The organism is Natribacillus halophilus (assembly GCF_900100185.1).
In the GTDB taxonomy this organism is placed as follows: Bacteria; Bacillota; Bacilli; order Bacillales; family Marinococcaceae; genus Natribacillus; species Natribacillus halophilus.
The window spans coordinates 72,659-130,329 of sequence record NZ_FNEN01000008.1 but is presented as its reverse complement, the minus strand read 5'-3'; the positions used below and the strand labels follow the sequence as shown (position 1 = coordinate 130,329).

Genomic DNA, 57,671 nt, shown 5'->3' with positions numbered 1-57,671 from the left:
ATCGCGAAGCCGACAAACAAAGTTCCGACAAAAGTATAGGCAAATCCCATTATCATGGAATCAAGGCTCCCAACAGCCCGGTAATCATCTGCAGACTCTCTTCCATTTGTTCGACATCCTCGGGGTCAATACCAAGGAGAACGGGAAGGGAGGCAAATGCGTTCATCAGCACATGGGCAAGAATCGGAACGATAATCCGTTTTGATAGGGCGTATAAATAGGCAAACAGAAAGCCTAGCACCATGTATACGAGCATGTGCGAAAAATCCAGATGAATCACGGCGAAGATCACCGAGCTGATAAGTCCGGCCCAAAAGAAGTTCATCTTTCTATAAAGATGTCCGAAGATCGCCTGCCGAAACACTATTTCTTCAATAATGGGGCCGATCAAGGCAACGGTCACGATCATCCAAATGTTCTCGCTCATAATATCGAGAATCAGTTCTGTGTTTTCGGATTCCGGCTGGATTCCGAGGACTGAACTTTGAAATTCAATGATGACGACTTGAGCAATAAGCGCGACAAAAAAACCACCGATGACCAAAAGGATAGACAAGCCTGCATTTAAAGGAGCTTGCTTGCTACGCAACGGATCAGGTTCTTTGCGGATGAGAAACCATATCACAATTAAACCGATCGTAAAGCTAATAATAATAGCCGTTGTCGTAGCCGTATCCCAGGAGAAACCGAATGCCATCAGCGGGAGCGCGAGAAGGCCGCCCAATAATTGCACGGCTATAAAAGTGACAATCACTAACCAATATCGTAAACTCAAAAAGCACGACTCCTTTTATTAAAATGGCTTTTTACATTGTATCATAGCATAAGGCTAACACGCAGAAAGTTCAAATTCATGTCATAGCTACGAAGATCAACAGAAAAAATTTTCAACGGACGGGGCTTGCAAAAGAAGCGCGAACCTTTTATCATTGTAAGTGGCGTTAGCACTCGATGATGACGAGTGCTAACAAGAAGAACTGTTCACAATTTATTTTAAAGGAGGGTGTTTTCCTTGTTGAAGCCATTAGGTGATCGAATTGTCATCGAGCAAGTGGAACAAGAAGAACAAACAGCAAGTGGCATTGTCCTTCCTGATTCCGCGAAGGAGAAACCGCAAGAAGGGAAAGTCGTTGCTGTCGGAAGTGGACGGGTAACCGATAATGGTGAAAAAGTCGCTCCCGAAGTGAATGAAGGCGACGCGATCATTTTCTCCAAATACGCGGGCACGGAAGTGAAATACAACGAAAAAGAATACCTGATTTTGCGTGAAAGTGATATTCTCGCGGTCGTTGGGTAAAAACGTTTCGTAGGCATTGTCGCCTACATATTTGACAAATAGGAGGGAATACACAATGGCTAAAGATATTCGTTTTAGCGAAGACGCTCGCCGCGCATTGGTGCGAGGTGTAGACGAGCTTGCAAACGCTGTAAAAGTAACATTGGGACCAAAAGGACGAAACGTCGTTCTTGAGAAAAAATTCGGCTCTCCGCTCATTGCCAATGACGGGGTAACCATTGCCAAGGAAATTGAACTCGAAGACAACTTCGAAAATATGGGTGCGCAACTCGTATCCGAAGTGGCCAACAAAACAAACGACATCGCCGGTGACGGTACAACGACCGCCACAGTTTTGGCGCAGGCAATGATTCAGGAAGGACTCAAAAACGTTACTTCCGGAGCCAGCCCAATGAGCATTCGCCGCGGGATCGAGAAAGCGACGGCAGCTGCTGTCAAGGAACTGCAAACGATTTCCAGTGATGTTGAAGGCCGTGAGTCCATTAAGCAAGTGGGTACCGTCTCTGCGAATGACGAAGAAGTCGGCGAATTCATTGCCGAAGCAATGGGTCGCGTAGGAAACGACGGCGTCATCACAGTGGAAGAATCAAGAGGATTGGACACTGAACTGGAAGTTGTTGAAGGGATGCAGTTCGATCGCGGCTACGCGTCTCCTTACATGGTGACTGACAATGATTCTATGGAAGCAAGCCTGGATGACCCTTACATTTTGATTACAGACAAGAAAATCACGAATATCCAGGAAGTATTGCCGCTGCTTGAGCAAGTCGTGCAACAAAACAAGCCGATCCTTATCGTGGCTGAAGATGTTGAAGGTGAAGCGCTTGCTACCCTTGTACTCAACAAGCTTCGCGGCACATTCAACGCTGTTGCCGTAAAAGCACCTGGCTTCGGTGACCGCCGTAAAGCGATGCTCGAAGATCTCGCTATCCTCTCAGGTGGTACGGTGCTTACGGAAGATCTCGGTCATGACCTGAAATCGGCAAGCATTGATCAACTCGGCCGTGCCGGCAAGGTTGTTATCACGAAAGACAATACAACCGTTGTTGAAGGTGCAGGCGAGCCTGAGCAACTCAGCGGCCGCATCAATCAGCTTAAATCACAGATTGATGAAACGACGTCTGACTTCGACCGTGAAAAGCTGCAAGAGCGCCTGGCAAAACTAGCCGGCGGTGTAGCCGTCATGAAAGTCGGCGCAGCTACTGAAACGGAAATGAAAGAACGTAAGCTTCGCATTGAAGACGCCTTAAACTCTACACGCGCAGCGGTAGAAGAAGGCATCGTATCCGGCGGCGGCACGGTTTTCGTGAATGTGTATAACGCCGTAAAAGCAGTAGAAGCCGAAGGTGACGAATCAACCGGTGTGAGCATCGTTCTACGTGCACTGGAAGAACCGGTTCGTCAAATGGCTACAAACGCAGGACTGGAAGGTTCAGTCGTTGTTGAGCGTCTCAAAAACGAAGAAGTCGGCATCGGCTTCAACGCAGCAACAGGCGAATGGGTAAACATGGTTGACGCCGGCATCGTTGACCCAACAAAAGTCGCCCGTTACGCTCTCCAAAACGCGGCCTCCGTGTCCGCGATGTTCCTCACAACAGAAGCTGTTGTTGCCGACCGCCCGGAAGAAGATGACGGCGGCGGCGGTGGCGCCCCAGACATGGGCGGCATGGGAGGAATGGGCGGTATGGGCGGCATGATGTAACGAGGTTTTAAAAACCCTGTTACACCGCACCATACAGCCTTTAAACTCCATAAAAAGTAGCCAAATGGCATATTTTTGGCATACTTTTTCTCAGAAAATCAATTTTGCATCCTTTTCACGAGGTCGCTGAATTTATCAGCGGCTTCTTTTTTATGGGAATTTGTGACATGCAAATATACATCCTGCATCTTGAGTCTGTGGCTAGTTATAGAAATTAATCTTAAAAATTGTTTGCGCATGCATATAATATTCGTTATGGTATGTGAGTAAGATAAATTAAGAATAAAAGAGCGGCAGCGAAAAGGGCGCATCGGAAAATGCCGGTGGCTGATGTAGCAAATGAGCATTTTGAATATGGTAAACAAAACGGTTTGAGTGATCTCGACTGGTCTGCGATGATTAAAGCTGTAAATGACCAAACAAGGTTATAATAAGTAATATCTGATAACATTAACCACTCAGTGAATCACTGAGTGGTTAACATGTATGACTTACTTATTTTTGTATTGTGAACTAAAGACGGGCATATCCTCATCTTCACCATAAGTTTCGATAAGGGGTAGATCATTGAGGGCTTTCATGTCTTCGTCAGAGATAGTAAAGTCTACGGCAGTATTATCTTTTATATGGTTTTTGTTGGTGGATTTCGGCAATGCGACTGTACCTAATTGCAAGACATAGCGGATACTTAATTGAGCAGGTGAAGCATCGTATTTTTTGGCAATGTCTTTTACAGTAGGATGGTCAAGAATTGCACCGTGAGCGATTGGTGAGTAGGCTTCGACAACAATGTCCTGACTGTGACTGTAATCAATGACGTCGGTAGGAACATTTGTAATGTGCGTGAGGATTTGATTGACCATTGGTTTGATTTTGCCATGATTAATTAGATTTTCCAAATCCTTTTGTTCAAAGTTGGAAACACCGATTGCTCGTAGTTTCCCTGCTTCATAAGCTTCTTCCAATGCGCGCCATGCTTCTAAATTCCCTTCGAAGTAATGGTTATTCTCATCACGGAAATTTTCCCAAGGTTGCGGACTATGAATAAGCATTAAATCGACATAATCCATTTCCAGGCGTTTCAGTGATTCATCAATGGCTTTGACAGCTTCGTCATAATTTTTGATGCCGCCTTCAAGCTTTGTAGTAACAAAAACATCGTCACGATCAACATCAGATTCTCGAATAGCACGCCCTACGCCTTCTTCATTAAGATAAGCTGCGGCCGTGTCGATATGACGGTAGCCTGAGTCAAGAGCGTCTTTCACAACTTGAACAACTGTCTCGTTATCGATCATCCAGACGCCGGCACCCATTTCTGGAATTTTAACGCCATTTGATAATGCATACGTTTCATTTAATATCATCTAATGACCCTCTTTCGTTTAATTGTAATTAAGGTAAGCCTTTAATCACCAACAACTTTAGCTCACTGACCTGGAATAATACCTGCTTTATTTTGATACCATAATACTGTCTCTCTTTTAAACCGTATTTTCAAGAGAATACGCTTGCCGCGAATTTAAATAAGTCATTCCCTGCGTTTTCTCTTACACAATAAGCTTACTACTTATAGTTAACTCTAGGTCAACCGATGAGTTTATTTTTTTTAAATCATTTTACGGTGTTTTGGTTTTTTATTTTGTTGGCTATCCTGTGACCAGGATCATATATTTTGCACTTTTTATATATTAAGATTCAAGTCCAAGTGATGAGGTGAAAAAGGGGTAGAAAAATATATGAAAAAAGGTTCATTGGCGGTACTTCAACTAATACTCATCTTAACCGTTGCAGCTTGTGACGAAAGTACAATAAACGAAGGAGAACCGGAGAATATCAAGAAAATGGTGCAAGAGTACAGTGTTGGGAGTTTTGCTGATGTGTCTGCCTCCATTACTTCGGAAGAACTGCTTGTCACTGACAGTAATAATAACGATACCGCGTATGATCTCCCGAATGATGAATTCTTTGTGTCGATGGCACCGTATATTGATACAACACACCCTTGTACCGATCATAGTCTAACTGGTTGCCAAGGGGAATTGCCGGAGAAGGAATTCGATGTACATATTCAGGATGAAGATGGTCATGTCGTTGTTGACGAAACGATGACTACGTTGGCAAATGGGTTCATTGATTTATGGTTACCTCGCGACCAAACATATCAAGTTCAAATAGAGTATGAAGGTAAAACAGCGGAAGCGGAAATATCTACGTTTGAAGGAGACGCGACTTGTATAACAACCATTCAGTTATCTTAGTGTGAAAAGAGGTTCCCAATATTGCCTGGGAACCCTTTATCATCCTTACATTCTAAGTGTTTGGGCATTGATGGCGACAATAACAGTGCTTAGTGACATAAGCACCGCACCGACGGCGGGATCAAGCAGAAATCCCCACCCGGCAAGCACACCTGCCGCGAGTGGAATCGCGACGATGTTGTAGCCAGCAGCCCACCAGAGGTTTTGGATCATCTTGCGATAAGTGACCCTTGACAGATCGACAATCGATACAATATCGAGCGGATCGCTATTGACGAGTACAACATCGGCCGTCTCCATGGCAACGTCCGTGCCTGCGCCGACGGCAACGCCGAGATCGGCATTGGCGAGTGCGGGTGCATCATTGATGCCGTCCCCGGTCATCCCGACACGTTCCCCGTCTTTCTTCAATTCTTTAACTTTTTCCGCCTTTTCATGCGGGAGAACTTCGGCAATGACTTGATCGATGCCAATCTGTTTGGCGACTTCATGGGCGACTTTCTCGTTGTCTCCGGTTAGCATCACGGTTTCGATTCTCATTTGATGCAAGCGCTCAACAGCTTCTTTTGCGGATTCTTTCACAGCATCAGCCAAGGCAATGGCACCGAGTAAAGTCTGCTCCTGAAGGACATAAACAACGGTTTTGCCTGTTTCCGAGAGCTTCGATAAATGCTGCTCGTCATAGCTGATCCCTTCTCTTTGCAGATAACCCGGACTGACGACCGAAATAATCTTGCCATCAACGTTTCCGGTAATGCCTGCTCCTGTCATTGAATCAAAGTTTTCCGGTTGGGGGATGTCGATGTTCGCTTCGTTGACTTTCGCTACAATACCGGCAGCAATTGGATGCTCCGATTGTGACTCAAGCGAAGCGGCCAGCTTTAAAAGCTCCTCTTCGGATACACTCTCTTCCGGGAGAACATCTGTAACACCGAATTCTCCATGCGTTAAGGTTCCGGTCTTGTCAAAAATCATCGTGTCGACCCTTCGGGCGCTTTCAAATCCGATGCGGTTGCGAATGAACAACCCTTTTTGAGCCGAAATCCCCGTGGAACGGGCCGCCACTAACGGAATCGCGAGTCCGAGGGCGTGGGGACAAGAAATGACGAGAACGGTGACCATCCGAGTGACCGCGAATTCTGTGTCCACACCAAGGGCCATCCAAGTGCTGAAGGTTACGATGCCGGCCACAACAGCGACGTAGAACAGCAGACTGGCGGCGCGATCCGAAAGCATCTGTGTTTTTGATTTGCTTTCCTGAGCCTCCTTGACGAGCTGCACCACTTGCGATAGATACCCCTCATCGCTCGTCTTGGTCACTTCGATCGTCAAAGATCCGGAAGAGTTGATGGCTCCGCCAATCACTTCTTCCCCTTCACTTTTTTCAACAGGCTCGGATTCCCCGGTAAGCATCGATTCATTGATGGAAGATTTTCCACTTAAAATTTGTCCGTCCGCCGGTATTTTCTCGCCCGGCTTAATAAGCAGACGGTCGCCTTTTTTAAGCTCGGATACGGAGACAGATGTAACCTGATCGTCGTCATCCAGTTTATTCGCTTCCTGGGGCATCATTTCGACCAGGGATTCAAGGGAATCGGAAGCTTTCATCACGGATTTCATCTCAATCCAGTGACCGAGAAGCATGATGGCAACCAACGTGGCCAGTTCCCAGAAGAAGTCCATTCCTTCAAGCCCAAAGACCGTAGCGGCACTGTAGACATACGCAACGGTGATGGCAAACCCGATGAGGGTCATCATTCCCGGGGCTTTATCCTTGATCTCGCTGACAAGCCCCGTTAAAAATGGCCAGCCCCCGTAGATGAAAACGATGGTTGCCAAGATGAGTTCAACGGCCGTATCGCCGGGGAAGGCAACCGTATAATTAAAAAACATCTGGATCATATCGGACAATATGACAATCGGGATAGCCAGAATAACCGTAACGAAAAAACGTTTCTTAAAGTCGGCCATCATATCTCCGTGATCGCCATGCCCGTGGTGACCATGCCCGGAGTGGCCACCATGGCCGCCGTGATGAGCATGATCGTCATGCCCATGGTGTTCATGGTGTTCGTGATGGCTTTCGTCGTGGTGAGCATGGTGGTCATGCTCATTGTGATGGTGATGTCCTTGTTCGTGATGATCTTTATCGGACATTGTATCTCCCTCCTTACAAGCACACAATACCATTACCCGTGTAGGGTATATGTAAAACATGCTTATTTCATCCTGTCTGTATAGATTTCACCATGGGTCAAACTTTTATAACCTGCGCTTGGAAACTATCATGGCGACGCATGGGATCATTCAAAGGGTGAATATTTATGTTCGGAAAACAATTTAAGCCTTTACATACCTTATGGGGGTATGGTATATTATTTACAGACACCATGATCAGGATTTTGGAGGGAGTGAATGTAACAAGTAAAGATTTTGCTCTTGAAATACCCTACAAAGGTATCGTAACATAAATGATGAACGGGAGGGAGAAAACAATGGGAACGCAGAAAGAAGCCTCCTTGCAAATTTCCGGCATGACGTGTGCAGCGTGTGCGTCGAAAATTGAGAAAGGGCTGGCAAAAATAGATGGCGTTAGTGAAGCAAATGTGAACTTTGCGATGGAAAAAACCAATGTCATTTATGATCCCGAGCAAACGGATGTCCAGGATTTTGAAGCGAAAATTGATAAACTTGGCTACAACGTGATTCATGAACAACAAACCTTTGACATCTCGGGCATGACCTGTGCGGCTTGTGCGACAAAAATTGAAAAAAAGCTATCGAAAATGGATGGGGTCTCTTCGGCAACGGTTAACTTTGCCATGGAGAATGTTTCCGTCGAATATGATGAAGGCCAAGTCACCGTCGGAGATATGATGGAAGGGATCCGCAAATTGGGATATACCTTAAAACCGCAACAGTCACGGGAAGAAACGGTGAGTAGAAAAGACGAAGAAATACGCAAGCAAACCGGCAAATTTGTTTTTGCGGCAATTTTAACGTTGCCATTGTTGTGGACGATGGTGGCTCACTTTGAGTTTACATCCTTCCTGTATATGCCGGATATGTTTATGAACCCATGGGTGCAGCTGGCTCTGGCAGCCCCTGTACAGTTTTTCGTTGGCGCCCAGTTTTATAGTGGCTCCTACAAAGCCTTGAAAAACAAAAGTGCCAACATGGACGTATTGATTGCGCTTGGAACGACGGCGGCCTTTTTCTACAGCATCTTCCTGGGTTGGGAATGGTATGTCACTGGGCAACAAGGGATGCCGGAGCTTTACTTTGAAACGGCAGCCGTGATTATTACACTCGTGCTCCTCGGGAAATTGTTTGAAGTACGTGCCAAAGGTCGCACGAGCAAAGCGATAGAAAAGTTGCTCGGTCTGCAAGCGAAAACGGCACGCATCATTCGAAATGGCGAGGAAATGGAAGTCGCGATTGAAGAAGTGCTTGTGGGAGACACGGTTATGGTGCGCCCAGGAGAGAAAGTGCCGGTGGACGGAATGATTCATGAAGGGCAATCAGCCATGGACGAATCGATGATCACAGGTGAAAGTATTCCGATTGACAAGAAACAAGGAGACGAGGTCATCGGGTCAACGATCAATAAAAATGGCCTTCTTAAAATCGAAGCGACGAAAGTCGGGAAAGATATGGCGCTTTCGCAAATTGTGAAAGTGGTAGAAGAAGCGCAAGGAAGCAAGGCGAATGTTCAACGGACGGTTGATAAAGTGTCAGGGATTTTTGTTCCCGTCGTTGTGTTGGTTGCCATTGCGACGTTTATTGTCTGGTATTTCATGATCGACCCCGGAGAATTACGTTCAGCGTTAGTGCCCCTCATTACGATCCTTGTCATCGCTTGCCCCTGTGCGCTTGGATTAGCGACACCAACTTCTATTATGGCGGGTACGGGTCGTTCTGCTGAGAATGGTGTACTCTTTAAGGGTGGTGAACACCTGGAAAGCACCCGTGGCGTCCAAACGATCGTGCTTGACAAGACGGGCACGGTGACAAAGGGCGAACCTGCATTGACAGATGTTGAAGTGGCTCCCGATTTCAGTGAAGAAACGGTGCTTGCGATTGTCGGTGCCGTGGAGAAAAACTCGGAACACCCCCTCGCAGAAGCGATGGTCAAAGGCATTGAAGAAAAAGGGATTGCTTTGAGAGAGGCTGAAGATTTCGAAGCACTGCCAGGGTTTGGTGTTCGTGCCGTTGTCGGTGGAGAAGAAGTTCTCGTCGGCACACGAAAACTCATGCAGAAATCATCTGTTACGATTGGATCTGCCGATGAAGAGATGTCCGCTCTTGAGAAAGAAGGGAAGACAGCGATGCTCATTGCCATAGGCGGCACGTATGCCGGCATGATTGCCGTTGCCGATACGGTGAAAGAAACATCCAAAAACGCGATCGAGCGGATGCATGACCTTGGGTTGGAAGTGGCGATGCTAACAGGAGACAACCAGCAAACAGCAGAAGCGATCGGCAAGCAAGTCGGGATTGACCGTGTGATTGCGGAAGTCGTCCCGGAACAAAAAGCCGAAGAAATCAAAAAAATCCAGAACCAGGACAAAAAAGTCGCGATGGTTGGCGACGGTATTAACGATGCACCGGCACTCGCGGTTGCCGATATTGGAATGGCGATCGGAACAGGGACGGATGTGGCGATTGAAGCCGCCGATATTACACTTATGCGCGGTGATTTGCACAGCGTGGCTGACAGCGTTCAGCTCAGTACGAAAACGTTCCGTAACATTAGGCAGAATCTGTTCTTTGCCTTCTTTTACAATACGGCTTCCATCCCGGTGGCTGCAGCCGGTCTGCTTGCCCCATGGGTAGCCGGGGCGGCGATGGCCTTCAGTTCGGTATCCGTCGTCTTGAATGCCTTGCGTTTGCAACGGTTGAAGTTAAGCCGATAACAAGGAGGAAAGACCATGAAAATCAAATATTGGGCGCTCGTGGGGGTGTTGTATGTAGCGGTGGTTATTGGCGGTTACACGGCCATCACGGGTGAGAACCCGTTAGAGAGCACTGATATGCATACAGACCATGCTAATGCTGAAGAAACAGACGAAGCATCTGACGTTCATACCGACGTTACCTATAACGATGATGAGGTACGTGTTCAGCTGGAAGATATACACGGAACTGTACCGGAGCTGGAAGAAACCCACGAAGAAGAGATGCATTTGATCATCGTCTCCAATGATCTGGAAGACTATATCCACCTCCATCCGGAACGCGCGGAGGACGGCATCTATACTGCGCCGACAGACCTTGAGAACGGCCATTACCAAGCCTTTGTCGATATGGCCCCGAAAGATCGGAACTATGTTGTTCAGCCTAATGACCTTCAGGTAGGCGAGGGAGAGCAGGTCAGTCCCTCGGCTTCTCTCTCGGCGAGTGAAGATCTGACACAAGAGATCAATGGAAAGACAGTCACCCTCGAGACCGAAGGATTGAGCACGAGCGATACAGCGAACCTTGATTTTGATTTGCATGGTGAAGAGCCGGAGCCCTATTTGGGTGCGCTTGGCCATGTCGTTATTCTTGATGAAAACGCGGAGACATTTATTCATGTTCACCCGACTTCGGATCATGCCACCACTTTCGAAACTCATATTGATCAGCCGGGGCTGTATAAAGCATGGGCAGAATTTAAATATGAAGATACCGGTGTTATCGCCTTTCCATTTACCTTTCAGGTAGACGAAGGAGAGGGGGACCACCATGTATGAACTCGAACTGTATACCCATCCCCTTTGCTCGGATTGCAAGGAAAGTAAAGCATATTTGAACGAACAAAATGTGGCTTACACGGAATATGACGTAAGCAAGGCACCCGAGAAAGAAGAAGCTTTAAAAAAACAGACCGGATCGAAAATTGTGCCGGGTTTTGTTTTCAGCCAAAAATCACTGCTGGGAAAAATGAAAAAACCACTCGTCTTTACAGGGTTTGAGCGCAATGCGTCTGCAATCAAAACACTGATTCAAAAGATGTGATTTTTAAAAGGAGGGATCGTTATGTAGGTGGTCATCTGTAACAGCACTCTTTCAAATACAAATCATGATCAAGAAAGGAGCAAGTATCATGCAGGAAACAACGTTAAATGTTAAAGGAATGTCTTGTAGCCATTGCGTGAGTTCCATTGAAGGCAATGTCGGCAACCTCAATGGCGTCGACCGTGTGAAAGTTCATCTAAATGAAGGGCAAGTAGACGTTTCTTTTGATTCGGCCACTGTAGATTTAGACACCATTACGGAAGAGATTGAAGATCAAGGATATGACGTAGGTTAACAGGAGTGGGGTTGTGCATGTATGCACAACCTCTATTCACTAATTGAAAGGAGAAAATATTTATGCAAACACAGGAAAAAGGAACGGTTCAGCCGAACAAACAAGAATTACTCAATCGTTTGAAGCGCATCGAAGGTCAAGTGCGTGGCGTACAAAAAATGATTGATGATGATAAGTATTGCGTGGATATCCTTCACCAAATCACAGCCATTCAATCGGCAATGAAAAAGGTGAGTGTTGTGCTAATGGAAGATCACACCCATCACTGTGTCGCTAATGCGATCGAAAAAGGCAACAAGGAAGAAAGCATTGAGGAATTGATGGATGTCATGAAGCGCATGATGTGATGTATAACGAGATGTCACGGAGGCGTGCTCTGTTGGCCGCACTTTATGTTTTAATAGTGATGATGTTGGGAAACAAAATCGTTAATCTCGCGAATAAAACGTTCATGTTCATCTTTCATAACTCTATGACTGCTGTGTTCAAAGAGAAGGTACGATGCATTTGGAAAAGATTCAGCCGTTTCTTCATTGGCTTTTGGGGGCGTGATCCAATCGTATTTTCCCGCAATGACAAGGACGGGAACGGTGACTTGCTTGTTACCCGGGATCAGATCCATCTCGCGCATAAAACCGTTGAAGCCTTTGTTTAAGGCTTAATAAGACCTTTTCGTATCCGGTCTTGGTTCCGTGCCTTCTTTTTGAACTTTCACCGAGTAGAAGGGTCCCATTAGCCTGTAAAACTCAGCCACTTCCTCATCGCTCTGAAAATCTCCGGCCCAGAGTTTTTCAGAAATAGCGATTTGCTCTGTTGTGCCGTGCGTTTCAACAAATTTTTTGGCTAGCGCCAGAAATTTGCCGGTGGCTGCTGAAGTTACAATCAACAATCCATAGAGATTCTGCTCATATTGAGCCGCATAGCTTTGTGCCACCATTCCACCATAAGAATGCCCCAATATCCATATTTTTTCCAAACCAAGGTATTGCCGGAGACTTTCAATGTCTTCGACATTTTGTTCCATTGTATATGTATCTGGATCTGCTTCCTCCGAGAAACCGGAGCCACGCTGATCGATATATATGAGTTGCATGGTCTGTTTTAATTCATCGAGGTAAGGCTTGAAAGCAACATGATTTCCGCCGGGACCCCCGTGGATGGCAAAGCAAGCGGGTTTGTGCCTGAGTTCCCGGCCAGAAACTTCGTATTCTGCGCCATCCACATCGAAATATAATTTAATTCCATTGATATGCGCATACATTATGAACACCTCAGTATCTATATTATAATAACATAAACAGGAAGGGCAATAGAAAGGATGTCTGGGGAATATGAAACGATTACTGGATTGCACGGCTTCAGATTTTGCTGAGATGAATGGCGCGCAGTTAAGACAAGCGATAGAAGCTTCAGAAGGCAGGGTGATGTTATCTGAGGTGATTGGTGCTACAACGCCATTATATCCCGGCTTGACGAATGCGGAATATGCGGCAGCTTTCGGTGCGGATATGATTTTACTGAACGTATTTGACGTTGATCAACCGAACATTCAAGGGCTTTCGGTGGACAACCCGCAGCATGTGATCACGGAGTTGAAAAAAGCGGTTGGCAGGCCGGTCGGAATTAATTTGGAACCGATTGATCCCGCCGCCGATCATTTGGAGACGCTTAACGCCTTGCCAAAAGGGCGAACGGCAGTCAGAGAATCATTGGAAAAGGTGAAAGAACTCGGTGTGGATTTTGTCTGCTTGACCGGCAATCCGAAAACAGGTGTGACAAACACAGCTATTTTAAAATCAATCAGAGAGGCAAAAGATATTTTCCGGGATGGCATCATGATCATTGCCGGCAAGATGCATGGTGCCGGTGTGAGAAATGAGTCAGGCGATGGGGTCGTAAGTAAGAATGCGGCAGCAGAATTCGCGCAAGCGGGTGCTGACGTTATCCTGCTTCCGGCTGTCGGCAGTGTGCCGGGGACGACACTTGCCAAGACAGAGGCGTTCGTGCAAGCTGCCCACGAACAAGGCGCACTGGCGTTAACAGCTATCGGCACAAGCCAGGAGGGAGCGACGAGGGAAACGATTCAACAAATCGCTCTGCAAAATAAAATGGCCGGTGCTGATATTCATCATATCGGCGACGCCGGGGAGCATGGCATGGCTGTACCGGAAAATATTATGGATTATTCAATAGCGATTCGCGGGAAAAGACATACATACGTCCGGATGGCGGGTTCGATTAACAGGTAAATGAAAAGATTTGGCCAACCAGAGAAGTAGGCAGTCTTATAACCTTTTTATTGTAAGAGTTTATTATTCATATTCCTTTTTAAATTCCTTCGTACTTCTTACTGTATCAATGGGACGGACCTGTTTTTTAATGTCTTCACGTTGGGATTCGTAGAATGGCGGTAACGATAACGTTTCTCCAAGCGTTTCGTACGGTTCATCGCCCATGAATCCGGGGCCATCGGTGGCAAATTCAAACAATATATGCGGAGCAACCTTCGCATATAATGATCCGAAATAATAGCGTTCCACATATCCGGAATTCGGCAAGTTGAATGTCTGCAATTGTTGCATCCATTCATCCAAATGCGCGCGGTCATTGACGCGGAAAGCCGCGTGGTGAACCGTTCCGTATCCTTGCCGTGCTTGCGGAAGAACGGTGTTGTACCCCACAATGACTTGGGCGCCGTTGCCGCCTTCGCCCACTTCAAATAGACGATATGAATCCTCTTTATCAATTTCTTCGAATAATAGGATCTTCTCCATCATTTCCTTGAAATATTCAACGTTATCAACGCGTACAAAGAGTGGTCCCAGCCCCGTAATCGCATATTCCACAGGGATCGGCCCCTTTTGCCACGGGGTGCCAAAAGCAACACCTTGATTGTGTTCATCAGAAATCAGCTGATATTGCTGGTCATCAAAGTCGACGAATGAAAGCGTCTTTTTGCCGAATTGCTCTTTGATGCCTTTGTGATTGACTTCCAGACGATCAAAACGTTTCTCCCAATAGTCCAATGCTTGATCGCTCGGCACACGGAAGGACGTTTTGAAAATCTCGTTCGTACCATGGGCACCCTTTGGAATCCCCGGGAAATCAAAAAATGTCATGTCTGTGCCCGGACTTCCTTCATCGTCCGCAAAAAATAGGTGATAAGTCTGAATGTCATCCTGATTCACTGTTTTTTTAACCAAACGCATACCTAAAACATACGTAAAAAATTCATAAATCTTCTCGGCACTGCTCGTAATGGCTGTAACGTGATGCATTCCTTTCAAATGTTCCATGGTCTATTCCTCCATTGTTAGAATTATCTCTATCTGGTTTCGGGCCAACATCGATGGACGCTTTTTACGGACAATTTTTGGCGTTTACTCAGTCGGTTTGTCCGTATGAACGCCTCTTTCGGACATATTTTTGCGGATCGCTCCCGGGTGTGTCCGAATGACCTTCCCATTCGGACAATTTGACTATTCATCCATTGGATTTGTCCGTATGGAGACGTGCGAACAGTTTATAATAATATCTCATAATCTTAAAGACAAGATAAATTTCACTCCATATTGACAAACGGCTGATGATACTCAAGTTCGCCTTTGATTCGTTTGACGATCACTTTGTCACCCTGGAGCCATTTGGCAAAGTCGAAAACGACGGGTCTTCGATCGGGGCCAATGACGAACCATGCCTTTAATTCGTTTGGAAAGTACATGGACGTGTGAATGGTCCCGGCGTCTGCGTCGTATTTTTTGGAAAAGACACCGTGAGTTGGATCGTTCATTACTTTAAAAGCTTGATAGGGGTTCATGGCATGTTGTTGCTGCTTCTGTATCGTTTGTTCGCGGTGACGTGTTTCTTCCTGGCGATAACGATTTTCTTCTTCCAGCAAGTGAAAGTGGTTCGTACAAACATTCGATCTTCGTGCCGCGACTTCTCTGGGTGAAGCTTCGACGACATAGGATGCGTCGGAAGGATCCAAAAGAACGTAGCTGAACGAATGTCTATGCGGAATGTCTTTTAACAAGGCAATGGCCTCATCTACGCTTGCGCAAGTCTCCAAAATAAGTCGGCCAATCATATTGCACAGAAACCCGTCACCTGATTTTTTGCTATGTGTGAAATTATAGCCCATGACGAGTTCCTTTTCATTCATGCCATCAATGCGCCCGGTTATTTGCATGGACGGGCCGATGACGGCAAGGCCTTGGTCGGTTGGCTCATATAATATATAACGTCCTTCATATCCCCGGGGATGACTATCGTAATTACAAACCATAAAGTTGGTATCGGTGAAAATGGAACAGCCACTTCGATTATATTGCAAATAATAACCGCCAAAGAGCCGGAATGCTTTTTCCATATCCATGTGAAGGGCGTCGGCAAGGCCGTGGATCTCGTTCAGTATAGCTGGTGCAAATGTTGACATGATCTCTTTATATGCTTCCGGATTGATCAAGAAATGACGATTTTTCCTCGGCTCCCATTGTTTTTCACGGTTAGGCAAGATGGGAGAGCTTTTAAGCCGTTCACCCTGGAAGTAACCGAAATCATAGTGGGTGCCTCTATATTGGATGACATCGCTATAAAACTGTTTCATTATATTCATTTCTCTGTGTATATTAAAACTCATTCCTATAGGGTCCCTTGATAGCCAAGCGCATGAGTTTTGTAGCCATGTACTTTGGGGAATATGGCATGTCCTTTTCCAGCCACCATCCAATGACGCCCCAAAAAGCTGAAACAATATACGCAATCAGGATTTCTTTGGGAACCGCAAGTTGATTTTCATCAGGTGCAATCACGTAAATGCCTTCCGAAACAAATTCCTCGATAACATCCATCATACGGGATGTGAAATGAGGCATCCTTTTTTCTGCCAAAACGACCTTAAAAAACTTATCAAAGGAAAAGTGGCCATTATTACAAGCGCTGCTAATGGGCAAGGGGCCTCAGAAGCTGTCTTGTTTGCAAAAGAAGGAGCTAAAGTAGTCGCGACGGATCTACAGGAAGAGCCGTTGCAAAAAGTTGTGGATGAAATCCAATCAAATGGCGGAGATGCAATGGCCATACAACATAATGTAGTATCAGAGGAAGAATGGCAATCAGTCGTTTCAAGAACAGTGGAAGCGTACGGCAAGGTTGACGTTCTTGTAAATAATGCCGGGGTGAGTGAGCCTAGAACCATACTGGATATGACTATGGAAGAGTGGAATAAGGTAATGGACATTAACCTGAACGGTTGTGTGTTAGGAATGAAATATACAATTCCCGAGATCCAAAAAGCGGGCGGAGGTTCTGTCGTCAATATTTCCTCAATCGGCGGTCTTGTTGGTATGACCGGAACCAGCCCATACACCGCAGCAAAAGGAGCGTTGCGCTCGTTATCGAAAGCTGCGTGAGTATGCGAAACAAAATGTCCGGGTCAACTCTGTTCATCCCGGCATTGTTTTGACCCCGATGATTGAGGAACACCTTGACGAACAATCGAAAGAATATTTTAAGGCCCTAACCCAATTGCCTCGTTTAGGTAAGCCGGAAGATATTTCTTACGGAGTTCTTTATTTGGCGTCTGATGAGTCTTCCTTCATGACGGGATCAGAAATGGTGATTGACGGCGGCTGGACTGCTCTTTGATAAACACTCGGTGTAGGGGATATTTTCTAATGATGGATAATTTAGTTTATGAAAAATGCATTGCTTAATTATGTAGATCTCTATGAAGGCTTTCTGGGGCCCTGACCGACGTTAAAAAGATATAAATGTACCATGTAGATTTGTTGTCTCATGTATTCGCGGTTATGAGTGCAGGTTAATGGGCAGGTAGTGATAACCTAGCTTGGGCGCGGTTTTCCCAAGCTAGGTTTTTCCATGCCCACCGCTTTTGATCCCTCTCATGGTTGCGTCACATAAAGGTTATAATAGTTATTCTTTGACTTTACCCACCTGTCTCCTCAACAAATGAAATGTTGTCGTCAAACCTGCGACAGAATTGAATTTTCCTTTTGTTGTTCTGAATGAACGAGCGCTCTACACTTAAGGTAAATGGAATGAATAAGGAGGGTTCAGATATGTCTGACAAAAAGAGTGTGCGTGCACGTGTTCAACGGTTTGGAAGTAACTTGAGCAGCATGATTATGCCTAACATCGGTGCATTTATTGCTTGGGGGATATTAACGGCAATTGCTGTGCCAACCGAAATTGGCATGTTGGAAGCGTTTGTCGATCCGATGGTCATGTATTTATTGCCCTTGCTAATTGCATTTGCCGGAGGGCGAATGCTTCATGATTTCCGCGGGGGTGTCGTCGGAGCAACCGCTGCAATGGGGGTGATCGTTGCGGCTGATATCCCGATGTTTATCGGAGCGATGGTAATGGGACCTCTCGGTGGCTATGTCATAAAGAAATTTGACCAGGCTATAGAGGATAAAACTCCAACTGGATTTGAAATGTTAGTCAATAACTTTTCCGCAGGGATTATCGGAGCCATTCTTGCATTGATTGGTTCAATTGGAATTGGTCCTGTCGTTCAAGGTGTTACAGCCGCCCTTGGCGCTGGGGTGGATGCGATGATTGCCATCGGCGCTCTACCACTTGTCTCTATCTTTATTGAACCTGCAAAGATTCTATTCTTAAACAACGCGATTAATCATGGCATTATCAGTCCGATAGCAACCAGTCAGGTGGCTGAATTCGGAGAATCAATGCTGTTCATGCTCGAAGCAAACCCTGGACCGGGAATTGGGATTTTAATTGCGTTTATGATATTTGGGAAAGGAGCAGCGAAGGCTTCTTCCTATGGTGCTGGGATTATTCAATTCTTCGGCGGGATTCATGAACTTTATTTCCCGTATGTTTTGATGAAGCCATTACTTATTGTAGCACTGATCGCAGGCGGTATGAGCGGGGTGTTCATGGTTACACTATTGGAAGTTGGCCTTACAAGTGTGCCGGCACCGGGAAGTATATTTTTGATACTGGCTTTTGCTTCTAGTGGCAGTCATCTCGGAGTAATCCTAGCTGTACTCGTTGCGGCTGCTGTATCTTTTGCTATTGCTGCACCGATTCTTAAGTTTGATCGCAAGGGCAAAGAGGAAAACATTGAAGAAGCACAAACAAAAATGGAAGATATGAAAGGTGAAAAAGACGCTATTTCTGTTACTGCTCCGGAACAAAAAAATTATAATGACATCTCATCCATTATCTTCGCATGTGATGCAGGAATGGGATCAAGCGCGATGGGTGCTTCGATTATGAAAGACCGTATCAAGAAAGCGGGAATTGAAGGTGTAGAGATAACGAACACTTCAATCAGTAATATTCCCGAGAGTGCTGATCTCGTCATTACGCATAAAGACTTAACAACGCGTGCGAAAGAGCAAAAACCGGATGCTATTCACGTATCCGTCGAAAACTTTATGAACAGTCCTCATTACAATGAAATTATTGAAGGCTTGACCAGTGATGAACAAGAGGAAGAGCACACTTCAACTGTAGAAAAAGAGATCAATAAGGTCGTTTTTGCGTGTGACGCAGGGATGGGTTCAAGCGCAATGGGTGCCTCGCTTTTGAAAGATAAATTCAAGAAAGCCGGTCTCACCGGGATTCAGGTTTCGAATACAGCAATAAGTGAAATCCCCGATGATGCGGATCTTGTTATAACGCATAAAGACCTTACTGATCGAGCGAGAGAACAAAAACCGGACGCAGAGCACATGTCCGTCGATAACTTCTTAAACAGTCCGAAATATGGAGATCTTGTCGAACGCTTGCAAAAATAAGAAAAGGAGGGTTTCATGTACATCACAGCCAGAGAACGCATTTTGCTGGAAATACTTGTCCATGCATCTTATGACGTCTCGCATGTGCAGCTCGCTGAAGCCACTTCTGTTAGTGTTCGCACCATTCAACGCGATCTTAAAGGATTGCAGCGTACCGTTCGGTTCTTTGGACTCAATCTTATTCGAAATAAAGATCAAACGATTTCTCTACAGGGGAATAAGGAGGAATTGCTGAATTATTTACAGTCGATGGAAACGACAGAATATACGACAGAGGAGCGGCAAGGATTACTGCTCGTAAGGTTGCTTAATTCAAAAGAACCTATTAAGTTGTTTTCGCTCGGCTCAGAACTCGGAGTGACAACGGCTACAGTAAGTGCAGATCTCGATAAAACATCTCGGTGGCTTGAGACGTACAGCCTTGAAATCATTCGAAAACGTGGTTATGGAATTGAAATACAGGGTTTGGAAACGAATAAGCGGAGGGCAATGAGTGGGGTTTTATCGAGTCATTTAACGGAAGAGGCTATTTATGAAGCGGTGTATGATAATGAGGTTCAGGGTCAAATAATCGAGCGGTTGTTGAACATCGTTGATACTGCGATGATCAAAGATGTTCTACTTACCGTCAGGCATGTGAAAGAAGAAAATTTTCCGCACATGGTCGACCAGTCGCTGATTGCCCTCATTGTTCATGCGACCCTTGTAATTGAACGGTTGCGCCAGGGTGAGCCAATCTATATGGATCAAGATCAGCTTGAGGCACTGGAACAAATGGAGGAATACACGCTTGCGGTTAAACTCGGACGAGCACTGGAAGAGGCATTCAGTATTGATCTTCCGCCTGAAGAAATAGGATATTTCGTCATGCATTTACGTGGAGCACGAATTAGCGGATCCAATGAAATTCCGTTTGAAGAGGTGAACGCTGAACTCATTGGTCGAATTAAGCAATTGATCAGAGGGGTGGAAGAGGAACTGAACGTCAAGTTATATGACCCTTCGTTGGTTCAGGATTTATTTGCTCATCTAAAGCCTGCCTTGTATCGCATCAGGCAGGAAATGAAGATCGCAAACCCGTTGCTGGATCGCTTAAAACAAAATTATGAAGAGCTATTCAATGTGACAAAAAGGCAGGCAGAGATCATTTTTTCGCCGCTGTTGATTCCTGAAGAAGAAATTGGCTTTATCGTACTTCATTTTGGTTCCACTCTAGAACGGAGTAAGCGTTCTGTGGAACTAAGTGCACTTGTTATTTGCCCGAGTGGAATTGGTTCGGCCAAGATGCTTGCAAGCCGGATTGAGCAGGAGTTTCCTGAAGTGAATTCCATAACAAATGTATCTATGTTTGAACTGGGCTCATACCAAATGAACAACTATGACCTCATCATCTCAACAGTGAAGATGGAAAACGAAAGGAACGCTTTTCACGTGAGCCCGGTACTCACAAAAGAAGAAGTTCGGGTCATTCGCTTATTTATCGATTCGCTTCAAGTGGAAAGGCCTACGGATATCGAGGAATTCCCTGAATATATAGAGAGAAGTCCGTTCGATGATATTGCGGAGTTAAGTGCGATGATGAAAGCATTTTTGCAGTCAATACATCTCTTCAGTTCACAAGCTGTATGGCAAGGCATTGAAAAAAGTATGCAATGGCTTGAGGGAAAAGGATACGTTACACGTTGGCAAGACGTTGCCCTTACGCTTCGCAATAGGGAGAAAGTCGGTGGTTTGGCGATCCCGGACACTGGACTGGTACTCTATCATGCCCGCTCCGAATCAGCAGTCACGCCTTTTTTTCTACTGATTGATTTAGAAGAAGAGATGAAACTCATGTCGATGGCAGATAAAAAAGAAATGGTTGAACGCATTATTCTCATGGTTGCACCTGCGTCATTGGAACGTTATAAACTTGAATTTATCAGTTATGTCAGTACTCTTTTAATTGGATCGAAACAACAGACTGATATATTCCAGAAAGGAAATCAACAAGAAGTTAAGCAAATGCTTGAAAAAGAATGCCGCGATTATCTTACGATGTTTATTCAAAAAGGGGAGGGACCATCATGATTTTAAAACCTGAAAACATCAAGCTAAAAAAATCCGTTGAATCAAGTGAGGGCGCGATTGAAGAAGCGGGGAAAATCCTCGTTGAAGAAGGTTATGTAAAAAAGAATTACGTTAACAAAATGTTCGAACGAGAAGAGGTTACATCAACCTATATGGGGAACTTACTTGCGATTCCACACGGGACAGAAAACTCGAAAGACGAGGTTTTCGAATCCGGTCTTTCAATTTTACTTCTCGATCAGGAGATCGATTGGGGAGGTAATCCTGTGCAGCTCGTCATAGGCATTGCGGGTAAAGATGATGACCATCTTGAAATCCTTTCAAAGATTGCAATTGCCTGTTCGGAAGAAGAAAATATACGTGCTTTGCTTCGATCAAACAGTGAAGAAGAGGTACTGAACTTCTTTTCCGAGGTGAATACGTAAATGGAAGCCGTTCATTTTGGTGCCGGAAACATTGGTCGAGGTTTTATCGGTTTACTCCTCCATCAGGCAGGCTATTCTGTCACTTTTGTCGATGTGAATGATGAAGTGATTAAAGCTTTGAAGGAAAGACGTAGTTACACTGTTCATGTTGCATCCGATGAACAATCATCGTATGAAGTGAACGCTGTTAATGGGTTGAATAGTAAAACAGAGGAAAAAAAAGTTTTTGAAGCAATTCGTAGTGCTGATATCATCACAACCGCTGTTGGTCCGGCAGCTTTACCGATGATTGCCCCGATCATTGCAAAAGGAATCAAAGGTCGTACGGATGGAAAATTAGTAAACATAATTGCTTGTGAGAATGCAATACGAGCGACATCAACGTTACGAAACGAGGTTTTTCAGTATTTGTCAGATGATGAAAAGCTTGAACTTGAAGGCGTTGTCGGATTTGCGGACGCAGCTGTTGACCGGATCGTGCCGAGTGTCGCGTCGGAAGATGTCCTTGAAGTAACCGTTGAGCCATTCTACGAATGGATCGTAGAGAAGTCGGGATTAATCGGTGATCATGTACAACTTGGGAAGGCAATGTTTGTAGATGACCTTGATGCTTATCTGGCTCGGAAGCTGTTTACCGTCAACACCGGTCATGCTGTCGCTGCTTATGCAGGTTATAGAGCAGGAAAGAAAAGCGTTCTGGATGCTTTGGCAGATAGAAGGATCGAAGCCCATGTTCGTGGTGCGCTAAAGGAGACCTCTAACCTGCTTGTCAATGATTACGGTTTTGAAGCAGGTATGCAGGCGATGTATATGGAGAAAATCATCGAGCGATACAAAAACCCTTATCTGCAAGACACTGTCTCACGCGTAGGCCGCGGACCAATTCGCAAGCTCGGTGCAAATGAACGCCTCGTAAAACCGGCGAAGGCGTTATGTGAAAAAGGGGAGAACCCGGAGTATTTGATCGGGACGATCATAAATGTGCTACATTTTCATGCAGAGAATGATGCGGAAAGTGAAAAAATGAAAAACATGATCAATGATAAAGGCATGTATGAGACTTTTCGCAGCATATCCGGATTGGATGAAAAACATCCATTAGCGATAGCAGTCAAAGAGAGGTTACAAGACTAAACCGTTTACTCTAACAGAAATTCGGTTAAAATACATCGATTTCTCGATGATATTCAAGTTCGCCTTTTAGGGTTTGACGATCACTTTTTACCTTGGAGCCACTTGCTGAAATCAAAAATGACTGGCTTACGGGATGATCCGATTGAAAGCCTGATACGGGAAGCAAAGGGTTTGAATTTGCTGAGGGGAAATTACCGGTTTCTTCACATCTCCGTGCATACGCCATTGATAATCTCGCGGCTGCTTAAAGTCGTTATTGTTTAAGAAAACGAGATAATTCTTAGTGAAAGTCTGTCCAGCCCGGCCGCCGGAATTAATCAACCTGGTTAAATTGGCCATGGACTTTGACGTTCCTTATACATTTTTAAGAGGATAAAATGTACAATTTACCGATCATGAGTGAATCGTTCAATGCACTTTTAAAGTCGATGGATCATCGGGATAGAGAGGAATGAAACCAATGGGAAAGAAAAAGAATGCCACTTGGGCAGAAGCCAAAAAACGATGCCGTCTGAATCAAGCTGACATACAAATGGCGAAGGAACTGGGGATGACACCGAAAAGCTTGTTGAAAAACATCCCTTCGCCTTCACAACAGTGGAAAGCACCTGTGAAGGTATGGGTTCGTGAATTATATGAGGAAAAGTTCGGGAGGCAACTCTCGAATGAGAACTCTAATTACTCACAGGATCGTAAAAAGAAGGGAGATCAGCACATCCCGGATGAGGATTTGCCTTTTTAATTATTGATGGATGACGGAACCTAAGACCTGCAAAAGAGTTCGCGCTGGCGATTCTTTTGCAGGTCGATGTCTTGTTCATTACTCATCAAGGTGTTCTTTGTTATCCATCAAGGTTTGCTGAATAGGGGCAAGATCATGGGTCATAAAAGCGGAAAATTTGGTTTTAATCGTTTTAAAAATATTCTCATAGTCGCTTTCTTCTTCAAAATTTTTGGGAAGGAATTCTCGTGTATAGATTGTTGGGTATTGAATGGAAAGCTTAGAGATTTTGCCTCAATGCTGGGTCTCCTGGACCAATTTTTAAATACAGAGTTAATTTATTGTTTTTGTTTTGAAACTCGAATAACAAGATGCGCTTGGAAGAAGTCCACCCATTCCCTCTATCGTCCACAATATACCTCCTGACCGTTGTTATGTATTGCTCTAAGAATAGTTTTATACGCTGGCTTAAGTTTTCTTCGTTTACGATCATCCCTTTTTCTATAATGTCAATGAGATGGTCGTAATCAAAGCTTAGCCAATTCTCTTCGTCACTAGGGGAAGCCCCATCCGGTGTTAAAAAAATAAAGAGTGGGCGGTAATGAGGGAACTCTTCTTGGATACTCTTGCGATATTTACGTAACTGATGATTTGATTCTGTACTCCAGACTTTATTCTCGATAACTATGACAAACCGATTCATTTCAGACACAGCCACTACATCTATATCTCTCCACTCTCTGCGAATCATGACATCATGGTAATCAAGTAAGGAGATCTCAAGAGGAGTGGCGTTCATACGATATACGAGTCAAGACTGTTCCAGCTGCGGGAAGCGTGTGAAAAAGGCTTTGTCCGTTCGCACGCATGTATGCAAGTCATGTAGGACCGTTTTAGATCGCGACCATAATGCGGCCATCAATATTGAAAAAGTTGGACTGGATCTTCTGGGTTTGTGTCCAACTGAATAAATAAATTATTTCGACTGTAGGGCAAGGTCCTGTCCGAGCACTATAAAACAAAGCCCTGGGAGATGATGTAAGACTTGGTTCACATAGAACAAAGCCATCGTCTATGAAAAGGGAAGCTCCATCAAAATCTTTGATTTAGGTGGAGAGGTTCACTGCTTTTTTTTAAATGATGTATTATTCGGGGTTGTTTTCGCGTCTGTTGCCGGCATTATGCTCTTTATCTCTCTTGATAGCCTGATTCCTGCCGCCAAGGCTTATAACCGGGAACATTCTTCAATCTACGGATTTGTATTGGGAATGGCCGTGATGGCGGTGAGTTTATTACTGTTGATGTGAGGAAATTTAATCGTTGTGCTTTGAGCAGATTTCAACGCTGTTAATGAGCCGGGCGATTTGCTCGGGTGACTGGTCCATATCATTCGCCAGCCATTGTTTGATGATGTTAATGCTCCCGCCGATAAGAAATGTGCTGGCGTATTCGGAAATGTCCGGGTCCATTTTGTTGTTTTCCGTCCAGCTTTTGACTAGGAATGTCCGCGCGACTTCCATGACTCTTCGCTCAAAGGAATGGTCGCTATTTTCATTGAGAAGCGTCTGGCAGATGTCGTACTTGGAGGCGATATACGCCAGCAGCCTCTCGGTCATTTGCAGTGATTCCTCTTCCTGGCTGAAATTGTATTGACTTAAATAGGCGTTTACATCGGCGATTATTTCCTCCTCTATTTGCTCCAGCAAATCAAAGGGATCGGTGTAGTGGGCGTAGAAAGTGGAGCGGTTGATATCGGCGTGTTCACAGATTTCTTTGACCGTGATGGCTGAGAGCTGTTTCGTTTTTAACAGACTCATTAAGCTCTCCTTGAGGACCATACGCGTATATTTCTTTCGGCGGTCGAGTTTTTCGTTCACCAATTCGTCACACTCTCTTTGCGAAGGTAGCCAACACTTTTTAATCATATGTTGGTTTGTATACGTATATTATAAAACTGTTTGTTGTAAATCCAACACAGTGTCTTATATAATATTAGCGTGTTTGGATGGATGATGCAAGAGAGGATGAACACTGATTGATTATCGAGCAAGCGTTTTAAAACATAGAAAATCGATTGTCATCACCTTTATGGCCCTTGCTCTCATCAGCGCGGTTGTGCAGTTTGCCGTCCCGATCAACCATGATATGATGGATTATCTGCCGGATGACGCCCCGTCTATGGAAGCGATGGACGTCATGGATGAAGCATTTGACGAAGAAGTGACCAATACACGCGTGATGATTAAAGACGTAAGCATTCAGGAAGCACTAACCTATAAAGAGGACCTGGAAGCGATTGATGGGGTAACTGACGTCATGTGGCTTGACGATGCAATGGATATGGCGACACCCATCGAGATGGCGGACGAGGATACTGTCAACACGTATTATCAGGACGATCATGCGCTCTTTTCCTTCCATATTGAGGAAGGGGAAGAAGTGGATACAACAGAGACCATCTACGAACTGATCGGCGAAGAAAACGCTATGGAAGGTGATGCCCTGGATACGGCGGTATCACAGGAGATGACCGGGCAGGAAGCGATGTTTGCCGCGGCTATTCTTATCCCCGTGATTATCGTGATTCTAACCCTGGCCACACGGTCATGGATCGAACCTGTCTTTTACCTGACAGCCATCGGCGTCTCCGTGTTGATCAATCTGGGTACGAACATATTTATCGGCGACATTTCCTTTATTACCCAGGCGGTGGCTCCGCTTCTGCAGCTTGCCGTGTCACTCGATTACGCGATATTCCTGCTCCATAGCTTTTCTAACTATCGAAAAGAAACAGAGGATCCAACGAAAGCCATGCAGCTTGCGATGAAAGAATCGTTTCCGGCCATTACTGCATGTGCGGCGACGACGTTTTTCGGTTTTATGGCGCTCATATTTATGGATTTTGAAATTGGCGCAGATCTGGGTTTTAATCTTGTCAAGGGGATCTTTTTCAGTTTTATCAGTGTCATCATATTTCTCCCCGCTTTGACGTTAATGTTTTACAAATGGATTGATAAGACAGAACATAAACCGTTACTGCCGAGCCGTCCGCAATTCGGGCAAAAGCTTCTGAAATTACGCATTCCCGCACTTATCGTCGTAATGCTCTTGATTGTTCCTGCTTTTCTGGCGCAGAGTCAGACCGATTTCATTTACGGGATGGGAGATCACCCGGAAGATTCACGAGCCGGGAGTGATGCCGAGGAAATTGAAGAAGCGTTCGGTCAGTTTACACCTGTTGTCTTGTTGGTACCCACTGGAGATCTCGCGCGGGAAGAAGCGTTTGTGGAGGAACTTGATAACTACGACGTGGTCGACAGCATCATTTCCTACGTCACCACTGTCGGGGCAGCCATACCGCCCGAATATCTTGACGAATCGGAAACTGAACAGTTCTTTTCCGATGATTACAGCCAGCTGATTTTAAACACGTCTACCGATACGGAAGGAGACGAGGCATTTGCTTTTGTGGAAGAAGTGAGGGGGATCGCTTCTGACTATTATGGTGATAAATATCATCTAACCGGGGAAAGTGCCACCCTCTATGATATGAAAGATATCGTCGAGCAAGATAATACGCTTGTGAATACTTTGACGATCATCGTGATCGGGACTATCCTGCTCATTACGTTCCGGTCGATCTCTTTTCCCGTCGTCCTGCTTTTGACGATTCAGGCGTCGGTATGGATCAATTTGGCGATTCCCTACTTTACCGGTTCCTCCCTCGTCTATATAGGGTATTTGATTATCAGTACGATTCAACTGGCCGCAACGGTCGATTACGGGATATTATTAACGGAAAACTATAATGAAAATCGAAAAGAAATGAGTGCGATGGACGCGATTAAGAAAAGTCTAAATGAAAAGATTTTCCCGATTTCCGTGTCTGCGGCCATCTTGGCCAGCGTCGGTTTTATCCTCTGGGTAACATCAACAGACCCCATCGTTGCATCCATCGGGCTTTTGTTGGGAAGAGGGGCGTTACTCGCGTTTCTTATGGTCGTTCTCTTACTGCCGGGCTTGCTGCTTATGCTTGACCGAGTGATTGAAAAAACAACGTGGAAACCGAAATTCTATAAAGGGGGGAAATGATGTGCGAGCTCTAAAATTCGTTATGGTGGGTGCCTTTCTCATGTTTGCCGCATTGCCTGCAACCACCGCTTCATCCAATGAAGATTCCGGCGAATATTCCTCCAAGGATGAAACTGTATATGGGAACTTGGAGACGGATGGCACACTGCAGGGTATGTATGTGGTGAACACTTTCCATGTTACAGAAGCCGGTGAATTCGTGGATCACGGCGATTACGTCGGCATCCGGAATTTAACGAATTTAGCTGACATGGAACGGGCCGAGGACACCGTTCATTTTCAAGCTGAAGAAGGCGAATTTTATTACCAAGGGGAAATGGACGACGAGGAGCTCCCCTGGGATATTAACGTCACTTATTTATTGGACGGAGAAGAAGTCGCCCCGGATGATTTAGCCGGGGAAGACGGCTCCCTTGAAATTCAAATAGCCACTTCCGCCAATGAGAATGTTGATCCGTTGTTTTTCGAAAATTATATGTTGCAAATATCGCTGACACTGGATCCTTCAATTTTTGCTGATATTCAGGCGCCTGAAGGAACGAAAGCAACCGAAGGTCAAAATCAACTCATTACGTTTACCGGCATGCCGGAACAAGAAGAAGAATTTATAGTCTCTGCTAATGTCACCGATTTAGAGATGGACCCGATTGACATTTCGGCCTCGCCGGCATCGATGCCGTTGGATGACCCTGATTTGGGTGGCATGGAAGAAGACATGCAGTCCCTCTCCGATGCCATAAGTGAAGTGAATGATGGCGTCAGCGCATTGAATAACGGCATTTCCGACCTTAATACAGGGGCAGAAGAGTTAAACGAGGGTTCCAGTGAATATCAAGCCGGAATTGATGAACTTGATCAATCTTCCGAGGAACTGGTTGCTGGCTCTCGAGAGATTCGCGATGCTTTGCAGGATGTGAGCGAATCTGTTCAGGAAGGACCCGACATGCCGGATGTTAGCGAGCTTGAAGCTTTGCCGCAAGGGATTGGTGAACTGGCAGATGGCTTACATGAGGCCGCGGACGGTTTGGATGAACTGAAAGAGAATTATGATGAAGCCTATGGTCAACTCGATGAAGCCATGACGGGGATTCCGGACGATGATGTCAGTGAAGAACAGATAGAGTCGTTATATGAAAGCGATGCGGACCCGGAAGCGGTAGATCAATTAGTCGAAACGTATGCCGCTGCACGCGAGGCCAAAGAAACGTATGATGCCGTTAATGAAGCGTTTACTTCCGTGACGGGGACATTGGAGCAAATCTCCGGCTCAACAAGGGAGACAGCCGACAATATAGAAACGACGACTGCCGAAATCGAGAGTGCGATGGAAAATATGGATGAGCTGGACGAACTGGATGCCCTGGCGGAGTTACAAGAAGGGATATCCACCATGTCCTCCGAGTATGAAGCGTTTCATGATGGATTAGTGGAATATACCGATGGTGTCAGTGAATTGGCGGATTCATATGAGGAACTTGATACCGGCATTCAGGAATTCGATGAAGGAATGACGGCTATGGAAGAGGGGGCAAGTGAGCTCGAGGACGGAACCGAGGAACTGCAGGAAGAGACCAGTGATTTGCCTGGCGAAATGCAGTCAGAAGTGGATGAAATGATGGACGAATACGATGCGTCAGATTTTGAGCCTGCCTCTTTTGTATCGGATGAAAATGAGGATGTCGAGATTGTGCAATTCGTGCTGGAAACCGAAAGCATTGAAAGCGAAGAACCGGAAACCACAACTGATGAAGAAGAGGAAGAAAGAGGCTTTTGGGAACGCTTTTTGGACCTTTTTCGATAAAGAAAACTTGGCTTATCGCCAAGCCTTTAAGGCGATAAGCCTTAGTTGCACTTATGCAGGGTAAGAAAGGAAACCCGCATCCTGCCATTGAATGCGGGTTTTTACATTTTTTTTAGTCGTGTTTTCTCACGTTATGGACCCATGCTCGGTCCTGATCCATCATTTTTTTAGCCGCGTAAACGAGTATAATCTGAATAGCGATAATCGGTATGCCCATAATACCGGAAAGCACTTCCAATGGTTCTAAACCGCCGACGTTCATGAGGCTGAGTGCGAGCACTGTAATGACAATGGCGACGACGATGCGCAAATTTCTCGGAGGGGCTTGTTTACTCATGTCTCTTGTCGTTGTGTAGGTCGCGATGGTGTAGGTTGTTGAATCCATGGTGGTGACCATGAATATCGTGGCCATGACGACAAACAAAGCAATGATGATCGCTGAGAACGGCAGTGTATCGAGGATCGCCGGTATCAATGCATCCTCGCCCTGTTCCTGTAAAATATCCATGACCTGAACATCACCGGTCAGGTATCTATGCACGCCAAGCCCGCCGAGAAGGCCAGTGGCTATCCAGGAGATGACCGCGGGAGCCAAAAAGTAGGTCATAATCATTTCCTGTATGGTTCTGCCTTTGGAGATGACGGCGGCGAATACGCCGTGCAGCATCGCCCATGTCGCATTGTAGGCAAACCAAAAGACCGTATGACTCTCAATGTGGGTGCCTCCCTCCAGATCTAAAGAGTGCGTATAAAGGGAGAAATCAAGATAATTTGAGAATAGATAACGAATAGAGTCTGTAAAGTAATCAAGGATAAATAACCCGGGCCCAACCAAAAGGAGAAAGACCGAAAATATCCCCGCCAGATACATATTCAGGGTACTTAGCCGTTTGATGCCTTTATCTATACCGACGTAAGCACTTATCGAAAATAACAACACCCAAATGACGGTAACGGCCAATGTAAACGGAAACGTCACTTCAATATTTAATAGTTCAGCAAGATTATAAGTCACAATCGGCGTCCCTAAGCCTAGCGTGACGGCAGCGCCCGCAAGTATACTGATCATAAAAAGGATATCCAGTAAAATGCCGCCGATACCGTCTGTGAATTTATCGCCGAACAACACCCGACAGGCTTCGGAGATCCGCATTTTCGGTTTTTTGCGAACATGAATAAGGTAACCCATAGCAGGAGCGATCATGACGAAGATGGCAAATGTCTGGAACGTCCATAAAAACATACTATAGGAATTGGCTGCCAGCAAAGCTTCCATTGACTCCGCTTCAAGCCCAAAAGGCGGATCGGAGGCGACTTGTGTCCACTGGACCATCCCCGTACGCATAATCGTTGCTCCCAGTCCCATGGCAATGAGAAGGGAGGCATATTCAAACAAAGTAAATCTTGGCTGCTCTCCCGGTTCTCCCAAAACGACCTTGCCATATTTGGAAAAAGACAAGTAAAAACCGGCTACAACGAGGAAAATGGCGTACCATATGTAACCCCATTTGAAAGAATCCACAATCGTATTAAAGATATTGTCCAATAATGCCATCGATTCATCGGTATAAAGGGCAAAAAGTGCACTGACGATCCCAATGATGATCAAAGAAGGAAAAAAGATTTTACTATTAAGAATCGAGCGTTTGTTGCTTGAGCTACTTTTCATACTTAGTCCTCCATCGCTAAGATTTGAACACTTCTGTATTGTGATACCCAAATACCCAAGATGCTATTGGCATTAAACGTAAATGGTTGGCGATTTTATTTTGTAAAGTTGAAAAAATTGACTTGAAGTTTAAAAAATAAATTGATAGAATAATAAAAGCGCTTACAGCAAGGAAGTGAATGCGATTGTCCCTACGCGAGCGAAAGATTGCCAAGAAAAAGGAAGATATTTTACGTTCAGCCGCCAAGCTATTATCTGAAAAAGATGATCACAAAACGACGATGGAAGACATTGCAGCTGAACTTTTAATGACGAAGGGGTCTATCTATTATTATTTTAAAAACAAAGAAGATCTTCTTTATCAGTGTCATACGATGATTCTCGAGCAAAGCATCGAGCGCATAGAAAAGATATCCCTAACCGATGGGTCACCGGCGGATAAGCTGAAAAAAGCGATGACGGAACATATTCAATTTGCCATTCAGGAAAAATCGCTATTTAACATTATGGTCAACCCGGAACAGTCGTTATCTGCGCACTATTTGGAAGACGTTAAGAAAAAGAGAGCCCAATATGAAAAGTATTTCGATCAATTCATTGCTGAAGGCATTGCATCAGGTGATTTCCCCTCTTTGGATACAAAAATGGTAAGGATGATTATTCTGCCTGCCTTGAATGGGGTGAACCAGTGGTATTCGCCGCGAGGGGAAAAGGATGAGAGGGAGATCGCCGAGCTGATGTCAAACTATTTATTAAGGATTCTTGTATAAGGGAGAGGTCGAAACCAATGAGGGAAGCCGTGATTGTAGAGGCGGTCAGGACGCCGGTAGGAAAGCGGGACGGCGGATTAAGCGGGATACGGGCGGACGAATTGGCTGCAGAACCATTGAAAGAACTCGTGAAGCGGGCAGACATTTCAGCGGGTGAGATTGAGGATGTCATATACGGGTGTGTGTCGCAAGTCGGGGAGCAAGCCTTTGATGTTGCGCGCATGGCCGCCTTGATGGCCGATTACCCGGCGCAAGTCCCGGGCACGACCATTGACCGCCAATGCGGCTCCAGCCAACAGGCGGTGCATTTTGCCGCCCAGGCGATTTTGAGCGGGGATATGGATGTTGTCGTCGCAGGGGGAATAGAGAATATGTCGCGCGTGCCCATAGGTTCCAATATGAAGGGCACACCTTTTAGTGAGGCTTTAACATCCCGCTATGAAATGATTAATCAAGGCTTGTCCGCGGATCGAATTGCTGATAAATGGGGCTTCAGCCGAGATCAATTGGATGAATTTTCCCTGGAAAGCCACGAAAAAGCGGTGATTGCCCAAAAAGAAGGAAGGTTTGAGCGGGAGCTTATGCCCGTTGCAACAACGAAAGAAGACGAAGGACCGCGCGCGGATACAAATCTTGAAAAACTTCACGGATTGAAACCGGCTTTTAAGGAAGACGGAAAAATCACGCCCGGCAATGCGAGCCAGATTAGCGATGGCGCATCAGCCGTTTTGCTCATGTCCAGGGAAAAAGCTGAAGCGCTTGGGCTGCAGCCGCGCTTTCGCGTCGTGGCTCGCTCTGTTGTTGGTGACGATCCGACGTTGATGTTGACGGCGCCGATCCCCGCGACTTCCATGGTGTTGCAAAAAGCCGGGCTCAACATCTCAGATATCGATATTTTTGAAGTAAATGAAGCGTTCGCCTCCGTTCCATTGGCGTGGCTTCAGGAAACCGGGGCTGATCCGCAGAAATTAAACGTGAATGGCGGAGCGATTGCTATCGGTCATCCGCTCGGTGCCAGCGGCACGCGCTTGCTATGTACGATGTTATCGGAAATGGAACGAGCCGGGTTGCGATACGGCTTACAGACGATGTGTGAAGGGCATGGGATGGCAAACGCCACGATTATCGAACGACTAGACTGAAATGAGCGTAAAGGAGATGATCCAGATGCAAATGCAGGGTTCTACAGCGGTCGTCACCGGCGGTGTTTCCGGCCTTGGTGAAGCGACGGTAAGAAAGGTGGTTGCCGATGGTGGCAACGCGGTTATTTTTGATCTGCAGGAGGAGAAAGGGGCAAGCCTGGCCGCAGACCTCGGTGAGCCAGTTCGTTTCGTCAAAACGGATGTAACGAGTGAAGACAGTGTGCAGGCAGCCGTTAATGAAGCGATTGAAGCTTTTGGAAGGATTGATGTCGTTGTTAATTGTGCGGGAATAAGCGCCGCGGATAAAACCGTTAGCGGAAAGGGACCGCATGATCTTGGTTCTTTTGCCAATGTCATTCAGGTGAACTTGATAGGCACGTTTAATGTGATCCGTCTGGCAGCGGAGAAAATGGCGGAAAACGATGCAAACGAAGAAGGAGAACGGGGCGTGATCGTGAATACGGCGTCTGTCGCCGCTTATGAGGGACAAATCGGGCAGGCCGCTTACAGCGCGTCAAAAGGCGGCATTGTCGGGATGACCCTTCCGATCGCCAGGGATCTGTCGAAACACGGCATCCGTGTGATGACGATAGCCCCGGGTCTGTTTGACACGCCATTGTTTGCCGAGCTGCCGGAGAAAGCGAGAACAGCTCTCGGTGACATGACCCCTTTTCCCCAGCGGCTTGGACATGTAAAAGAATACGCCCAACTCGCAGGGAACATTATTGAGAATCCGATGCTCAACGGGGATGTCATTCGTCTCGACGGGGCGATCCGGATGCAGCCGAAGTGATATTACAATGAATGGAGGAGGTGTGTGAGGTTTTGAATCATCCTTACTTGCAGGAAGAGCATGACATTTTTCGGCGCTCACTTCGGCAATTTTTACAAAAAGAGGCTGTGCCGTATTACGATAAATGGGAAGAAGACAAACAAGTCTCCCGCGATTTTTGGCGGAAGTTGGGGGAACAAGGCTACCTTTGTCCGCAAGTCGATGAAGCATACGGAGGACTGAACACGGATTTTGGTTACGCGGTGATTATTAACGAGGAAATGGAAAAGGTCGGCGGGGGGCTGCTCGGCATCGGTCTTCATAATGATATTGTCATGCCTTATATTGAGACATATGGGAACGAGGAGCAAAAGCAACGATGGTTGCCGAAGGCGGTTAGCGGTGAGATGATCTCCTCGATTGCCATGACCGAACCCGGTGTGGGCTCAGACCTCGCGGCCGTTAAGACGACGGCGGTCAAAGACGGGGACGACTATATTATCAATGGCGAAAAAACGTTTATTACCAACGGGCTGCTCACCGACCTTGTCGTTGTCGTTTGTAAAACAGACCCAAAAGCAGACCCGGCACATAAAGGCATCAGTTTGATCGTTGTGGAGGACGGAACGCCGGGTTTTTCGAAAGGGAAACAACTACAAAAGGTTGGTCAGCACTCGCAAGATACGTCGGAGCTCATTTTTGAAGATGCCAGGGTGCCGGCAGAAAATCTGCTGGGTGAAGAGAATCAAGGATTTTACTATTTAATGGAGAAGTTGCAACAGGAACGACTCATCGTAGCGATCGGTGCGATCGCCAGTGTGGAAAGAATGATCGAGATTACGATGGATTACGTCAAACAACGAACGGCTTTCGGCCGCCCGATCAGCAAGTTCCAGAACACGCAGTTTAAAATGACGGAAATGGCAACAGAAGCCCAACTGGGTCGTACATTTATCGATCAGCTTATCAAGAGACATATGGCAGGGGAGGGTGTCGAGACGGAGGTATCGATGGCCAAATGGTGGACGACGGATCTGGCGCAAAAGGTAGCGACAGAATGTATGCAACTGCACGGGGGCTACGGGTATATGGAAGAGTATGAAATCGCGAGAAGATACCGGGACGTTGCCGTCGCCTCCATCTATGCTGGATCAAATGAAATCATGAAAAATATCATTGCGAAAAACCTTGGGCTGTGATGCCCGTAACAACAGGAGGCCCCTTTTATAGAAAAGGGACCTTCATTTTTTCGATGTCTGGCCACGGCGAAGCGTTTTTTGGGTTATACAGGTGAAATCACGCTAATGGCTCACAATACATCACGTTGACGCCCTAACGTCTTTGTCTATAGTGGATTAGGTCATCAAAAGCGGGTGATGAAGCCCTATCGTCTTTGTCTATAGTGGATTAGGTCATCAAAAGCGGGTGATGAAGCCCTATCGTCTTTGTCTATAGTGGATTAGGTCATCAAAAGCGGGTGATGAAGCCCTATCGTCTTTGTCTATAGTGGATTAGGTCATCAAAAGCGGGTGATGAAGCCCTATCGTCTTTGTCTATAGTGGATTAGGTCATCAAAAGCGGGTGATGAAGCCCTAACGTCTTTGTCTATAGTGGATTAGGTCGCCAAAAGCGAAAGATGACACCCTAACGTCTTTGTCTATAGTGGATTAGGTCGCCAAGAGCGAGTGATGAAGCCCTAACGTTTTTGTCTATAGCGGATTAGGTCGCCAAAAGCGAAAGATGACACCCTAACGGTTTTAGCTATCACACGTTAGGGCGCCATTACCAACGATGGTGATCGGACTATCTCGGGTGTTATCGGCGTTTCAACTACTGGTGATCATTCTTTCATTTTAGTCGGTTTGCACTAATCCTCTGCATCATCTTCATCGTCGCCATCATCCTCGTTATCATCGTCTCCGGCATCATCTTGTTCTTCGTCAGCGCCGCTATCATCTTCAGGAGCGTCTTCACTGGGTTCATCGACGTTCTCTTCAGTAGGTGTCTCTTCCACAGAATCATCCGGTGCTTCCTCAGTCGGATCTTCCGATGAATCTTCATCCGGCGTTTCTTCTTCGGGCGCTTCCTCAGGATCAGGCGTCTCTTCTTCGTCGGCCGGTTCTTCCGTTGATTCTTCATCCGGTGCTTCGTCTATCGGTTCCTCCGGTGCTTCTTCTTCCTGCACTTCTTCTTCCGGCACTTCTTCGATGTCGTCCTCGGCTTCGTCTTCTTCACGTGGTTGTGGATCTGTAGAATCATCCGTTTGTGGTGACGGGTCGCCCTCGCATACATAGAGCTCTCCGTTTCCGCATACTGAATCAGGGCGAGTGAAGTCTTCAGTTCCCTCTCCCTCATGAACGTTGGCCATGATATGGCGGAAAATATCCCTTGCGATTTGTTGTTCTTCGCCACTGGCTAAATAGCCGCTGCTGCGTTCCCCTTCATGCCCCGTCCAGACAGCAGCTGTATAACGCGTCGTGTATCCGTTGAACCATATGTCCGGCACCGCGCCATCGGGGAAGCCGTAATTTTGTCGTTCATCTTCGGTAAAGTTCGATGTTCCGGTCTTGCCAGAGAGCGGTAATCCGTCGACATTGGCACGCTGGCCGGTCCCGGCCGGATCTGTCAATACCCCTTTGAGCATATCACTCATCATATAGGCGGTATAATCATTCATCACCCGCTCCGAGTCAGGAGTGAGCTCGATTTCGTTGCCATCCCGAAAAACGATCTTGCGAACACTGTGAGGTTCGTTGTAAACACCATCATTGCCAAAAGCAGCATACGCCGCTGCCATATCCAAACTCGAAATCCCTTCGCTAAAACCGCCCAGTGCATAGCCCTCCGTCATATCATTTTCAAAGTTGAGTCCAAGACCTTCCGCAAATGACTGCGCATCAGCAAGGCCTACTTCCTGCAAGGCTTTCACCGCGGGGATATTCAAGGACCGTACCAGCGCATCGCGCATGGAAACACTTCCGCTATAACTCCCGCTATAATTTCGAATCGCTGTTCCGTCCGAATATTCATGTGGCTCATCGACGATGGTCTCACCCGTCGACCATTGCAGATAGTCAATAGCCGGTCCGTAATCAAGGAGCGGTTTAACGGTAGAACCTGGCTGACCACTGGCAGCGGTCGCATGATTCCACCCTCTTTCGGCTTCGCTTTCTTGTCGGTTGCCAACCATGGCACGAATGGCCCCGGTTTCGGTATCAAGCAGGGTAACACCGGCCTGAAAGGCTTCATCATCCGGATATTGAGAGATATAGTCATCGCTTTGGATGACGTCCCGTGCGTAATCCTGGGCCTCGATTTCAATGGTTGTATAAATGTCAAAACCGGCCGCGTATAAATCGACGGTTTCTATGCCATCGATGTCTTCCACTTCTTCCATGACATGATCGATAAACGACTGATAGGCGAAATTGTCACCTGCGGGTGTGAACTCCAGCTGATCCTCAATGCTGACTTCCCGAGCCTCTTCTGCTTCTTCATCGGTGATCAACGCTTGTTCCTCCATCAAGGAGATAACTAAATCTCGCCGTTCCTCGGCAGCCTCCGGATTACTGTCCGGATTGTAGTGGGCAGGGCGCCGCGGAATCGCCGCCAATACAGCCGCATCCGCAATCGTGAGCTCATTTAATTCTTCTTTATTGAAGTAGCGGATGGATGCTTCGCCGACCCCCCAGGCGCCACTGTCGAAATAACTGATGTTCAAATACATTTCCAGAATTTCATCCTTGGAATATTGCCGTTCCAGCTGCAGGGCGAGCCATTGTTCCTGCACTTTCCTTTTGACTGTCTGGTCGGTCGATAAAAACGCTTGTTTCACTAGCTGTTGCGTAATCGTACTCGCGCCTTCGGCACCGAATCCGTCAGTAATATTCGCGACAACGGCGCCACCGATCCGACGGATATCAATGCCGCTATGATCATAAAAACGATAATCTTCCACAGCGATAAAAGCGTCTTTAAGATGCTCCGGCATTTCGGAAATATTGCGATAAGAGCGGTTTTCCGTCCCCTGTAAACGACCGACCTCCTCGTCGTTCATATCATAAATCGTCGCTCCTTCGGAAAACAGGAGTTCATCGGGGTCCAGCGGAGGAGCATCCCAAATATATGCAGCAGCTGTGGCCGTTCCTGCCATCGTGCCTATCAACAGGACGATCATTATGCTGATCAACACTTTTTTAAACTTGGGTCGTTTGTTGTTTTTCCCGCTTGACTTCGCGTCTTCAGCACGGCGTCTGTCCATCCGTGATTGGTAATTAGCCATTTGTTCCCCTCTCATAATTTTTAAAAATTATTTTAAGATCAACTTATTTTAAGCTGAAACAGGCAGAAAAAGCAATAAAGAAAACTTGGCTTATCGCCAATCATGGCGAAAGCCTTAGTTGCACTTATGCAGGATAAGAAAGCTTATACTTTCTTACCTGCCAAAAAAGCTCTGGTGTCGAGGTGAATATTTTCCTTCTATAGTGGCATACTACGGCTAATTGCAAAGGAGGTAGGTATGATGGCAAAACCGGACGACCGTTCCGACAACCCGGAGAGAATCGAAAGGAATATCGGACACACGCTGCAAAACCACAATGAGGCCGAGGATTACCTAAAAGCTCACGACGAAGAACTGAGTGAAGAAGAAAAACAACAAATCGAAGAGAAGAACGAGCGGCGCGAAGAAAGCATTGAGGCCATGCGAGACGAGATTGAAGATGAGGTTCAGGACCAACGGCGCTCTTAAAAACCTTTCAAACAGGGCAAGTGATCGTTTTAATACGGTGGCTTGCCTATTTTAATGCGATTCATTATGCTATAATAAATGCATTATTTTCAGATTTTAAGGACCGCATAAGCAATGGATATTAATCAAGTCATCTTATTTATAATGGCGTGCTTCCTGATCGTAAGTGCCCTGGATTACATCGCGGGGTCGAAACTGGGGCTCGGGGAAAAATTTTTCGAAGCTTTTCGGATGATGGGGCCGCTTGCCCTTGTGATCGTTGGGATCGTGGCTCTCGCGCCCATTTTGGCCGAGGGTATTCAATGGGTCAGCGAGCCGATCCATGAAAGATTCGGGATTGATCCGGCGGCATTGATCAACACGTTTCTGGCCCTGGATATGGGCGGTCACGCGTTGGCCGTTGAGTTGGGCGAAAGTGAAGCAGCGGCTGTGTTTGCCTGGGTGTTCATCGGAACGAGTTATGGGGCGACCATATCGTTTACGGTGCCGGTCGCGATCAGCCTGCTGAAAAAAGAAGATGTGCCCCGTTTCACACGAGGCATCTTACTAGGTCTCGTTTGCGCGCCTCTAGGCTGTGTCATTGGCGGCCTCGTTGCCGGCTTTTCCCTAGGCATGATGCTCGTAAATTTAATGCCTGCTTTGTTTTTATCTGTCATCATTGGCGCGGGACTCCTTTTTTATGAAGCGCAAACGATTACACTTTTTACATATCTAGGAAAAACGGTTACAGCGATAGCTGTTATAGGTATCATCCTTCTTGGCGTTGAAGCACTTACGCCGTTCCCGCCCATTCCCGGGCTTGCGTCTTTATCGGAAGGGATCACTATCGTCGGTCAAATCGTGCTTGTTTTGGCCGGGGCATTTCCCCTCGTCTATGTATTGACCCGGCTGCTGGAGCGTCCATTGAGTCGTGTCGGTGAACACATTGGCATGAATGCAAAAGCCAGCGCCGGTTTACTCGCGGCCCTCGCTCACACGATCCCGGCTTTCGCGATGTTTTCGGAAATGAATCGCCGCGGGAAAATCATCGTGGCTGCGTTTTGTGTCAGCGGGGGCTTTGCCTTAGGCGGACACCTCGGGTTTGTCGCAGGGGTCGATGCCAATTACGTATTCGCGATGGTGGTTGGAAAACTTGCCGGTGGACTGGCGGCGGTGTTGTTGGCATTTGTGAGTGTAAGAGATTGAACAAATATAGAGGAGATTAATGAGAGAGAGAACCTGTCATCTCCTCTTCTCTATCTTACTTAGCGTACTTTTTTCAAGCCCACCTCAAGATCGATGGAGCGGCGGGACAATAAATCAATGACCGCTTCCTGATTCTCTTGCTTTTGTTCGATGTTTTTTGTGATGTTGTTGATTTCTTTTACGGATTGTTCCAATTGGTTAAAACGCTTTTCATAGATAAGGGAACAATAATTCTTTTTTCAAGCTTATTTTTAAGCCGGTTTTCGGAAGGAATATAGGGCGAAGCCGAGAGCCAGCAAAACCAGCACACTCCCTGCCCACGACGTGGCGACGACCGACGTTTGTTGGACGACGACCCCGCCGAGACCGGATCCGGTGGCGATCCCGAACTGCAAGGCGGAAGTGTTCACACTTTGCTGGATATCCGATGTCTCCGGTGCCGTTTGAATCAGATAACTTTGCTGGGCCGGGGCGATGGACCAGCTTAACATTCCCCAGATCACGAGAGCGAATGGAAAAAGCAAGGGGAAGGATGTGGCTGACGGCAGGATGAGTAGAATAAGCGCGAACAGGATAATAAAAGTAATGACGGTCGGTTTTGCCCCGATGCGATCCGTGAGCCAGCCCCCTACACCGCCACCGGTTACCGCGGAGATGCCAAAGACGAAAAAGGCGACACTTATCCAAAACGGTTCCAGTTGCATAGTTGTCTCCAGAAAGGGGGCAAAATAGCCATACAGCATATAATGGCCCGCGAGGATGAGTAACGTGACGAGATGGGCAGTGAAGATTTTTCCGCTTTTTAACGATGTGATTTGCTGTCGAAGTGATGTAACATGTCCGGGGGTGATCGGTTCCAGAAAATAAAAGATGATCACCCCCGCGATCAATGTTAAAAAGGCGATTAATAAAAACAATATACGCCATCCAAAGGCATTACCGAGCAGGACCCCGATCGGTACACCCAACACTAACGCTGAACTGACACCCATTGTGATAATGCCGATGCTGCGAGAGCGGTAAGCGGGTTCGACGATTTTGGGCGCGATCGTAAGCGATAAAACGATAATTAAAGCGGCACTCATCGCCGTGATCACGCGTGCAACGATCAACATTTCGTAATTCGGACTTGCGTAGGCAAGCAGATTGGCAAAAAAGAAAACCGCCAGAGAAGATAAGTACAACCTTTTACGCTCTATTTTTGATGTGAGCGAGAGTAGCACGGGGCCGGAGACAGCGAACACGAGGGCGAAAACGGTAATGAGCTGACCCGCCGCTCCTACGGAAACCTGTAAATCCTCAGCGATTAACGGTAAAATACCGCCGATAATCAATTCAACCATGCCGACGACGAATGCCGATATAGCAAGGACGAAGACGCGAAAATTCATGATGTTCAACCTTCTTTAATGTAAATAATGGATAACTTTATTATTTTAACGCAAGCTTTGGTTTATCACAACAGCCACGGTTTGTTTTGTGTCATCGTGATTCGGGTATGTCGTAAGAGAACCTATATCGATGGAACAGGAGTGTGCGATCATGAAAGCTGTTGGATTTTATCAAAGTCTGCCGATTACGGATGAGAACAGTTTACAGGATGTAGAAGTGGAAAAGCCGCAAGCGGCAGGGAAAGACTTACTCGTGAAAGTCAAGGCGATTTCCGTCAATCCCGTGGATACAAAACAACGCCGTGGAGGCGATCCTGAAGGGAATGAACCTAAAATCCTCGGCTGGGATGTCGCCGGTGTCGTCGAAGAAGTTGGAAATGAAGCAGAACTTTTCAATGTCGGCGATGAAGTTTACTACGCGGGAAGCGTAACCCGGCCCGGCGGCAATAGCGAGTTTCATTTGGTCGATGAACGTATTGTCGGTAAAAAGCCTGAAAAATTGGATTTTGTGGAAGCGGCTGCCTTACCCCTGACGACGATAACAGCCTGGGAAGCCCTCTTCGAGCGCATGCACTTATCGATGCAAGCGGATGCCAATAAAGGAAATAGCATATTAATCATCGGCGCGGCCGGCGGTGTAGGCTCGATTGCCACACAGATAGCGAAGTTATCGGGACTCGAGACGATCGGGACCGCTTCCAGAAAAGAATCTATAGATTGGGCGAAATCCCGCGGCGCGGATAAAACCATCAACCATTATGAGCGGTTTATGCCGCAATTGGAAGAACCTGTAGATTACATCCTATGTTGCAACAATACCGATCAGCATTGGGAAAATATGGCGGAGGCAGTAGCGCCCCAAGGCCATATTGTGACGATCGTAGAAACAAAAGAAAAACAAAATCTCGATCAACTTAAAAATAAAAGCGCTTCATTTTCTTATGAATTTATGTTTACGCGTTCCATGTATGGCACCGAGGATATGATCGAGCAACACCGTCTACTGAATGAAGTGAGCAAGCTTGTGGACGAGGGGAAAATCCACACGACGTTAACGGAGCATGGCGGCGCTATTAACGCTGAAAATCTTCGGAACGCCCATGAAAAAATCGAAAGCGGCAAAATGATAGGAAAAATTGTACTGGAAAACTTCTAGGGAGAGAGATTATGTATGATTACATCATTATCGGCGGAGGCATCGTTGGCCTCGCCACGAGCAAAGCCATCCACGAACGTTATCCAAAAGCGAACGTTCTTCTTATAGAAAAAGAACAGGAAGTCGCCGCGCATCAAACCGGCCATAACAGCGGCGTCATTCATTCGGGGATTTATTATAAGCCCGGGAGCCTCAAGGCGAGATTTGCAACGGCTGGCAATCAGTCGTTGACCGAATTTTGTCAAGCGCATGACATTCACTATGAAAAATGCGGGAAGGTGATCGTTGCGACGGAACCGGAAGAGGTTGCCGCCATGGAACGGTTATATGAACGCGGACGTCAGAATGGTCTGGCCGTGAAAAAACTGACTCCGGCGGAGTTGGCGGAAGTGGAACCAAACGCGCGCGGTTTAGGGGCTATTCAGGTGCCGAGTGCCGGCATTGTCAATTTTAAAACCGTTACGGAAAAGTTCGCGGCGCTCTTTCAGGAGAACGGCGGTCATTTGCAATTAGGCACGGAAGTGACGGCTATCGCAGAAAATGAGAAACAAGTGACCGTGGACACGCCTCAGGGTTCTTTTACAGGAAGGTTCATGATTAACTGTGCAGGGCTACATAGTGATCGCATCGCGCGCCTGGCCGGGTATCACACAGATGTTAAGATCGTGCCTTTCAGAGGGGAATATTATAAGTTAAGGGCGGAGAAGCGGAACCTTGTTCAAAACTTGATCTATCCCGTTCCCAATCCTGATTTTCCCTTTCTCGGTGTCCATTTTACGCGCATGGTCAACGGGGAAGTAGAAGCCGGGCCAAACGCGATTCCGGGTTTAAAGCGGGAAGGGTATCGAAAGCGGGATGTGAGCATTAAGGATACTGCCGAAGTCCTTATGTATGAAGGTTTCTGGAAAATCGCGCGCCAATATGCCAAAACAGGTGTGGGCGAGATGACACGTTCGTTCAGCAAGCAAAAATTTGTGAAAGGGTTGCAAAAGCTGATCCCGCAAGTTCAAGCGGAAGATATTGTCCCCGCCCCTGCCGGCGTAAGGGCGCAGGCCCTCTCCAGTGACGGACAACTTTTGGATGATTTTATGTTTATTTATGGAAAGAAAAGCCTTCATGTCTGTAATGCGCCTTCTCCGGCGGCTACCGCGTCGCTTGAAATAGGGAAGGAAATCGTTCGCCAACTGAAATAAGTTAATCTTTACTTTTTTCCAGTCTTCGCAAGGTATAGTCAAATGTGATCCCGATATGATTTAGAGTAAGTTTATCCGTCGTATTGTTTTCATAGGTTTCTCCTCTATCTCGTGCTACAATCATAATAGGATGGTCTGATAACGGAGGAGGAACCGCGACTTGAGTCATTACGCTGAAAAAATTCGCGACATTATTGATACAGTTGAAAAAGTGGTTGTCGGCAAGCGGGAAGAGATTACATTAACACTAACCGCCCTGCTTGCCCGTGGTCATGTGCTGATCGAAGATGTTCCGGGTGTCGGGAAAACGATGCTCGTGAGGGCGATAGCTCGTGCAACGGGAGCAGACTTTAAACGGATCCAGTTCACACCCGACTTGCTACCTTCCGATGTGACAGGCATCTCGATTTACAACCAACATACGAAAACATTTGAATTCCGGGCAGGGCCGGTTATGAGCCATATTTTACTCGCGGATGAAATCAATCGTACATCGCCGAAAACCCAGTCCGCTCTTTTGGAAGCGCTGGAAGAAGGGAATGTAACCGTTGATGGCGAGACGTATGATTTGTTTGATCCGTTTTTTGTGATGGCCACGCAAAATCCGATTGAACACGGCGGGACCTACCCGCTTCCCGAGGCCCAACTGGATCGCTTTTTATTCAGAATCAAGCTTGGCTATCCGGGGCGAGAGGAAGAAGTGGACATGCTGGAACGTCTCGAGCACGGCCATCCGATTGACGAATTGCCCGCGGTCGTCCATGTCAAGGATTTACAGATGATGCAGGCCGAAGTGCCGAACGTCTATGTCAGTGACGCGGTCAAACAGTATATCGTCGCCATCGTTCGGGAAACGCGGAATATGGACGAAATCGAGCTCGGAGTGAGCCCGAGGGGATCGATTGCGCTGATGCGCGCTGCCCAGGCGTATGCTTATATAAACGGCTTTCATTATGTCCGGCCCGATGATGTGAAATTACTCGCACCCTATACACTGGGGCACAGGCTTGTACTGGAAACGGATCTGCTGAGTTCTGAAGGAAAAGCGCATAAATTGATCGAGCGTATGCTCACACGGATATCGGTACCGGCGACGAGAAAGGATATAGTTAAATGAGGATCAGATGGCGGCAGGGCTTACGCGTTTTCGCCGTACTTTTGTTGCTCGCGGTTCTGTTTGCCTATGCCATGGTCCAGGGGGGATTTGTCAGTTGGTTTCTCTTCTATAGCGTGTCCGTATTATTATTCGTAGGCCTGCTTTTTATCGTTTTCCCCCTTCGGTTTTTAAATGTCGAACGTGTGATGGCGAATCGTCAATTGGCTCACGGGGAGACGACAAAAGTCTATGTAAACATATCTAAAAAGAGTTGGTGGCCGCTTTTGTTTTTGGGCGTTCGCGACCGGGTGCCATCGGGGTTACAAATCGAGAGTCACCCGGGCGCGTTCTTTTTGATGTTGTTTTCGAAACAAATAGAATATAGCTATCTCATAAAAGCTGAAAAACGCGGCTCGTACACATATGAGCACGTAAACGTGGAAACCGGAGACCCTTTTGGCTTTTGGAAAAGAGAGAGAAAATTGCCGGTCAAAAGTGAGGTGCTCGTCTACCCGCGCATTACAAAGTTGCCATTCAAGCTACAGAATATTCGTAGCAAAAAATCGACAACCGATCGTGCCGGTGTTCAACGCTTCAGTCACGAGGAAACGCAAAATTTTTCGAGTGTCCGCGAATACGAAGCCGGCGACCGTCTAACGAGCATTGACTGGAAAGTGTCTGCCCGTCTCGGAAGGCTGGCAACGAAAGAATTTGATACGGAAGAGGGCGAGGGCTTCACGATTTTGCTCGACGGGCGGGTGAATGATCGCCAGGCATTTGAAGAGGCCGTAGAATGGGCGGCTGCAGCCGTCCATAACATCCATGAACAACAGTCCCCGGTCAATTTTGCATGCCTGGGAACGGGAATGACGGTTCTCTCAGCGGGCAATGATCGTACGCACGTGCGGAAAGTCATGAACGCGTTGGCAAGGGTGGAACCTTCATCAACAGATGAGCGGGACCCATTCCCTACATCGTTTCGTTTCTTGCCGAGCGTTATCTATATGATTCCCGAGATGAGTGATTCCGCTATGAAAGAAATCAGGCAGATGCAACAAAGACACGAGTTATTTGTTTTGTACAGCGACCGGGAGACCGCACAGCTCCCCTTGAAACAAATGAGGGTCAAAACGATTGCGATGCCGACCAAAAGAGGAAGGAGGCGATAGTCATTTCACAATCAACCTCTTTTTTAAAACATCCCCAGTATGGAATCGCTTATATGCTTGCCTTTTTAGTGGTTGCAGAATGGTTGTATCCATTACCGTATATGAGTGACACGGCTTTTATGCCGTTATTTCTGTTTGTCACCGCGATTTTCTTTATCATCATCGCGATCCCTATGCATTGGCTCATTCGCTTCCTCATTTTTGCCATTATGATTACATTTAGCCTTGATTATATTTTTATAGAGGAAACGTATTTGTCTTTCGGGTGGTGGTCATTGTTTATAACGGAAGTATGGGAGCAGAGTGGCCGTGTGTTTAGCGGAGAGTGGCTACAGTTAAGTGAGTTTTACCGGAGTTTGTTACTCTTTATATTGTTGGCGATGGTCAGTTATCTCACTTATTACTGGGTCGTTATCGCCCAGCAGATTCTTTTTTTTATCATAGCGAGTGTCGTATATATCGGGATTCTCGACGTATTTACGGCTTATGACGGTTCGCTGGCCGTTATTCGCTTGTTCATTTTTGGCTTTTTGCTGTTTGCCTGTATCTATCTTTCGAAGATGAATCTGCGCTATCCGAATGTACGGGCGGGGCATTGGGGGCGTTTTTTGGCCGTTGCCCTGACGGTTATGGCCCTGGCCGTCCTCGTCGGTTGGCAAGCCCCCAAGTATGCCCAGCAATGGCCGGACCCGCTCCCTTATGTCGAGGAAGCCACAGGGATTGACACGACGGGGTGGGGGGAAGGCGAACAGACACGTAGAATTGGCTATGGCGAAAATGATGAACGGCTCGGCGGCGGGTTTGTTATGGATGATGTCGAAGTGTTTACGGCCAGATCAGAGACGTCCGATTACTGGCGAGGAGAATCGAAACACGAATATACCGGCCACGGTTGGAGAGATGTTGAAGAGCCTGACGTTGGTCCGGAGATGACCGAGCAACTCGAAGGACAAGCGGCATTATACGAAGAGGCGACCGAAACAGAAACACTTGAAGCGGATGTTTCCTTTCATGAGCCCCTTTCGGGTGAAGGAGATGTATTGTTTAGTCAAGGAGCGCTACAGGACGCGAGTGCCGATCTGGATGAAGAGCATTCCATTTTCATTAATGATGAAAATGGGCGCGCCGAATTTTGGGGCGGGGAGGACGTTGAGGATACGCTGGCATTGACGCTCACGTATGACAATCCCGAGTTCCCGATTGAACGTATGCAGGAAGTGGACCATGAGGATGATGGGCATAGTGACCCGGAAGCGATCACCGATAGGCATCTGCAACTGCCGGAGGAATTGCCGGACAGGGTCGGGGAGCTTGCTGAAGACGTGGTGGATGGAGAAGATAACCGCTACGACCGAGCGCGCGCGATTGAAAGCTACCTCACCGGCCCCGACTTTGAATACGAAACGAGCGATGTGCCTGTTCCTGAAGAGGGCCAGGATTATGTGGATCAGTTTTTGTTTGAGACACAAATCGGTTACTGCGATAACTTCTCCACGGCGATGGTTGTCATGTTGCGTTCTGTTGATATCCCCGCCCGCTGGGTGAAAGGTTTTACCTCCGGGGAAGAAGTAGCAGTAGAGGATGATGGTTACAGCGAATATGAAGTGACCAATGAAAATGCCCATTCTTGGGCCGAAGTTTATTTTCCTGACGTCGGTTGGGTCCCGTTTGAACCGACGCCGGGCTTCTCGAATGAAACGGACTTTGCTATGGCAGATGTCGAAGGGGATGACATAGACGAAGAAGAGTTAGAGCAGGAATTCGAACAAGACATGGACGACATGATGCCTGAAGAAGAGGAAAGCGATGAAGAAACGGATGCTGGGGCACAAGCGAGCGATGAAGATGAGGGTGAATTTCCTTTAGGCTTGCTCGGGGGCATGGGGGCCGGATTATTTCTGGCCGGAGTGATTACTTTTGTCTTCCGTGGCAAACTTATAAGGAAGTGGATGCAAAGGCGCTACCGGGGCATGACGAGCGGATCGGTGTTCGCGCGCGCCTACGAAGCATTGCTTTGGTATCTTGGCTGGATCGGTTTGAAAAGAGCCGGGCACGAAACGCCACGGGAATTTGCCAAGCGTGTCGATGATCGCTTTGACACGAAAAATATGTCGTCTTTAACCGCGCTTTATGAAGAATATTATTACGGAAATCAGGAGCTTCCACAGTTGCCAACCGATACAGAAGAACGATGGTTGCAGTTGATCGAGAAGATATCAGATCATTGACCGGCTCTGGCGAGGACTGTAAAATAATCACCGTTATTATAAAAATTCGAGGTGCCGTCCCATGGATAAAGAAATCAATGAAACGATTGCCGTCCTTGACTTTGGCGGACAATACAATCAATTAATCACGCGTCGCATTCGTGATTTGGGTGTCTATAGTGAACTCTACCCTCACACTGTAAGCGCCGAAGAGTTAGGCGCGCTCAACCTTAAAGGGATCATATTCTCAGGCGGGCCCGGCAGTGCCTACGTCGAAGGAGCCCCAAACTGCGATCCTGCCCTTTATGATCTCGACGTGCCCATTCTCGGCATCTGTTACGGCATGCAATTGCTCACCCATCATTTCGGTGGTAATGTCGAGGCCGCGGATTATCGTGAATATGGGAAAGCGGTGCTTGAGGTGAGCGAATCCGCGAAGTTATTTCAAGGGTTGGCGAGCGAGCAATCGGTCTGGATGAGTCATGGCGATTTGATCACCGCGCCTCCGCGCGGCTTTCAGACCGATGCCACCAATCCGATGACCCCGGTCGCGGCGATGAGCAACGAAGAGATGAACCTTTATGGCGTACAATTTCATCCGGAGGTACGTCATACGGTTCATGGCGACGACATGCTTCATAATTTCGTATATGACATCTGTCGCTGCCGGGGCGAATGGACGATGGAGAATTTCATTGATCATGAGGTGGAAAAAATTCGTGAGAACGTAGGGAATCGCCACGTGCTCTGTGCCCTGAGCGGCGGGGTCGACTCCTCGGTCACCGCGATGCTCGTGCATCGGGCCATCGGGGATCAGCTCACCTGTATTTTTATCGATCACGGCTTGTTGCGTAAAGATGAAGGCACGCGTGTGATGGAAATGTTCGAGGGTGAATTCGATATTAACGTTATGAAAATCGATGCCTCCGAACGCTTTTTAGCGAAATTGCAAGGCGTCTCCGACCCGGAACAAAAACGTAAGATCATCGGCAATCAATTTATCTATATGTTTGAAGAGGAGTCCTCGAAGCTGGAAAATATGGACTTTCTCGCGCAGGGAACGTTATATACGGATGTGATTGAAAGCGGAACGGCAACAGCGGAGACGATCAAATCCCACCATAATGTGGGTGGTCTTCCCGAGGATATGAAACTGGATTTAATTGAACCATTGAACACGCTGTTTAAGGATGAGGTGCGCGCGTTAGGCACTGAGCTGGGCTTGCCGGAAAGCTTTGTGTGGCGGCAGCCGTTCCCGGGTCCCGGTCTTGGCATACGGGTGCTTGGAGAAATCACACCGGAAAAGCTTGAGATCGTACGCGAGTCAGATGCCGTGCTGCATGATGTGCTGGAAAAAGCCGGACTGGACAAGGATATATGGCAATTTTTTACCGCCTTGCCCGATATGCGAAGCGTGGGGGTGATGGGAGATACCCGCACTTATGATTACACCGTCGGTGTCCGCGCGGTCACGTCGACGGATGGTATGACCTCAGACTGGGCACGCATTCCCCATGAAGTACTGGAGGCGATCTCGACGCGGATCGTCAACGAAGTGCCCCAGGTGAACCGTGTCGTGTATGATATCACCTCCAAACCGCCATCCACGATTGAATGGGAATAATTAAAGGGGGACAAAAGAAATGAACGTCGAAATCTGGTCGGACATCGCCTGTCCGTTTTGCTATATCGGAAAAAGAAAATTCGAGGACGGTCTGCAACAATTTCCACACCGGGATGAGGTCGATGTAACGTTTAAAAGTTTTCAGCTGGATCCTTACGCGGAAAAAGAACAATCGCAATCGACCGCGGAAATGCTTGCGGACAAGTACGGTATGTCTCTGCAAAAGGCTGAAGAAATGAATCAACAGGTCACTGAACAGGCAAAAGAGGTCGGCTTGGACTATCAGCTTGAATCATCCGTACTGACAAATACGAAGGATGCTCACCGTCTTAGCCATTTTGCCAGGGAAGCAGGCAAGATGGAAGCGATGATGGAACGGTTGTTAAAGGCGTACTTCACAGAAGGAAAACACGTCGGCGATCACGATACACTCGCTGCGCTTGCAGAAGAAGTCGGGCTCGATGGAGAAGCTGCCCGTGCCATGTTGGAAAGTGATCGGTATGAAGATATTGTGCGGGAAGAGATGCAGGAAGGGGCAGACATCGGCGTTCAAGGCGTACCGTTTTTCGTCTTTAACCGCAAATACGCAGTATCCGGCGCGCAGCCACCAAAAGCTTTTCTCGAAGTCATGGAGAAAGTTCACGAAGAAGAAAGTGAAAACAAGGTTAATATTGTCAGCCAAGGAGAAAGTTGTACGGATGAAACGTGTTAAGGCGTAATTGACACGGATCTGCCGGCATCGTAAAATGATATTCGTCAAAAATAAATGCTTCATATAATCGTGGGAATATGGCTCACGAGTCTCTACCGGAACACCGTAAATGTTCCGCCTATGATCGATAGATGTATATCTCTCGGTCGTTTCGCCTATGGGCAACGGCCGTTTTTTAGTTTCGCAGAGGAGGCTTAACGTTGAAAAATTATTTTCGTTTCGAAGAACGAAACACGAATTATCGCACAGAAACCCTTGCCGGGCTCACGACGTTTTTGGCCATGGCCTATATCCTTTTCGTAAATCCGCAAATTCTCAGTGACGCGGGCATGGACATGAACGCGGTCTTCTCGGCTACCGCGATCGCGGCTGCCATCGGTACAGCGGTCATGGCCTTATGGGGGAAATATCCCATCGCTTTGGCTCCCGGGATGGGATTGAACGCTTTTTTCGCTTATACCGTCGTCATAGGTATGGGGATTGACTGGGAGATAGCGCTCTTTGGCGTTTTTATGTCCGGAATTATTATGATTCTTATCACCCTTTTTAAAATCCGGGAAGTGATTATTAACGCCATCCCGGCGGAGCTTAAATATGCCGCGGCGAGCGGGATCGGGCTGTATATCGCGTTTATCGGCATGCAGAACGCGGGGATCGTTGTCCCTGATGAATCCACTTATGTCACGCTCGGGAATATGACGTCTCCGACGACGTTGCTGGCCGTGTTTGGCCTTGTCGTGACGACGATCTTTTTGGTGCTGGGAGCTCGCGGCGGTATATTTTATGGTATAATCCTAACAGCTGTTGCGGGGATCATCACCGGCTTGGTGGACATGCCTTCAGCCATCGTCGATACCATTCCAAGCCTCGCGCCGACATTCGGTGCGGCGTTTACGGGATTAATGGAAGTGGAATGGACGGCGGCGCTAACTATGCAATTAATTGTCGTTATTCTAACCTTTTTATTCGTCGATTTTTTCGACACGGCAGGAACTCTTTACGCGGTAGCCACCCAGGCAGGTTTTGTGAAAAATAACCGGCTGCCCAACGCCGGTCGTGCGCTCTTATCGGATGCCTCTGCGACGTCTGTCGGCGCGGTTTTAGGGACGTCAACGACGACCGCTTTCGTTGAATCAACCTCCGGAGTGGCCGCCGGCGGGCGAACGGGATTCACCTCGCTCGTGACCGCCGTTTTGTTTCTCGTCTCGCTTTTTTTCTCCCCGTTACTTGCCGTCGTAACGGAAGCTGTGACAGCAGCTGCGTTGATCATCGTTGGCGTACTGATGGCTTCGGCTCTGAGATTGATCGAGTGGGACAAACTGGAAATCGCGCTGCCGAGTTTTCTTACCGTCGTGGCGATGCCGCTGACGTACAGCATCGCGAACGGCATTGCACTTGGCTTTATGTTTTATCCGATCACCATGCTATTAAAAGGGGAAGGCAAAAGCGTTCATCCGATTATGTACGTGCTTTTCTTCGTATTTGCCGGGTATATATTCTTCCTGTGAAGGTAAAAGTATAAAGAAAACTTGGCTTATCGCCAACCTGGCGAAAGCCTTAGTTGCCAAAAAACCCGGAGAGAGAGGTTCATCATGGTGCGGCAGATATTTTTTGTTATATCGTTTATGATCGTATTTTTATCCCCCGAACTGCCAATGGATTTGGAATCTGGCGAATGGCGTTTGAACATTGATGTGCCTGAGTTTGCTGATAATCTCTGCCAACCGGGCCAAACGGATATGTACGCTTTAAAACTTGAGAATACAGGGGGTAACAAAGAAAACGTTACGGTGCATACGTTTCGCAAGGAAGACGGAAAAATGCATGATTACGGATTGACCATGGATGAACAAGATACGCTCGAGAGGGCGGAATTTCTGAATTTCAGCCCTCTCCCCGTTCATGATCGTGTCGAAGACATTGAGGTATTGATCCTCTGGCAAGAGGAGGCCGATGGCCGAATTTTGAAGCAAAGCTTTACGGTTCCCTTGCCATGATTATCAAGGCAAGCCCGGGATTTTACCTGTCTGGAGGAGAAACAGCCCAATGATGACCTCGAATAACCTTCAAAACTGTTAGAAAGTCGTCCATTCGGACAAAAGAAGGGGCTGATCAGCAAAAATTTTCCGAATGATAGGCTCATTCGGACACACCCAGCGTCGCTTGGCAAAAAATGTCCGAAAGAGGGTTTATTTTGGACAAATCGAGAGGGAAAGCTGCAAAAATTGTCCGTAATAATCGTCCATAGAACGACCAACATTAGGAAACACTCGTCCCATTCGGCAACGGCATATCCGGTTTGAGCAAAACGACATCTTCTTTTTCCGGAACGCCGCCGATAACGAGGACTTCCGATGTGAAACCGGCAATTTTACGCGGGGGGAAGTTGACGACGGCTACGACTTGTTCGCCGATGAGTTGATCAGGTTCGTAACGGTTTGTAATCTGTGCGCTCGATGCCTTGACGCCTATCTCTTCCCCGAAATCGATCTCAAGGGTGATAGCGGGAACCTTCGCGCCGGTGAGATGTTCTGCCTTTAAAACGGTGCCGATGCGGATGTCCAATTTCGTGAAATCCTCGATGGTTGCGATAGTGATCATCCTTTCCATAAAAAAATTAACGCAGCCCCCCCGATTGAGGAACTGCGTGGGTTCACGCGGTTATGTAAATGGTGGAGCCAAGGGGGCTCGAACCCCTGACCTTCGCGCTGCCAGCGCGACGCTCTCCCTACTGAGCTATGGCCCCAATCCTATCGGCAACAATTCATAATATAACAGGAATCGCTGACGAGCGTCAAGAAGGAATGGAGATTTTGTCGATTCTTTTTAATCTTCCTTCACCGCTACAAACCGTAGCCTGACATAATCGGCGAACCAGGTATCGTCATCGACAAGGGCGGGTTCGGCGAAAGTAATCGTGCGTTCAAGCACAAATTCCCGGTCTTCTTCGCTTAGTGGATCCAATAAGGGGTCAGCGAAGTTTTTCATCCAGGACTTAAGGCCTTCCGGACCGTTATTCAATGGAGTCGGGCGTTGAAATTGTGCGGCTTGTTCAACTGTGAAGCCATTTTTTTCGAGTAACGTAGCGTATTCTGCTAAACTTGGGAAGTACCATGGAAATATGTCGGGCATCGGCTCCTGTCCGATTTCGACGAAGGCCATATTAATCGCGGCGATAATGGTGGCGATATTTTCTTTGGCGCCCATTTCGCCGACGAACCTTCCTCCCGGTTTCAGCGCTTTGGACACGGAAGCAATAACGCTTTGCGGATCGGTCATCCAATGAAGAGCCGCATTTGAAAAGACGGCATCAACAGGGGTGTCCACTTGAAAATCCGTGCCGTCGGCTTCAATGAAAGTCATAGCCGGGAATTGTTTTTTTGCTTCTTCGATCATCGCTTTTGAATGGTCGATGCCGGTCACTTTGGCACCGGACTCTGCAATTCGCGAAGTAAGCTGTCCGGTCCCGCAGCCCAGATCAATAATGTGCTCGCCTTCTTTTGCGGCTAGCCATTTTAATACATCTTCCCCGTAGTGGAGAACATATTGGGCTGTATTGTCATAAAGGGTGGGGTCCCATATTTTGGCCGCCACTTGCTGTTGTTCTGTCAAACTCATACACTCCTTTCAAAAGCGATGATATGGTATCTTTATTATAATGAAGGTACAGGATGTGTGTTAAAAAATCAACTTTTTGAACGCATAAATTTCTAAGCGAGGGCATTGACAATGAACACGATTTGTGTATTCGCCGGTTCAAGTCCCGGAAAGCAAGAAGCTTATGCTCATGCAGCTCAGCAACTGGGACAACTGTTTATAGAAAAGAATATCCGCCTCGTTTACGGCGGTTCCCGTGTCGGCTTGATGGGTGAGGTGGCTGAAGAGATGCTCAGTGCCCGGGGTGAAGTCATCGGTGTCATGCCGGAGGGGTTATTTCGTGGCGAAGTGGTGCACCGCTCATTAACATCTCTCGTTGAGGTTGGGGGCATGCATGAGCGCAAAGCAAAAATGAGTGATCTCTCCGATGGTTTTATCGCGTTACCCGGAGGCGCCGGCACGTTTGAAGAATTGTTTGAAATTTATAGCTGGGCGCAAATCGGCATTCATGAAAAGCCTATCGGCCTTTTAAATATAGAAAACTATTTCCGGCCGCTTATGAAAATGATTGAACATAGTGTTCAAGAAGGTTTTTCCCAGAAAGATAATCTGGAATTGCTCAATGTCGATGCCTCACCACGAAAGCTACTAGAAAAAATGGCGTCCTATCAACGTCCACAGCTGCGGTCCAAATGGGAAGAATAACGACTGATCATCCTTCATAGATTTGCTATTAGAAGGGATACTCTCGCAATCCAGGAGGATGATCGCTGTGGAAGAAGGATCTATGCGGGTGAAAACGATCAAGGAGATTCACCGTAAAAGATTAAAACGCAAGTTCTATACATTTGGAATCTTTTTTTCTATTATCGTGGTGACGATCTTTTTTTCCTTGAATTATATGGGCGATATAAGCCAGGGACAGGCGCTTGAGTCGAATATTCAAGCGGAAACGGACTGGCACACATTTTTATATGAATATATTGGCAGTGGATCAAACTATAGCTGGGGAGGGAATCCGTATTTCTACCTCGCCTACAATGGAGAAGGGTATTATTTAATTCAGGTCGAACAGGACCATCGTACGGTGGAGCAAGTGACGCCGTTGGAAGATAGGCGGACATTCGCCGTCGTTTATGAAAATTACGATATTCAATAGATAAAACCGAAGGAGGATTTCGGTCATGAAACAAGGGAGCGCCGTTGTCGTATTCAGCGGTGGACAAGACAGCACGACTTGTTTATTTTGGGCGTTGGAACGTTTTGAAAAAGTATACGCGGTTACATTTGCGTATGGGCAACGCCACGATAAAGAAATAGAGGTGGCTCGTGAGATCGCACATGATGTCGGCGTGGAACATACGGTGCTCGACATGAGCTTGCTCAATCAATTGGCGCCGAATGCGCTCACACGCGACGATATCGAAGTAAGCGAAGGCGAGGACGGGGAATTGCCGAGTACGTTCGTGCCCGGGCGTAATTTGCTGTTTCTTTCTTTTGCCTCGATTTTTGGCGAGCAGCGCGGTGCGTATCATATCGTGACCGGTGTGTGCGAGACGGATTATAGTGGCTATCCGGATTGTAGGGACGGGTTCGTGAAGTCGTTGAACGTCACGCTGAATTTGTCGATGGATGACACCTTCGTACTGCACACGCCCCTTATGTGGCTGGATAAAGCTGAGACGTGGAGATTGGCTGATGATTTGGGGCAGTTAAAATATGTCCGGGAACGCACGCTCACATGTTATCATGGAGTGATCGGCGCTGGCTGCGGTGAATGCCCGGCGTGTCAATTGCGTAGACAAGGGCTTGAGACATATTTAACCAGCAAGGACAGGGATGCTTAATGCTGCAACAATTTTATCCGCAAGTCTTTCATGATTATCGTTATGAATTGAATAAAGACATGCAGATGGCGGCGGCCCATTTTATTGACCATCAAGACGCAGGCCGTTGCAGGGATACGCACGGCCACACGTATTTTATAAATATTACGATCGCGGGGGACGCACTTGATGATGCCGGATTCCTCGTCGATTTTAAGACGTTGAAGGATGAGATTCACGGCGCCTATGATCACACGCTTTTGAACGACCACCCCCGGTTTGCAGAAGGTTTGCCGACGACAGAAGTGGTGGCGCGCGTGTTCTGGGAGCAAGTGGACGAACGATTGGCTGCCCGGGAAAACCGTCCGTATTGCTTGCAAGTGCTCGTCCGCGAGACGCCGACGAGTTATGCGATTTATCGTCCGAAGCGAGGCGACCATCGATGAGTAGCAAAATTCCAGTTTTAGAAATTTTTGGTCCTACAATTCAGGGGGAAGGGATGGTCGCCGGCCAGAAAACGATGTTCGTTCGCACCGGTGGCTGTGATTATCGCTGCGCATGGTGTGATTCGGCGTTTACATGGGATGGAAGCCAGAAAGCAACGCCGATGACGGCGGATGACATTATGGCCAAGCTTGAGCAGACCGGCGGCGGTCGTTTTTCGCATGTGACGATCTCCGGGGGGAATCCGGCGCTTCATGTCGGCATTGCTGAGCTGATTGAACGTTTTCAGGAAAAAGGTATTGCATCGGCGGTGGAGACGCAAGGGTCTTTTTGGCAAGACTGGCTGCTGAATGTGGACGATGTCACGATTTCTCCGAAACCGCCGAGCTCGGAGATGACAACGGACTGGTCACGACTCGATACATTCATGATGCGGTTATCCGCGCGCCGGGACGGGAATCATAACCTGAAAATCGTGATTTTTGACGAAGAAGATTTGGTATATGCGAAGCAGGTACACGGGCGTTACCCGGACGTGCCTTTGTATTTGCAAGTTGGAAATGATGACCTGGACAATCAAGATCCTGCCCGGCTCCGCGATCATTTGCTGGAGAAGTATGAATGGCTCGTAGACCGGGTGATGGCAGACCCCGAACTCAATCGCGTGCGCGTGTTGCCGCAAATTCATGCCCTGTTATGGGGAAATAAACAAGGCGTTTGAAGGAGCATTCAAATGACAGAAGAAAACCACGCCGAGTTAACGCAGCTCGGAAATGAAGGAACGCAGTACAACTTTGAATACGACCCCGGATTGCTAGAAACGTTTGACAATCAACATCCTTATCGGGATTATTTTGTCAAATTCAACACCCCGGAATTTACCACTCTCTGTCCGATTACGGGGCAACCGGATTTCGCGACATTGTATATCAGCTACATCCCCGACGAGAAAATGGTGGAAAGCAAATCGCTGAAAATGTACTTGTTCAGCTTTCGCAATCACGGGGACTTTCATGAAGATGTCATCAACATTATCGTCAACGACCTCGTCGAGGCAATGGCGCCGAGATATATTGAAGTATGGGGCAAATTCACGCCCCGCGGCGGGATATCGATCGACCCGTATGTCAATTATGGTAAGCCGGAAAGCAAATACGAGCAAATGGCAGAGCAACGCTTGCTCTACCATGATCTTTATCCGGAAACGATTACGAATCGGTGATGAGACGCAGGCCTGGAGAGATCCGGCCTGTTTTTTCACTTTCGGTATGGCTCTACTGGCATTTGGGGGATCACCGAGCCCTTCTGATCCCTTTCGGGCCGGCTCCACTGTCTTTTGAGGGATCACCGAGCCTTTCTGATCCCTCTCGGGCCGGCTCCACT

52 protein-coding genes, 1 tRNA gene, 4 pseudogenes and 1 riboswitch (1 of these 58 cut by a window edge) are annotated in these 57,671 nt (G+C 47.1%); of the genes and pseudogenes, 40 read left to right on the top strand and 17 right to left on the bottom strand.

Features of this window, described 5'->3' with window-relative positions; translation table 11 throughout:
- Together BLS58_RS10680 and BLS58_RS10675 are read right to left on the bottom strand one after the other, a co-directional pair.
- A protein-coding gene (locus BLS58_RS10680) for a hypothetical protein (protein WP_090398748.1) crosses the window boundary here: on the bottom strand, window positions 1-56 show its start. 127 nt of this gene lie to the left of the window's left edge; the window shows 56 of its 183 coding nt (coding positions 1-56); its start codon is at window positions 54-56; its stop codon lies beyond the left edge, outside the window.
- A complete protein-coding gene (locus BLS58_RS10675) occupies window positions 53-775 on the bottom strand; it encodes a CPBP family intramembrane glutamic endopeptidase (protein WP_090398746.1) in 723 nt (240 codons plus the stop codon). Before BLS58_RS10675 ends, BLS58_RS10680 begins: the two co-directional genes overlap by 4 nt.
- 237 nt (window positions 776-1,012) lie before the next feature.
- On the opposite strand from BLS58_RS10675, the gene groES reads away from it, so the two are divergent.
- The gene (groES, locus tag BLS58_RS10670) at window positions 1,013-1,297 is read left to right on the top strand and encodes a co-chaperone GroES (protein ID WP_090398744.1); all 285 of its coding nucleotides are present in this window, start codon (window positions 1,013-1,015) and stop codon (window positions 1,295-1,297) included.
- Between the two features lie 55 nt (window positions 1,298-1,352).
- Window positions 1,353-2,999 (top strand): chaperonin GroEL, encoded by a 1,647-nt coding sequence (gene groL, locus BLS58_RS10665; protein WP_090398742.1) that lies wholly within the window; start codon window positions 1,353-1,355, stop codon window positions 2,997-2,999.
- A gap of 491 nt (window positions 3,000-3,490) precedes the next feature.
- Here groL and BLS58_RS10660 read toward each other — a convergent pair whose 3' ends face one another.
- Entirely contained in the window at window positions 3,491-4,366 is an 876-nt protein-coding gene (locus BLS58_RS10660; RefSeq protein WP_090398740.1) for an aldo/keto reductase, read from the bottom strand.
- A gap of 372 nt (window positions 4,367-4,738) precedes the next feature.
- On the opposite strand from BLS58_RS10660, the gene BLS58_RS10655 reads away from it, so the two are divergent.
- Window positions 4,739-5,260, top strand: coding sequence for a CueP family metal-binding protein (locus BLS58_RS10655; RefSeq protein WP_090398737.1), 522 nt, complete (start codon window positions 4,739-4,741; stop codon window positions 5,258-5,260).
- A 45-nt stretch (window positions 5,261-5,305) separates the two neighbouring features.
- Here the strand turns inward: BLS58_RS10655 and BLS58_RS10650 are convergent, their stop codons facing one another.
- Window positions 5,306-7,417, bottom strand: coding sequence for a copper-translocating P-type ATPase (locus BLS58_RS10650; protein ID WP_090398735.1), 2,112 nt, complete (start codon window positions 7,415-7,417; stop codon window positions 5,306-5,308).
- A gap of 338 nt (window positions 7,418-7,755) precedes the next feature.
- Here BLS58_RS10650 and BLS58_RS10645 point away from each other — a divergent pair, with 338 nt between their 5' ends.
- From BLS58_RS10645 to BLS58_RS10625, 5 genes are all read left to right on the top strand, one after another.
- Window positions 7,756-10,176: a heavy metal translocating P-type ATPase gene (locus BLS58_RS10645; protein ID WP_090398732.1), complete on the top strand. Its 2,421-nt coding sequence runs from the start codon at window positions 7,756-7,758 to the stop codon at window positions 10,174-10,176.
- Window positions 10,177-10,191: 15 nt separating this feature from the next.
- Window positions 10,192-10,995: a hypothetical protein gene (locus BLS58_RS10640; RefSeq protein ID WP_245723139.1), complete on the top strand. Its 804-nt coding sequence runs from the start codon at window positions 10,192-10,194 to the stop codon at window positions 10,993-10,995.
- Window positions 10,988-11,260, top strand: coding sequence for a glutaredoxin family protein (locus BLS58_RS10635; protein ID WP_090398730.1), 273 nt, complete (start codon window positions 10,988-10,990; stop codon window positions 11,258-11,260). Before BLS58_RS10640 ends, BLS58_RS10635 begins: the two co-directional genes overlap by 8 nt.
- A gap of 88 nt (window positions 11,261-11,348) precedes the next feature.
- Window positions 11,349-11,555, top strand: coding sequence for a copper chaperone CopZ (gene copZ / locus BLS58_RS10630; protein ID WP_090398728.1), 207 nt, complete (start codon window positions 11,349-11,351; stop codon window positions 11,553-11,555).
- 62 nt (window positions 11,556-11,617) lie between these two features.
- Window positions 11,618-11,902, top strand: coding sequence for a metal-sensitive transcriptional regulator (locus BLS58_RS10625; RefSeq protein WP_090398726.1), 285 nt, complete (start codon window positions 11,618-11,620; stop codon window positions 11,900-11,902).
- 50 nt (window positions 11,903-11,952) lie between these two features.
- On the opposite strand, the pseudogene BLS58_RS10615 reads toward BLS58_RS10625, so the two are convergent.
- Window positions 11,953-12,816: pseudogene (locus BLS58_RS10615) on the bottom strand (alpha/beta fold hydrolase).
- Between the two features lie 70 nt (window positions 12,817-12,886).
- Between BLS58_RS10615 and BLS58_RS10610 the strand changes: the two are divergent.
- Entirely contained in the window at window positions 12,887-13,804 is a 918-nt protein-coding gene (locus tag BLS58_RS10610) for a DUF7916 family protein (RefSeq protein WP_090398720.1), read from the top strand.
- A gap of 63 nt (window positions 13,805-13,867) precedes the next feature.
- Here BLS58_RS10610 and BLS58_RS10605 read toward each other — a convergent pair whose 3' ends face one another.
- The 3 genes from BLS58_RS10605 to BLS58_RS10595 form a co-directional block, all read right to left on the bottom strand.
- On the bottom strand, window positions 13,868-14,851 hold the full coding sequence (locus BLS58_RS10605; protein ID WP_090398718.1) for a ring-cleaving dioxygenase: 984 nt from the start codon (window positions 14,849-14,851) through the stop codon (window positions 13,868-13,870).
- Window positions 14,852-15,117: 266 nt separating this feature from the next.
- Window positions 15,118-16,161: a C45 family autoproteolytic acyltransferase/hydrolase gene (locus tag BLS58_RS10600; protein WP_090398819.1), complete on the bottom strand. Its 1,044-nt coding sequence runs from the start codon at window positions 16,159-16,161 to the stop codon at window positions 15,118-15,120.
- 22 nt (window positions 16,162-16,183) lie between these two features.
- Window positions 16,184-16,405 (bottom strand): TetR-like C-terminal domain-containing protein, encoded by a 222-nt coding sequence (locus BLS58_RS10595; RefSeq protein WP_245723142.1) that lies wholly within the window; start codon window positions 16,403-16,405, stop codon window positions 16,184-16,186.
- Window positions 16,406-16,420: 15 nt separating this feature from the next.
- Here BLS58_RS10595 and BLS58_RS10590 point away from each other — a divergent pair.
- The 6 genes and pseudogenes from BLS58_RS10590 to BLS58_RS10565 all read left to right on the top strand — a co-directional run bounded on the left by BLS58_RS10590 (window position 16,421) and on the right by BLS58_RS10565 (window position 23,713).
- A pseudogene (locus tag BLS58_RS10590) lies at window positions 16,421-17,198 on the top strand (SDR family NAD(P)-dependent oxidoreductase).
- Window positions 17,199-17,632: 434 nt separating this feature from the next.
- Entirely contained in the window at window positions 17,633-19,342 is a 1,710-nt protein-coding gene (locus BLS58_RS10585) for a PTS mannitol transporter subunit IIBC (protein WP_090398716.1), read from the top strand.
- A 15-nt stretch (window positions 19,343-19,357) separates the two neighbouring features.
- Complete coding sequence (locus BLS58_RS10580) at window positions 19,358-21,412, top strand: BglG family transcription antiterminator (protein ID WP_090398714.1); 2,055 nt, start codon at window positions 19,358-19,360, stop codon at window positions 21,410-21,412.
- Window positions 21,406-21,837 carry a PTS mannitol transporter subunit IIA gene (locus tag BLS58_RS10575; protein WP_425433688.1) on the top strand — a complete coding sequence of 144 codons (432 nt, stop codon included), beginning with the start codon at window positions 21,406-21,408 and terminating at the stop codon, window positions 21,835-21,837. Before BLS58_RS10580 ends, BLS58_RS10575 begins: the two co-directional genes overlap by 7 nt.
- Window positions 21,838-22,971: a mannitol-1-phosphate 5-dehydrogenase gene (locus BLS58_RS10570; protein ID WP_090398710.1), complete on the top strand. Its 1,134-nt coding sequence runs from the start codon at window positions 21,838-21,840 to the stop codon at window positions 22,969-22,971.
- Window positions 22,972-23,431: 460 nt separating this feature from the next.
- Window positions 23,432-23,713, top strand: a complete 282-nt coding sequence (locus tag BLS58_RS10565; RefSeq protein WP_090398708.1) for a hypothetical protein — start codon at window positions 23,432-23,434, stop codon at window positions 23,711-23,713.
- A gap of 259 nt (window positions 23,714-23,972) precedes the next feature.
- On the opposite strand, the gene BLS58_RS10560 is transcribed toward BLS58_RS10565, so the two are convergent.
- Window positions 23,973-24,410, bottom strand: coding sequence for a PD-(D/E)XK nuclease family protein (locus BLS58_RS10560; RefSeq protein WP_245723138.1), 438 nt, complete (start codon window positions 24,408-24,410; stop codon window positions 23,973-23,975).
- Window positions 24,411-24,495: 85 nt separating this feature from the next.
- On the opposite strand from BLS58_RS10560, the pseudogene BLS58_RS10555 reads away from it, so the two are divergent.
- Together BLS58_RS10555 and BLS58_RS18005 are read left to right on the top strand one after the other, a co-directional pair.
- A pseudogene (locus BLS58_RS10555) lies at window positions 24,496-24,663 on the top strand (zinc ribbon domain-containing protein); the annotation flags it as partial.
- A gap of 159 nt (window positions 24,664-24,822) precedes the next feature.
- A pseudogene (locus BLS58_RS18005) lies at window positions 24,823-24,999 on the top strand (zinc transporter ZupT); the annotation flags it as partial.
- A 6-nt stretch (window positions 25,000-25,005) separates the two neighbouring features.
- Here the strand turns inward: BLS58_RS18005 and BLS58_RS10545 are convergent.
- Complete coding sequence (locus BLS58_RS10545; RefSeq protein WP_090398816.1) at window positions 25,006-25,569, bottom strand: TetR/AcrR family transcriptional regulator; 564 nt, start codon at window positions 25,567-25,569, stop codon at window positions 25,006-25,008.
- Between the two features lie 211 nt (window positions 25,570-25,780).
- Between BLS58_RS10545 and BLS58_RS10540 the strand changes: the two genes are divergently transcribed.
- Window positions 25,781-27,784, top strand: coding sequence for an efflux RND transporter permease subunit (locus tag BLS58_RS10540; protein ID WP_090398704.1), 2,004 nt, complete (start codon window positions 25,781-25,783; stop codon window positions 27,782-27,784).
- A 1-nt stretch (window position 27,785) separates the two neighbouring features.
- On the top strand, window positions 27,786-29,585 hold the full coding sequence (locus tag BLS58_RS10535) for a coiled-coil domain-containing protein (RefSeq protein ID WP_245723137.1): 1,800 nt from the start codon (window positions 27,786-27,788) through the stop codon (window positions 29,583-29,585).
- A gap of 112 nt (window positions 29,586-29,697) precedes the next feature.
- Here the strand turns inward: BLS58_RS10535 and BLS58_RS10530 are convergent, their stop codons facing one another.
- Entirely contained in the window at window positions 29,698-31,254 is a 1,557-nt protein-coding gene (locus tag BLS58_RS10530) for a BCCT family transporter (RefSeq protein WP_090398702.1), read from the bottom strand.
- Window positions 31,255-31,433: 179 nt separating this feature from the next.
- On the opposite strand from BLS58_RS10530, the gene BLS58_RS10525 reads away from it, so the two are divergent.
- Genes BLS58_RS10525 through BLS58_RS10510 form a run of 4 tightly spaced genes read left to right on the top strand, consistent with a single transcriptional unit; the run spans window position 31,434 to window position 35,137 of the window.
- A complete protein-coding gene (locus BLS58_RS10525) occupies window positions 31,434-32,024 on the top strand; it encodes a TetR/AcrR family transcriptional regulator (RefSeq protein WP_090398700.1) in 591 nt (196 codons plus the stop codon).
- Window positions 32,025-32,041: 17 nt separating this feature from the next.
- Window positions 32,042-33,166: a thiolase family protein gene (locus tag BLS58_RS10520; protein ID WP_090398698.1), complete on the top strand. Its 1,125-nt coding sequence runs from the start codon at window positions 32,042-32,044 to the stop codon at window positions 33,164-33,166.
- 25 nt (window positions 33,167-33,191) lie between these two features.
- Window positions 33,192-33,959 carry a 3-hydroxyacyl-CoA dehydrogenase gene (locus tag BLS58_RS10515; protein WP_090398696.1) on the top strand — a complete coding sequence of 256 codons (768 nt, stop codon included), beginning with the start codon at window positions 33,192-33,194 and terminating at the stop codon, window positions 33,957-33,959.
- 32 nt (window positions 33,960-33,991) lie between these two features.
- Window positions 33,992-35,137 carry an acyl-CoA dehydrogenase family protein gene (locus tag BLS58_RS10510; protein ID WP_176764712.1) on the top strand — a complete coding sequence of 382 codons (1,146 nt, stop codon included), beginning with the start codon at window positions 33,992-33,994 and terminating at the stop codon, window positions 35,135-35,137.
- Between the two features lie 668 nt (window positions 35,138-35,805).
- Here BLS58_RS10510 and BLS58_RS10505 read toward each other — a convergent pair.
- On the bottom strand, window positions 35,806-38,220 hold the full coding sequence (locus BLS58_RS10505) for a transglycosylase domain-containing protein (RefSeq protein ID WP_176764711.1): 2,415 nt from the start codon (window positions 38,218-38,220) through the stop codon (window positions 35,806-35,808).
- A 240-nt stretch (window positions 38,221-38,460) separates the two neighbouring features.
- Between BLS58_RS10505 and tlp the strand changes: the two genes are divergently transcribed.
- Both tlp and eutH read left to right on the top strand, forming a co-directional pair.
- Entirely contained in the window at window positions 38,461-38,688 is a 228-nt protein-coding gene (gene tlp, locus BLS58_RS10500; RefSeq protein ID WP_090398690.1) for a small acid-soluble spore protein Tlp, read from the top strand.
- 114 nt (window positions 38,689-38,802) lie between these two features.
- On the top strand, window positions 38,803-39,873 hold the full coding sequence (gene eutH, locus BLS58_RS10495; protein WP_090398688.1) for an ethanolamine utilization protein EutH: 1,071 nt from the start codon (window positions 38,803-38,805) through the stop codon (window positions 39,871-39,873).
- 59 nt (window positions 39,874-39,932) lie between these two features.
- Here eutH and BLS58_RS18175 read toward each other — a convergent pair whose 3' ends face one another.
- Together BLS58_RS18175 and BLS58_RS10490 are read right to left on the bottom strand one after the other, a co-directional pair.
- Window positions 39,933-40,067, bottom strand: coding sequence for a hypothetical protein (locus BLS58_RS18175; protein WP_281241004.1), 135 nt, complete (start codon window positions 40,065-40,067; stop codon window positions 39,933-39,935).
- A 57-nt stretch (window positions 40,068-40,124) separates the two neighbouring features.
- Window positions 40,125-41,264: an MFS transporter gene (locus tag BLS58_RS10490; protein WP_090398686.1), complete on the bottom strand. Its 1,140-nt coding sequence runs from the start codon at window positions 41,262-41,264 to the stop codon at window positions 40,125-40,127.
- A gap of 151 nt (window positions 41,265-41,415) precedes the next feature.
- Here BLS58_RS10490 and BLS58_RS10485 point away from each other — a divergent pair, with 151 nt between their 5' ends.
- From BLS58_RS10485 to BLS58_RS10445, 9 genes are all read left to right on the top strand, one after another.
- Complete coding sequence (locus tag BLS58_RS10485; RefSeq protein ID WP_245723136.1) at window positions 41,416-42,420, top strand: zinc-binding alcohol dehydrogenase family protein; 1,005 nt, start codon at window positions 41,416-41,418, stop codon at window positions 42,418-42,420.
- Window positions 42,421-42,431: 11 nt separating this feature from the next.
- Window positions 42,432-43,613, top strand: a complete 1,182-nt coding sequence (lhgO, locus tag BLS58_RS10480; RefSeq protein WP_090398682.1) for an L-2-hydroxyglutarate oxidase — start codon at window positions 42,432-42,434, stop codon at window positions 43,611-43,613.
- A 160-nt stretch (window positions 43,614-43,773) separates the two neighbouring features.
- A complete protein-coding gene (locus tag BLS58_RS10475; protein WP_090398680.1) occupies window positions 43,774-44,730 on the top strand; it encodes an AAA family ATPase in 957 nt (318 codons plus the stop codon).
- Window positions 44,727-45,878, top strand: coding sequence for a DUF58 domain-containing protein (locus BLS58_RS10470; protein WP_090398678.1), 1,152 nt, complete (start codon window positions 44,727-44,729; stop codon window positions 45,876-45,878). Before BLS58_RS10475 ends, BLS58_RS10470 begins: the two co-directional genes overlap by 4 nt.
- Window positions 45,879-45,931: 53 nt before the next feature.
- Window positions 45,932-48,106: a transglutaminase domain-containing protein gene (locus BLS58_RS10465; protein ID WP_090398676.1), complete on the top strand. Its 2,175-nt coding sequence runs from the start codon at window positions 45,932-45,934 to the stop codon at window positions 48,104-48,106.
- Between the two features lie 61 nt (window positions 48,107-48,167).
- On the top strand, window positions 48,168-49,709 hold the full coding sequence (guaA, locus tag BLS58_RS10460; protein ID WP_090398674.1) for a glutamine-hydrolyzing GMP synthase: 1,542 nt from the start codon (window positions 48,168-48,170) through the stop codon (window positions 49,707-49,709).
- Between the two features lie 19 nt (window positions 49,710-49,728).
- Window positions 49,729-50,421 (top strand): DsbA family oxidoreductase, encoded by a 693-nt coding sequence (locus tag BLS58_RS10455; RefSeq protein WP_090398672.1) that lies wholly within the window; start codon window positions 49,729-49,731, stop codon window positions 50,419-50,421.
- Between the two features lie 39 nt (window positions 50,422-50,460).
- Window positions 50,461-50,562: riboswitch (purine riboswitch) on the top strand.
- A gap of 59 nt (window positions 50,563-50,621) precedes the next feature.
- The gene (locus tag BLS58_RS10450; RefSeq protein WP_090398669.1) at window positions 50,622-51,929 is read left to right on the top strand and encodes an NCS2 family permease; all 1,308 of its coding nucleotides are present in this window, start codon (window positions 50,622-50,624) and stop codon (window positions 51,927-51,929) included.
- 84 nt (window positions 51,930-52,013) lie between these two features.
- Window positions 52,014-52,418 (top strand): hypothetical protein, encoded by a 405-nt coding sequence (locus BLS58_RS10445; RefSeq protein WP_090398667.1) that lies wholly within the window; start codon window positions 52,014-52,016, stop codon window positions 52,416-52,418.
- A gap of 262 nt (window positions 52,419-52,680) precedes the next feature.
- Here the strand turns inward: BLS58_RS10445 and csaA are convergent, their stop codons facing one another.
- The 3 genes from csaA to BLS58_RS10430 form a co-directional block, all read right to left on the bottom strand.
- A complete protein-coding gene (csaA, locus tag BLS58_RS10440) occupies window positions 52,681-53,013 on the bottom strand; it encodes a chaperone CsaA (protein ID WP_090398814.1) in 333 nt (110 codons plus the stop codon).
- Between the two features lie 78 nt (window positions 53,014-53,091).
- Window positions 53,092-53,167, bottom strand: a tRNA-Ala gene (locus tag BLS58_RS10435).
- 80 nt (window positions 53,168-53,247) lie between these two features.
- The gene (locus BLS58_RS10430; protein ID WP_218126209.1) at window positions 53,248-54,033 is read right to left on the bottom strand and encodes a class I SAM-dependent methyltransferase; all 786 of its coding nucleotides are present in this window, start codon (window positions 54,031-54,033) and stop codon (window positions 53,248-53,250) included.
- A gap of 117 nt (window positions 54,034-54,150) precedes the next feature.
- On the opposite strand from BLS58_RS10430, the gene BLS58_RS10425 reads away from it, so the two are divergent.
- The 6 genes from BLS58_RS10425 (at window position 54,151) to queF (ending at window position 57,510) form a co-directional block, all read left to right on the top strand.
- Entirely contained in the window at window positions 54,151-54,723 is a 573-nt protein-coding gene (locus tag BLS58_RS10425) for an LOG family protein (protein ID WP_090398663.1), read from the top strand.
- Between the two features lie 67 nt (window positions 54,724-54,790).
- Window positions 54,791-55,177, top strand: a complete 387-nt coding sequence (locus BLS58_RS10420) for a hypothetical protein (RefSeq protein ID WP_090398661.1) — start codon at window positions 54,791-54,793, stop codon at window positions 55,175-55,177.
- A gap of 25 nt (window positions 55,178-55,202) precedes the next feature.
- The gene (queC, locus tag BLS58_RS10415; RefSeq protein ID WP_090398659.1) at window positions 55,203-55,865 is read left to right on the top strand and encodes a 7-cyano-7-deazaguanine synthase QueC; all 663 of its coding nucleotides are present in this window, start codon (window positions 55,203-55,205) and stop codon (window positions 55,863-55,865) included.
- The gene (queD, locus tag BLS58_RS10410) at window positions 55,865-56,290 is read left to right on the top strand and encodes a 6-carboxytetrahydropterin synthase QueD (RefSeq protein ID WP_090398657.1); all 426 of its coding nucleotides are present in this window, start codon (window positions 55,865-55,867) and stop codon (window positions 56,288-56,290) included. The genes queC and queD overlap by 1 nt, the downstream gene beginning before the upstream one ends.
- Window positions 56,287-57,009 (top strand): 7-carboxy-7-deazaguanine synthase QueE, encoded by a 723-nt coding sequence (gene queE, locus BLS58_RS10405; RefSeq protein ID WP_090398655.1) that lies wholly within the window; start codon window positions 56,287-56,289, stop codon window positions 57,007-57,009. The genes queD and queE overlap by 4 nt, the downstream gene beginning before the upstream one ends.
- 12 nt (window positions 57,010-57,021) lie before the next feature.
- Complete coding sequence (gene queF / locus BLS58_RS10400; RefSeq protein WP_090398652.1) at window positions 57,022-57,510, top strand: preQ(1) synthase; 489 nt, start codon at window positions 57,022-57,024, stop codon at window positions 57,508-57,510.
- Window positions 57,511-57,671: the final 161 nt, after the last annotated feature.

Bases quoted from the DNA above. Each gene is read 5' to 3' on its own strand.
- groL (WP_090398742.1), top strand. From the start codon at position 1,353: ATGGCTAAAGATATTCGTTTTAGCGAAGACGCTCGCCGCGCATTGGTG.
- BLS58_RS10660 (WP_090398740.1), bottom strand. From the start codon at position 4,366: ATGATATTAAATGAAACGTATGCATTATCAAATGGCGTTAAAATTCCA.
- BLS58_RS10655 (WP_090398737.1), top strand. From the start codon at position 4,739: ATGAAAAAAGGTTCATTGGCGGTACTTCAACTAATACTCATCTTAACC.
- BLS58_RS10650 (WP_090398735.1), bottom strand. From the start codon at position 7,417: ATGTCCGATAAAGATCATCACGAACAAGGACATCACCATCACAATGAG.
- BLS58_RS10645 (WP_090398732.1), top strand. From the start codon at position 7,756: ATGGGAACGCAGAAAGAAGCCTCCTTGCAAATTTCCGGCATGACGTGT.
- BLS58_RS10640 (WP_245723139.1), top strand. From the start codon at position 10,192: ATGAAAATCAAATATTGGGCGCTCGTGGGGGTGTTGTATGTAGCGGTG.
- BLS58_RS10635 (WP_090398730.1), top strand. From the start codon at position 10,988: ATGTATGAACTCGAACTGTATACCCATCCCCTTTGCTCGGATTGCAAG.
- copZ (WP_090398728.1), top strand. From the start codon at position 11,349: ATGCAGGAAACAACGTTAAATGTTAAAGGAATGTCTTGTAGCCATTGC.
- BLS58_RS10625 (WP_090398726.1), top strand. From the start codon at position 11,618: ATGCAAACACAGGAAAAAGGAACGGTTCAGCCGAACAAACAAGAATTA.
- BLS58_RS10610 (WP_090398720.1), top strand. From the start codon at position 12,887: ATGAAACGATTACTGGATTGCACGGCTTCAGATTTTGCTGAGATGAAT.
- BLS58_RS10605 (WP_090398718.1), bottom strand. From the start codon at position 14,851: ATGGAACATTTGAAAGGAATGCATCACGTTACAGCCATTACGAGCAGT.
- BLS58_RS10600 (WP_090398819.1), bottom strand. From the start codon at position 16,161: ATGAAACAGTTTTATAGCGATGTCATCCAATATAGAGGCACCCACTAT.
- BLS58_RS10595 (WP_245723142.1), bottom strand. From the start codon at position 16,405: ATGGATGTTATCGAGGAATTTGTTTCGGAAGGCATTTACGTGATTGCA.
- BLS58_RS10585 (WP_090398716.1), top strand. From the start codon at position 17,633: ATGTCTGACAAAAAGAGTGTGCGTGCACGTGTTCAACGGTTTGGAAGT.
- BLS58_RS10580 (WP_090398714.1), top strand. From the start codon at position 19,358: ATGTACATCACAGCCAGAGAACGCATTTTGCTGGAAATACTTGTCCAT.
- BLS58_RS10570 (WP_090398710.1), top strand. From the start codon at position 21,838: ATGGAAGCCGTTCATTTTGGTGCCGGAAACATTGGTCGAGGTTTTATC.
- BLS58_RS10565 (WP_090398708.1), top strand. From the start codon at position 23,432: ATGGGAAAGAAAAAGAATGCCACTTGGGCAGAAGCCAAAAAACGATGC.
- BLS58_RS10540 (WP_090398704.1), top strand. From the start codon at position 25,781: ATGGCCCTTGCTCTCATCAGCGCGGTTGTGCAGTTTGCCGTCCCGATC.
- BLS58_RS10530 (WP_090398702.1), bottom strand. From the start codon at position 31,254: ATGAAAAGTAGCTCAAGCAACAAACGCTCGATTCTTAATAGTAAAATC.
- BLS58_RS10525 (WP_090398700.1), top strand. From the start codon at position 31,434: ATGCGATTGTCCCTACGCGAGCGAAAGATTGCCAAGAAAAAGGAAGAT.
- BLS58_RS10520 (WP_090398698.1), top strand. From the start codon at position 32,042: ATGAGGGAAGCCGTGATTGTAGAGGCGGTCAGGACGCCGGTAGGAAAG.
- BLS58_RS10515 (WP_090398696.1), top strand. From the start codon at position 33,192: ATGCAAATGCAGGGTTCTACAGCGGTCGTCACCGGCGGTGTTTCCGGC.
- BLS58_RS10505 (WP_176764711.1), bottom strand. From the start codon at position 38,220: ATGGCTAATTACCAATCACGGATGGACAGACGCCGTGCTGAAGACGCG.
- tlp (WP_090398690.1), top strand. From the start codon at position 38,461: ATGGCAAAACCGGACGACCGTTCCGACAACCCGGAGAGAATCGAAAGG.
- eutH (WP_090398688.1), top strand. From the start codon at position 38,803: ATGGATATTAATCAAGTCATCTTATTTATAATGGCGTGCTTCCTGATC.
- BLS58_RS10490 (WP_090398686.1), bottom strand. From the start codon at position 41,264: ATGAATTTTCGCGTCTTCGTCCTTGCTATATCGGCATTCGTCGTCGGC.
- BLS58_RS10485 (WP_245723136.1), top strand. From the start codon at position 41,416: ATGAAAGCTGTTGGATTTTATCAAAGTCTGCCGATTACGGATGAGAAC.
- lhgO (WP_090398682.1), top strand. From the start codon at position 42,432: ATGTATGATTACATCATTATCGGCGGAGGCATCGTTGGCCTCGCCACG.
- BLS58_RS10470 (WP_090398678.1), top strand. From the start codon at position 44,727: ATGAGGATCAGATGGCGGCAGGGCTTACGCGTTTTCGCCGTACTTTTG.
- BLS58_RS10465 (WP_090398676.1), top strand. From the start codon at position 45,932: ATGCTTGCCTTTTTAGTGGTTGCAGAATGGTTGTATCCATTACCGTAT.
- guaA (WP_090398674.1), top strand. From the start codon at position 48,168: ATGGATAAAGAAATCAATGAAACGATTGCCGTCCTTGACTTTGGCGGA.
- BLS58_RS10455 (WP_090398672.1), top strand. From the start codon at position 49,729: ATGAACGTCGAAATCTGGTCGGACATCGCCTGTCCGTTTTGCTATATC.
- BLS58_RS10445 (WP_090398667.1), top strand. From the start codon at position 52,014: ATGGTGCGGCAGATATTTTTTGTTATATCGTTTATGATCGTATTTTTA.
- BLS58_RS10425 (WP_090398663.1), top strand. From the start codon at position 54,151: ATGAACACGATTTGTGTATTCGCCGGTTCAAGTCCCGGAAAGCAAGAA.
- queC (WP_090398659.1), top strand. From the start codon at position 55,203: ATGAAACAAGGGAGCGCCGTTGTCGTATTCAGCGGTGGACAAGACAGC.
- queD (WP_090398657.1), top strand. From the start codon at position 55,865: ATGCTGCAACAATTTTATCCGCAAGTCTTTCATGATTATCGTTATGAA.
- queE (WP_090398655.1), top strand. From the start codon at position 56,287: ATGAGTAGCAAAATTCCAGTTTTAGAAATTTTTGGTCCTACAATTCAG.
- queF (WP_090398652.1), top strand. From the start codon at position 57,022: ATGACAGAAGAAAACCACGCCGAGTTAACGCAGCTCGGAAATGAAGGA.